This is a genomic window from Sphingobium sp. B2D3A (assembly GCF_025961795.1).
Classification (GTDB): Bacteria; Pseudomonadota; Alphaproteobacteria; order Sphingomonadales; family Sphingomonadaceae; genus Sphingobium.
In genome coordinates, this window is sequence record NZ_JAOQOI010000001.1 from 3,074,426 (window position 1) to 3,132,096 (window position 57,671).

Here is a 57,671-nt window from a genome sequence, read left to right on the forward strand (position 1 = left end):
CGATGGCCGCATGGAGCCGCGCTTCTTCGTCCTGCCCAAGTCCGAGATCGAAATCGTCGACGACTGGTTCACCATGGGCATGCGCGCGACGGGCAGCCGCTCGATCAAGATCGACAGCGCCTTCATCCCTGCCCATCGCAGTTGCAGCCTGGCCGACATGCTGGCCGGTTCCACCCCAGGTGCGCGGGTGCATGAGGGTGCGGTTTACCGCATGCCGTTCTCCAACATCGCGCCCTTCTCCATCGTCGGCGCGCCACTCGGCATGGCGCGGGGCATGGTGCAGCGCTTTGCGGCGGATATCGGCAAGCGCCTGGACGGTGCCGATCCGCTGGAAGTCGCCGAGCAATCCGCCACCTTTGCCCGCATCGCGGAGATTGGCGCCGAGGTCGACGCTGCCCTGGCGTTGATCCTCGAGGATGCCCGCATGGTCGATGAGGCCCGCGACCCCGCCGAGATCACGCCGCTTCTGGGCGCGCAAATCTCGCGCAACTGGGCGTGGGGCGTGCAGCGCGCACGCCATGCTGCGAACCGGATCTTCGAGGCATCGGGCGGCAGCGCCATCTATGATGGCAGCGCCATGCAGCGCTTGTTCCGCGACATGAACTCCGGCGCGCAGCACTTCGCCTTCACCTGGGATCGGGCGATGACCGGCTATGGCCGCGCCGCCGCCGGACTCAAGGCTGGGGCTTTCGCCATTCCCAAGGGGAAGTGAGTCACGAGGGGCTGACGGAAATCAGGGGAGGACGCGGCATGAGGAGCGTGATCGAAAAATACGGTGTCGTCTTCTGCCGCTATTATCTCGGCGGCTTCAACCTCGTTTCCGGCCTCAACTACTTCATCCTCTTCTGGCCCCAGCCCAAGATGGGCGCGGCGGCCGGCAATGCGTTCGTGCTCGCCGCCACCGATCTCAACCTGTTCACCTATGCCAAGATCATCGAGCTGACCGCCGGCGCCTGCCTGCTGCTCAACCGCTTCGTACCGCTTGCGCTGACGCTTCTGATGCCGGTGACGCTGATGATCTTCCTCACCAATGTCCCGTGGGTACCCCTGCCCCACATCCAGCTCTCGGTGACGCGCAATCTGGTCATGCACCTCATCTTGCTCGCGGCTTATGCCAACTACTTCCTGCCGCTGCTCAAGGCGAAGACCGCGCCGCAGCCGATCTGGAAGCGGCCCTCCCGGCTGATGCGGGCACTTTAAGCAGGGATCGACAGGCGAATTAAGCAGGGATCGACAGGCGAATGGCGAACTTCAGCTTCAAACTCGACGGCCAAGTCGACATGATGAGCCTCAATCCACTCGAAATGACAAATTTTGAGATGGTCGGCGCGCTCTTCGGCATTATGGGCATATTGATCACCCTGTACCTCAGCCGAAAGGCCGCCGCCCGGCAACGCCCCCATGAGTTCATTCCGCAAGAAACAGACGAAGACGCCAGCGGCTAGCCGGCCACTGCGCGAGCGGACAGACCGGGCTTGAAGCGGTTTCTGTCCCTGAAGAGTCGCGGCGCGATCCTCATTGCGTCGACCGCCATGTTCATGGTCCAGCTCGATGCGTCCGTGCTGGCAGTCGCGATCCCGGAGATTTCCACCGACTTTGGCCTGCCTGCCATCGAACTCAGCCTCGCCATCACCATCTACCTCACCATGCAGATTGCGCTGCTGCCGATCAGCGGATGGGCGGCCGAGCGCTTTGGCCCGAAGACCGTGTTCATGATCGCGACGGCGGGCTTTGCCTTCTTCTCCATCTGCTGTGCCGCCGCCCCCTCCTTCTGGCCGTTCATTGCCGCGCGCGCCCTGCAGGGGGCGACGGCCTCGCTGATGACCCCGGTGGCCCGGCTGCTGCTGTTACGGCAGACCAGCAAGGAGGAACTGGTCGATGCGATGGCGATCGTGGCGATGCCCATGCTCATCGCGCCGACGCTCGGTCCCTCGATTGGCGGATTCATCGTGCAATATGCGCGCTGGGAATTCATCTTCCTGCTGAACATCCCCGTCACCATTGCTCTGCTGCTCGCAGCATGGCGCACCATTCCGGCCAGCCCGCCCGATGCCTCTAGACGACTGGACATGGTCGGCGCCGCGCTGCTGGGCGGATCGCTCGTCTGCCTGCTCACCGGCTTCGACCGGCTGGCCAGCGGCGTCGGTCGCCCCTTGCCCTGGATGTTGCTCGCGGTCGGCACGGTCCTGTGCCTTGCCGGACTGAAGCATATTCGCACCCATCCGGACCCGGTGCTGAAGCTCGATGCCCTCAAGGATCCGAGCTTCCGGACGACGGTGATCGGCGCGGGCGCCATCGTCCGCATCCCGGCGCGCGCGATGCTCTTCGGCCTGCCGCTCATGTTCCAGATGGCCTATGGCTTCACGCCCATTCTGGCCGGCGTCATGCTCATGGCGCTCAATGGCGGCGATCTGCTTGCCAAGCTGTTCATTCGCCCCCTGTTCGACCGCTTCGGCTTCTCGGGACCGGTGATGCTTTCGAGCTTCGCAGGGCTGGCCGCGATCGCCGTGGTCGCCCTGGCCGATCAAGGCCCCTGGCTCGCTGCCCTGATCTTCGTGGCGCTGCTCGTCGCCGGACTGGCCCGCTCCGTGCTGTTTACCGGCATGACCTCGCTGACCTATGTCAGTCTGGACAAGGACACGATGACGCAGGGCAATGTGCTCGCCAGCATTTCCATGCAATTGTTCGCAGCGCTGGCGGTCTCGCTCACGGCGCTGCTGCTTGGCCTCCTGACGCAATTTACCGGCCATGCGGAGCCGGGGCTGATGGAGTATCGCGGCGCCATGCTGGCCGTCGCGCTGATCGGGTTCGTCGCGACCCTCCTCATGCGTCGGCGCATCCCGCGCCATTTGAGCCAGCTCGCCGTGCGGGATGAGGACTAAGCCGACGGCTAGAATCGCCTAACATTTTACGCTAACGATATCGGCCCACCCCCGGCGATGACAGCCTGTGAGGATATGCCGTGCTCCTGATCGATGCCCATTGCCACGTCTCGCCCCTGTGGTTCGAGCCGGTCGAAACCCTGCTCTTCCAGATGGACCGCCACAATGTCGCGCAGGCGGTGCTGACGCAGATCCTTGGGCAGTTTGACAATCGCTATCAGCGCGATTGCGTTGCGCGCTATCCGGATCGCTTCGTCAGCGTCGGCGCCATCGATCCCGCGGCGCCCGATGCGGTGCACCAACTTGGGATGCTGGCGGATGACGGTGCGGCCGGCCTACGCCTGCGGCCCGATGCCCGCAGCCCCGGTGACGACCCGCTCGCCATCTGGCGGGCTGCGGAGCGGCACGGCCTTGTCATCAGTTGCGGCGGGCCGAGCGCGCAGTTTGTATCGCCCGCGTTCGCCGATCTCATCGGCAGCGTCCCGAATTTGCCGATCATGCTGGAGCATCTGGCCGGCTGGGTCAGACCCGATTGCGACCGAAAGCCCGAAACCTGGACGGCACTGCTCGCGCTCGCGCGCTTCCCCAATATCACGGTCAAGATTCCCGCGCTGGGGCAGTTGATTGCCCGACCCGTCGGTCAGCCTCTGCCTGCATCCGGGCCTGTGCTCGACCCGGCGGGCGGCGCACCGCTGATCGAGCTGCTGGACGCCTTCGGGCCAGACCGGCTGATGTGGGGCAGCGACTTCCCCGTCGTCTCCTCGCGCGAGGGCTATGCCAATGCGCTCGGCTGGACGCGCGATGTGTTCGAGCAGCACCGCCCCGCCAGTGTCGCGGCAATCTTCGGTGGCAATGCCGGTAGAATATTCTTCCAGCGCAAGGCTTGAAGACTGGAATAGATTGTTATACAAAACGATATATTCTATTGCTGGAGCACATCCCATGGCAGAGGCTGCCAAATCCACGATCATCTGCATTTCCGCGAACGGAAAGACGAGCTCCGCCAGCCAAAGCGCCGCAAACCGGATGCTGATCGCCACCGCGGACGGCGTGGTGGATTTTCGCCGGGACAATCTTGATGCGCCTTGGACCCGGCAGCCCGATATGCTGCTCCCCGGCCATCATGTCAGCGCGCTCGTCTATGACGAGGTGACGGACATGCTGTTCGCCGGCCTGCATTATGAGGGCGGCCTGATGGTCAGTTCTGACCATGGCAAGAGCTGGGAAGCGCGCAATAACGGCCTGCAATCCGGCCATGTCTACAGCCTGCTCGTGCAGCATGATGGCGACCGGACGATCCTCAATGTCGGCACCGAGCCGGTGATGTTCTACCGCAGCTTCGATCTGGGGCAGAGCTGGACGGCTTATCCCGGCTGCACGCAGGTCGAGGGCACCGAGCACTGGTTTTTCCCTCGCTCCCAGCCCCATGTGAAGCATATCGCTGCGCATCCGTCCGAGCCGGAGACGATCTACATCTGCGTGGAGCAGGGCGACCTGCTGCGCACCGAAGATGGCGGGGAAAGCTGGACGTCGCTCAACTCCATGGAGCGCCCGGACGACAAGTTCCGCCGCGACCAGCACCGGGTGACCTTCTATCGCGACAACGCCGCCGAGATTTTCCTCACCACCGGCATCGGCCTGTATCATACGGCGGACCGTGGCGAGACCTGGGAGCGCCTGACCGACACCAGCCACCCCTGCGCCTATCCGGACCCGCTGTTCGTGCATCCCCGCAAGGAGCTGATGTTCATGGTCGGCGCCGGCATGAACCCCAATCCCAATTGGGGCGCGGAAGGCACGGCTTATCCCAAGTTCATGATCAGCACGGACCATGGCAAGACCTGGCGGACTAGCATGGTCGGCATGGCCGATCCGATCGCCGGCAATCTGGAAGTCGCGGCGATGCACGATTCTGCCGAGGGCGGCGTGGAGCTCTTCGCCGGCTCCGCCTGCGGGGAACTCTACGCAAGCCGGGACGAGGCGCAGAGCTGGCAGCGCATTGCCGACGGGCTTCCGGCGATGTCCAAGGGGCCGCACTTCCGCCACTTCCTGCCGCCGGATGAACGCGCGGCTTATGAAGAAAAGCTGCGCGCGCTCAACGCGTTCGCCTGAGCAAGAACGGTCGATCGTCAGCGGGCGACAGACCCGCTGGCGGCTTTCAAGGGGGGAATGGTCTTGGACAGGCTTCAATCGTCGGCTTCGCGCATTGAATGCGCTCGGATGTGGCGGCCTGATCAAGATGCGGCGGCGCGCAGCGCCGGTCCCTCGTCTCACTGACGGGTGCAATTTTCGCTCATGATCGACTGCCACGCCCATCTTGTCTCCGACGACAAGGTCACCTACCCGCCGGCACCGCCGGGCGGTCTGCTGCCCCCGATGGCGTTCGACAATCTCATGACGGCCGAGACGCTGCTGGAGGAGATGGACAAGTCCGGCGTCGAGCGGGCCGTGCTCGTGCAGCGCGGATCAATCTACGGGTTCGACAGTCGCTATGTTTGCGACAGCGCCGCGCGCTATCCGCAACGCTTCGCCGCCGTCTGCTCCATTGATGCCACGCAGGCGGATTGTGGGGAGGCCGTGCGATATTGGGTCGGCGAGCATGGCGCCGTCGGCATTCGGCTGATGGAACTCATCAAGGGCTCGGACATCGGTTGGCTCGACTCCCCGGTGGCACGCAATGCCTGGCAAGCCGCCGCCACGCTCGACGTGCCGGTCTGCGTCCATTTCTTCCCGTGGAACCGCGACATCGGGCTGGCGCATCTGGAGCGGATATTGCGCGAAGTGCCGGGCCTGACGGTGGTCATCGACCATCTCAGCTCCATTCAGAGCGATGCCGGCGGCCCGGACCATGGCATCGATGATCGGCTGCGGTCGATCGCGCAGTTCGGCAATGTCGTCGTCAAGTTCACGACCATTCCGCTGGGGCGGCTGGACAAGGCGGGGATCGACCCCTGCCCCGTCATCGAGCGCGTGTGCGATCTGTTCAGCGCGGAGCGGATGATCTGGGGATCGGACATCACCCAATCGCCCGGCAGCTATGATTATATGGCCGCACTTGGTCGCGCAGCGGTACGCAATCTCACAGCCGCGCAACAGGAGATGATCCTGGGCGGGACGGCGATGCGCGTTTACGGCAAGAGCTGGGGCCGGGCCTGAGCGCAACGGGCCTTCGCGACGAGAATTGGAGGGGAATGATGGAGTCCGTGTCTCGTGCTGCCGTGAAGGTCGATATCGAACGATCTGAAATCAGAGAATTTCCGTTCCCGCCCCTCGGCGACAATGATGGCCTGCTGAAAGTCGAGGCCTCGGGCGTCGGCGGCAGTGACCCCGAAATGTATCGGCGGGAAAACACGGCGCCCTGCATCATGGGCCATGAGAATGTCGGCACCGTCGCCCGCATCGGCGGCGCTGCGGCACAGCGCTGGGGCCTGCGCGCCGGCGACCGCATCGCCCTGCACGAGTATCTCCCCTGCTGGCATTGCCACTGGTGTCGCCAGGGCGATTTCCGCCTGTGCATGGAGGCCGACTTCTTCAACGTGAAGGATCGGTTCAACACCCTGCGCTACGGCACGTGCAATGCGGACATTCCGCCGCATCTGTGGGGTGGTTTCTCGGAATATATGTATCTTGCGCCCAATGCCGTCATCCACAAGATTCCGGCGGACATGGACGCCCGGCTGGCGACCCTCGCGGTGCCGCTCGGCAATGGCGTGCAATGGGCGGTGCTGGATGGCGGCGCGGGACTGGGCAAGACCGTGCTGGTCTTCGGCCCCGGCCAGCAGGGCCTGAGTTGCGCATTGGCCGCCAAGCAGGCGGGCGCGCTCACCGTCATCATCGCCGGCATGACGCGCGACCGCGCCCGGCTGGATCTCTCGCTCAGCCTCGGTGCCGATATCGCCGTGGACGTGCAGCAGGAGGATCTTGCCGCAGTGGTCATGCGGGCGACCGGCGGCATGGGCGTGGATGTGGTGGTGGATACCACTGGCGACCCCGATGGAAAGATTGCCGAGCAGGCGATAGCGTTGTCGGCCAAGGGCGCCTGGCTCAGCCTCAATGGCCTCAGCGCCTCGGTGCCGCTGGGCGAGATCAAGAAGCGCTATCTCACCGTGCGCGCACCACGGGGCCATAACTATCGCGCGGTGCAGATGGCGCTCGACATTCTTGCCAGCGGCAAGTGGCCGGCGGAAAAACTGTGCAGCCACGATTTTCCGCTGGAGCAGGTGCATGAGGCGATCCTCGCCACCGCCGGGCGCGGGATCGAGGGGGCCATTCACGTCACCGTCTCCCCGCGCAAGAGGTGATCGCAGCCCCCTCCCCGCCTCCCGCCCTGCCTATTGCCTCGCCCGCCAAAATCCTCTTCCATGGCGCACTGCCACCAGCCGCAAGGAGCACATATTTGGCCACGCAGATCGACATGGGGGACTCCCTGCCCAATGTGGTGGCGGATGAACTGCGGGCGCTGATCGTGCGGGGCACGTTGCTGCCGGGCGAACATCTCGGACAGACCCAGCTTGCCGACCGGTTCGGGCGCAGCAAGGTGCCCATTCGCGAGGCGCTCAAGCTGCTGGCGGCAGAAGGCTTCCTGCGCCACGACCATAACAGGGGCTATTTCGTGGCGCCGCTGGAGCTGGAGGAAGCCCGCCAGCTCTACAAGCTGCGCCGGTGGCTGGAAGCGGAACTGCTCGCCACGGCGGTCTGGCCGACCGACGCGCAAATCGCCGAATTCCGCCGCCAGTTCGATGCGCTGGATGCCATGGATCAGGTGAGCGATTTCACCAATTGGGCGCTGGCGCTGGAAAATCTGCGCCTCGCCCTGTTCGCTTTATCGCCCGAGCGCATCCTGCTGCGCGAAGCGACCCGGCTCTGGCGGCTGACCGACCGCTATCGCTCGCTCATGCCGCGTACGATGGGCGAGAGCCCCGAGCGCAAGCTGATCGACGCCTTGGCCGCGCGGGACCGCGACGCGCTGCTCGCCGATTATATGCAAGCCCGCGCCAAGATCGAAGGTGCGCTGGAGCAGGTCTTCCAGCACGGCCGCTAGGGCCAATCGACATTCAGCCCTGCACGCGTGTCTGAAGGCTGTGATATTTGAACTGCGCGCGGGCCTCATCGAGGCGCATGCCGGTGCGGCAGGCGGCGCGGATGCTCTCTTCGGCGGCGTGGATCTCCTCGGCGGCGGCGAGGACGGCGGCTTCATGCGCCTGCGGGATAACGATCACGCCATCCGGGTCGCCGCGCAAGATATCGCCGGGGGCGACGCGGGCGCCGCCGATATTGACCGGGCAGTTGGTGACCTCGACCTGCACCCGGTCCTTGCCGGTGCGCATCCAGTGGCCCTTGCTGAAGACGGGATAACCGAGCGCGCGGCAGAGTGAGACATCGCGGCTGATGCCGTCGATGACGGTGCCGGCAAGACCGCGGCGGTGGGCGATCTCGGTGAGGATATCGCCCCAGATGGTGGCATCCTCGCGCCCGCCATTGTCGATGACGACGACATGGCCGGGGGGGACATCATCGATATAATCGCCGACGGTGCCAGGCGGCGTCGAGGCGGGACCGCAGAGCATGGTGTAGGCGCGGCCGGCCATGCGGAAATCCGGGTCGCGCCCGGCGATCTGGTAGCATTGGCCGACAATGCCGAGCCGGTCGAGCGCGTCGCTGAGTGTTGCGGTGTCGAGCGCGGCGGCGCGGGTAACGTTGCTGTCGTCGGTCATTGGGGATCGCCCTTGAGCATATATTCGTAGTTTGCGCCGAGCACGGCGCTGGCACTTTCGCCGGTGGCGAGGCGGCGGGTCATCTCGCCCTCGCGGCGGACGATATCCTCGGCGGCATCGAGCACGCGGGCGATGTCGGCCGGCGCGATGAACACGGCCGCGCTGGAATCGCAGATGACATAGAAGCCCGGTTCGACGGTGAAGTCGCCGACTGTGACGGGAACGTCGGTGGCATCCTCGTAGACGCGATTGCGGGCCGTGCGGGCGGTGTAGCCGCGGCAGAAGACCGGAACGCCGATCTCGCGGGCTTCATCGACATCGCGAGCCAGACCCTCGCAGATCACCCCGGCCACGCCCTTGTGCTGGGCGCCGCGCGACAGGATGCCACCCCAGCAGCCGGCGTCGATGCCGGTGCGCTGCTCGACCACGATCACATCATCCGGGCCGCTGGCATCGATGGCGGCGGCACCCAGATGCACCGGCGGGCGATCGGCAGGCGCGTTGCCAGCCTTGAGCTTCACGGTGTGGACGCGCCCGGCGATGCGGCGGCCCGGCGAGGCGGAGCGCAGGCCGGTCACGCAGCCGGCCAGGCCCAGCTTGTCGAGCGTGTCAGACACCGCGCACGCATCCAGCTGGCGCAGCCGCGCGACATGGGGATCGCCCGCGCTCATGCTGGCCGCAGGTCCAGCTTGAAGAGGCGCGCGGCGTTGCCGAACATGATCTGGTCCTTCTCCGCCTGGCTCAGCCAGTCGAAGCCGGTGATGAACGGGGCAATGTCATCCAGCGTCTTGCCAGTCGCGGGGTCGACGGCAGAGCCGACGCCGGGGCATTCCGCGCCGAACAGGCAATTGTCGGCGCCGACGGTCTTGATCAACAGCCGCAGCGCTTCCTCGGAATAGAGCACGGTATCATAATAGATGTGCCGCATCTTATCGAGGAACTCCTCGCCCTTGCGCAGGCCGGACGCCCGGAAGCGACCGACATGATAGGGGATCGCGCCGCCGCCATGGCTGCAGACGATCTTGAGGCTAGGAAAGTCCTTGAACACATCGCTCTCGAGCAGGCCATAGACGGCCATCGTCTCTTCCAGCAGGAAGTTGAGCGTATAGGGCGCGCGGCGGCTGCGCGATCCGGCGGAGTGGATGTGCGCCGGCACGTCCAGCTCGCACAGCTTCTCATACAGCGGATACCAATAACGGTCGCCCATCGCCGGCGGCTCGGTGCCGCTGTTCTCATAGGGATCGGGGTTGAGCAGGCAGCCCTTGAAGCCCAGCGTTTTCACACAGCGCTCAAGCTCGGGCAGAACGTTCTCGATCGGCTCGCCAGCCACTTGCGGCAGGCCGCAGATGGGCGCGAAGCGGTCCGGCAAAAGCTGGCACTGGCGGGCGATGATGTTGTTGGTGGCTTCGGTAAACCAGTGGACCAGAAAACCCGGCTTTTCCGAATGCATCATCTGGAACGGGCGCGGGCTGAGCAGCTGGTAGTTGGTGCCGACCCGGTCGAGCATGTCGAGATGGCCGCAGGGCGCCATCTCCTTCTTGTTGGTGTAGGCGAGAATTTCCTCATCCGTGAGGTCGGGGAACTTCTTGCCGTGTTCGCCGCGATGCGAGAGCAGCATCGACTTGTAAATCCACAGTTCCGCCGGCGCACTCACATGGCCATGACAATCGACAATCATCGCAAAATCCCCACCCGCAGCTGGTTATCAGATCATAGGTATACATTTTTGTATACCTATCCTGAATTTCCGGTCAAGCGGGTGGAGGGTGTTTGTCGGCCAAAAGCCTCGCGCGACCGGCCCGGGATTCCTAGCGCGTGAAAATGTCTACATTTTTGTGAGACACCACGCTAGGGATGCCCGGAACGACCATAATTTCAAGGCCGCTGGCTCTTCGGCCAACCAGGAATGCCCATGATGCAGGAAACAGTGAAATCCGAACGCGGAGTTCCCGCCAAGATCGCCAATGAGCTGCGGCTGCTCATCGCCCGCGGCACGCTGGCACCCGGGATGCGGCTGGGGCAGACCGAACTGGCCGAGCAATTCAATGCCAGCCGCGTGCCCGTGCGCGAGGCGCTCAAGCTGCTGAGCTCGGAAGGCATCATCGAGCACGACCCCAACCGGGGCTTCTTCGTCACCCGGCTTTCCCGCGATGAGGCCGAGCAACTGTTTGCCCTGCGCCATCTGGTCGAGGACGAATTGCTCAAATCCGTCGACTGGCCGGACGCCGAAGAGCTTGCCGAACTCGAACGTCGCGAACAGCGCCTCGAAGAGCTGCTCGACGAAGGCGACCGCACGAGTTGGTGGAACGAGCATCGTGAATTCCACACGATGATCTTCAACCTCTCGCCCAAGAAGACCATCGTGCGCGAGGCCATCCGCCTGTGGGCATTGACCGATCGCTACCGCGCCCTCCTGCCGCTGCCGCGCCGGAACAGCGAAGAGCGCAAGGTGGTGGACAAGCGCGAGCTGCTGAACGCCATCCGCCAACAGGACAGCAAGAAACTGCTCGCCGCCCGCCGCACCCGCCGCGAATCCTTTGAGCGAATGCTGCTGGAAACGCTGGAAGCACGCGGGCTCTAAAGCCAACCCACCTGCCACGCTCAGCTCTAGCGGGCGATCCTCACGCGTCGCGGGCGCAGCGAAACCCGATATGCGATGTGGAGGTATCCACCGTCTGCGGATAGCGCGCGGCGGGGCGATAGCGCTGGCAATAATTGGGCGCGCACAGATGCGATCCGCCCTTGAGCACGCGGCGGGGAAAGCCGCTATAGGGATCACGGCTGGCATCCTCGCTGGCGCCCCGCGGATTATGCGGCGCGCAACAGGGCTTGGTCGGCGCGTCGTGCCGATCGACATACCAGTCGCTCGTCCACTCCCACACATTGCCGATCATGTCCCAGAGGCCATAGCCATTGGCCGCATAGCTGCGCACCGGCGAGGTACGAAGATAGCCGTCCGAAAGATCATTTTGGTGCGGGAAATCGCCCTGCCAGGTGTTAGCCAGCATGGCCCCGCCGGGGTGCAGTTCTTCGCCCCAGGCGAAGGCCTTGCGATCCAGCCCGCCCCGCGCGGCGAATTCCCATTCCGCTTCCGTCGGCAGGCGCTTGCCTGCCCAGGCCGCATAGGCCTCCGCATCGGCACAGGCGATGTGGACGACGGGATGATCCGCTAGCCCGTCGATGGAACTCTGCGGCCCCCAGGGATGACGCCAGTCTGTCCCGAACGAGAATGTCCACCACCCCATTGGATCGTGCAGCGGCACGGGGGTCGGCGGCGGCGTGAACAGGGATGAGCCGGCCTTCAGCATCGCGGGATCGGCACCGGGATAGTCGGCAGCGTCGGGCACCGTTTCGGCCACCGTCACATGGCCCGTCGCTTCCACAAACCGCGCGAACTGCGCATTGGTGACCGGCGTTTCATCGATCCAGAAAGCATCGACAGAGGCCGGATGCGCGGGGCCCTCATCGGGATAATGGTCGTCCGACCCCATCCAGAACTGCCCGCCCGCCACACGGATCATGCCGTCCTTCATCTCTGGCGCACTCATCATGCCACCCTGCGCCTGATCGGTCATCGCGTCTGCTTGCGTCCTTCCTGAGTCTCAATCCGTCGGTCCTCGAGACTGCGGCGGACGAGATAAGCGTCAATGGCGTCGACCTGTGCCGGCGTGAGCTGGCCTGCGAAGCTGGGCATGCCCATCTCCGCCAGCGCGCCGCCCAGAACGACCTGCGAAAAACCCTTCGTGCCGAGCAATCCCGTCCGGCGCAAGTCCGGATAGGCACCGGCGCTCACCGCCCCGCTGCCATGACAGCGCAGGCAGAAGCGACCGAACAGTCCGTCGCCCTGTGCGATTTGCGCCGGCGTGCCCTTGTCCACCACATCGGGGAACGGCAGCGGCTCAGCCGGCGTGAAGGCAGGGAGCTTCGCCGCCCCATCCAGTTTGAACACCAGAAGCCTGTTAGGGCCGATGGTCTTGCCGGCCTTGAGCGCCATCACCCCGCCGGTGAGTGGCCAGCCGCCGCCCCAGCCGGCCATGACCGCGATATATTGCACCCCGTCCAGCCGATAGCTGATCGGCGGCGCGACGATGCCAGTCTGCGCATCGAACGACCAGAGCTGCTTGCCGCTCTCGTCATCATAGGCGACCAGCCGCCCCTGCGCATTACCGCCGAAGACGAGGCCGCCCGCCGTCGCCAGCACGCCGCCATTGAAGGGCGCCGCTTCCTCGCTTGTCCAACGCGGTTTGCGGGCGATCGGGTCCCAGGCGATCAGCCGCGCCTTCATGCTGTCATACAGCGCCTTGCGGTCCGCCGCGCTCATGGCACCGCCGCCGCTCATCGCAACGCCGGACGTATAGGCGCCGATCACCTGCGCCTCCTGAGGGTTGGGGCCGAACGGCATGCCCACATCCTGCGCCGGAATGTAGACCAGCCCCGTGCGCGGGCTGAAGGCCATGGGCGGCCAGTTATGCCCGCCGCCCGAGCTGGGGAACTGGAAATGCGGCTTGCCGGTGCGGTAATAGCGTGCTTCCGGAACAATGTCCGGACGGCCACTCTTGGGATCGATGCTCTTCGTCCAATTCTGCGGCACATAAGCGGTGGCATTCAGGAACTCGCCGGTCGCGCGGTCGAGGATATAGAAGAAGCCGTTTTTGGGCGCCTGCATCAGCACTTTGCGCAGCTTGCCATCGATCTCCATGTCCGCCAGCACGATATTCTGGGTTGCGGTATAATCCCAGGCATCGCCCGGAACCTGCTGGAAATGCCAGACATATTCTCCGGTCGAGGCGCGCAGCGCGACGATGGAAGACAAGAACAGATTATCCCCCTTCCCGTCCGAGCGCATCTGATGATTCCACGGCGAGCCATTGCCCGTGCCGATGTAGATGAGGTCCAGCGCGGGATCATATTCGATCGCATCCCACACCGTGCCGCCACCGCCATAGCGCCACCATTGCCCTGCCCAGCTTCCCTGCGCCTTGGCCAGCACCGCGTCGGACGCGGCGTTGTCCTTCGTACCGGGTTTGCCGGGGACGGTGTAGAAGCGCCAGGCCAGCTTGCCGGTCGCGGCATCATAGGCACTCACATAGCCGCGCACGCCAAACTCGGCGCCGCCATTGCCGATGACGACATTGCCCTTGATGAAGCGCGGCGCCCCGGTGATCGTGTAATTCACGGCGAAGGGGCCGGACTGGTCGATCGTCTGCGTTTCCCAGACCGGCTTGCCGCTTTTGGCATCCAGGGCGATCAGGCGCCCGTCAAGCGCGCCGACATAAACCCGGCCCTGCGCCACCGCGACACCGCGCGAGACCGGCCCGCAGCAGGAGCGCGCAGATGCCGCGCGGACTTGTGGATCGTAGGTCCACAAGCCCTTGCCGGTGCGCGCATCGATGGCGGAGACGACATCATAGGCGCTGACCACATAAAGCACGCCATCGACCATGATCGGGGTCGCTTCCTGCCCGCGATCCGTCTCCAGATCGAACGACCAGGCAAGGCCCAGCCGCGATACGCTCTCGCGATCGATCTGATCCAGTTCGGCAAAGCGCTGCGCCGTCTCGGTGCGGCCATGCAGCGGCCACTCGCCATCGCCGCCGGCCTGACCATCGTCTGCGGCATCACGGCAGGCCGAAGGGAGGAAAAGCAGCAGCGCGGCCAGCGCCATCATGCGCCTGAACATCAAACCCACGATTAAAATTCCCTCTCCCTCGGCCCACTGCCACCCGTCGCCCGCTATGCGGTTCGTTCCGCGTCCGCCAGCGCCCGGCCGAGCACGGGATGCGCGAAGTGCATCGCCAGTTCCTGCCGATAAGGCCATGTCTGCCGCTGATTGTCGACCAGTTCATCCGGGCCGAGCGGGTCGTCCGGAAAGGTCTTCGTCAGCGGCTGGAGATGCGCGATGGTCTTGTACCAGCCCGCATCATAATCCGCCTGCCATTGCACGACATAATCGAGCCGCTTGATCTTCCAGACGCCGTCCTCGCGCACATAATCATTCTCGTACATGCCGGCTTCGTAGAACTGGTCGGGCAGGCCTTCCGGGCGATAGTCGCGGCTCTCATGATTGCCGCCGAGCAGCAGCGCGCGAAACCGGCCCTTGGCGGTGCGGCGATCCGGCGCGACGGTGATGATGTCCTGCATCTGGAAATGATCGAGCAGGAAGCCATAGACTGGGCCGGGGCGCCCTTGCGTGAAGAACTGGCGAAACCAGTCGCCATAGAGCCGCCGCGCACCCACCTTGCCGCGATAGATGCCGGAGAGAAAGATGATCTCGGCATCGTCGGAGAACAGCTCGGCCAGTTCGTCCGAACGGTTATAATCGGTATAATAGCCATAGGCATTATGAAGCCGGCGGATTGCATTGAGATCCTCCAGCATCCCGATCCGCTCGGTCAGGGCCTTTACATCGCTGCGCAGCGCTTCGATCTCGCTCATAATCCTGCTCCTGATTGCTCTTTTGCTCTGTGCGGGCCGCCAGGGTGGATGCCGGGTTGCCTCATCCGCCAAGGCATCGGTTGCTCCCGATTGCAAAGCAACGGCCCGGTCCGCTATCAGTTATAAGGGAGGGGCTATCGCTTATGGCATTCACGATCCGGCAGTTGGAGATTTTCGTCGAAGCGGCGAAGGACGAGAATTTCCGTATCACGGCGGATCGCCTCGGGATCAGCCAGCCCTCGATCAGCAATCATATCAAGGCGCTGGAGCAGAAAGCCGGCGCTCGCCTGTTCGATCGTCAGCGCGGATCGACAGCGCGCCTCTCCGCTCTGGGCCGCGATTTGCTGGATCAGGCGCGGTTGCTGCTGCGTGAGGCGAACAAGGTTCAGTTGGGCGCCACGGCCGGCAGTGCGCAGAGCTATGTGCTGCGGGTCGCCGCCGGCCCTTATCTTATCGATCAATGGATCAGGCCGTGCCTGCCGGATTATTACGCGCGCGGCCAGGTGCCGAATGTCGAGCTGATCCTCTCCGCGCCGGGCGAAGAAATGCTCTCCATGCTCCGCAGCGGCAAGGTGGACGTCGCCTTCTTCACCGGCCGGCCACCGGTCGCCCCGGATCTTACCATCGAGACACTCCGGCGCGTGACCAGCAGCCTCTTCGGTACGTCCGCGCTGGTCGAGGCGGTGGGGAGCGATCCTGCCAGGATCAGCGCCGCCCCGATGATCATGATGCCGGACAACACACCGCATAACGACTGGCTGATCAACGCGCTGGCCGATGCGTGCATCTACCCTTCCAATGTCGTCGCGCGACCGCAATTCACCGATGTCGCGATGGGGCTGGCGCTCAATGGGACGGGCCTTGCCATGCTGTTCGATGAGGAAGCCGCACCTGCCACCACGCGCGGACAACTCCATCGCGTCCCGGTCGATTTCGAGCCGGGCTATCGCCTGATGCTCTCGCGCAAGGGGTTCGACGATGCCCGCGGGCGTCTGGCCATCGATCATCTCCGGCGCACGCTGCAGGCCGGACGCGCCGCCAACTGAGGGTACCGGCAGACGCCTGTCCTCTTCACTCCGGCGCATCTCAATGGCGCGGCACGGAACGCTCCGCGCTCTTGCTCATTGTGCTAGCGATCAAGGAGACCGCACATGATGAAAACTTTGCTCGCCGGCGCGGCGATTGGTTATTTCGGCAAGAAGCTCTATGATGAAGGCAAGCTCGATCCCTATATCGCGCGCGCCAAAAGCACGCTCGCCGAGCTTTCCCCAGAACAGGCGGACACGCGCGCCCCGCGCGGCGTGGGTCAGGACGAACAGCCCAATATGGCATTCTGAACGGGGTCGCGGGCGCGAGCTGGCTACCACCTTCGAATGAGAGGCACGAAAAAAGGGGCGCGGTCATTCCGCGCCCCTTTCGTTTTCAGCTTAGACGCGTCTGAGATCAGAAGCTGTAGCTAAAGCCGATCTTGACGCCGTGGTCCTTCCACTGGTCGCCGATGTTGCCCACGTAGGTGGCCCCGATGGAGCCGCCGGGCATGATGTTGGCCTGAACGCCGCCCTCGAGACGCAGGGTGTCGCGTGTCGTGGGTAGGCCCGCGACCGAGAAGGCCTCGCCGGTCGAGAGGATGTTGCGGCTGGTCGCATCGACATCGCCGAAGCTGCGCAGCCAGGCCGCCGAGACGCGCGGGCTGAGCACCGTGGTGGCGCTGACCGGCACTGCCCCGCCCAGACGCAGGCCCAGGGTGGTGTAGGTCACATCGCGGGTGCTGTCCGTGACGCCCAGCGCGGTCAGGGCGCTGCCCGTCTCGGTGAAGGCATCGCTCTTGAGATGGACATGGGTCACGCCCGCAAAGGGCTCGGCGGTCACCGCGCCCAGCGGGAGAGCATAGCTCACCTCACCGAACGCCGAGGCGCTCCTGGCATCATAATCGCCCGCCAGCGCATCGTTGACGCCCAGGAACGCCACCTTGCGCGTCCCGTTCACGTCGAGCCAGCTATAGGAAGCGCCGATCCGGGCGCGCAGCGCGCCCCAGCCCCCGCCGGCATAGACCAGCGCGCTGTTGCCGTTGACGGTCGCCTCGCTGCTGCGCCCATCGACACGCACCTTGTTCTGCTCATGCGCGAAGGCCACGCCCAGACGCCAGCCACCAAGGCCCGTATCAACACCGGTGATGAAGCCGAAGGTGCTCTGCGTCGCCTTGATCGCATTGCCATTGCTCTTGAGCGTGCTCCACGCACCGATGCCCTGGCCCCAGACCGCCGTGCTGCCATCACGCAGCGTGCGGGCCGACGAGCCGGCACCGGCCAGCGTGCGGCTGACCACATCGGCCTGCTCCATGCGGCCGATCACCATGTCGCCAAGCCGGCGGGTGCCGTCCACCATCAGCGTGCCCGTGGTCGCCCACAGCTCGCCCGAGAGCGCATCGAACGCCCGGACGGCGCCGGCTTCTTCGAGCTGCCCCGCCACCGCACGGGACAGGCTGGCATTGTCGTCACTCGCATCCAGCGCGAGGGCCACGGCCAACTGGTTGGGCGTCACCGCCACGCTCTCGAAGCTGCGATTGTTGCGCGTCAGCACGAGCCTGACATTATTGGCGTCATAGCTCAGCTCCGGCGTCAGGAACGGCAGGTCGACATCGGTGGCCGCAAACTGCCCGGTCACCCCGCCCGCGGCCGTGATGATCGTGTACTCATTGCTGAAGCGATAATTGCCTGCAGCCGCCAGCACTGAGACCGTGCCGCCCTGAATGGTCGCCGTACCGCCGACGATCAGCTTGTCGCTCTCGCCCTCGGCATTGACCTCCACCTCATAGGTCGAGCCCGCCTGGAACACGACATTGCCCGCTGCGGTGAGCGTGCCGATCGAGTTGCCCGGCAGCAGCGTGCCGCCATTGCCGACCACGATATTGTTCACCTGCCCGCGACCGCCCAGGGCCGCATCGCTGCCGACCGTGATCGTGCCGCCCATCGAGCCGTTCACCCGCGTCACGATGCCCTCGAGGTTGAGCGCACCGGTGAACGAGCCAAAGCTCTCGCCGGTCAGGTTGATGCTGACGGGCGCGCTGGACGGACCGTTCAGCGCAATCGTTCCGCTGCCGCTGAAGCTGCCGCCGAACAGCGTGTTGCTGCTCTGGTTGACGGTCAGCGTGCTCGTGCCCAGGCTCACCGTCCCGCCAGCGCCGCTCAGGCCCGCAACGGTCTGGTCGGTGCCACTCAGGTCAAACTCGCCATCATCCACGACCAGATCGGTCGCGCTGTCGAGCTGCGCCAACAGCCGCACCCGGCCCGCCTGCACCACCGTCGACCCGGTATAACCATAGTCGCCCGAGAGCAGCAGCGTGCCCTCGCCCTGCTTGATCAGGCCACCATTGCCGGACAGCGCGCCGGTATAGTCATAGTCGCCAATCTGGTTGAAGATCAGCGTGCCATTGTTGGTGGCATCGGCCAGCAGATCGCCATTCTTCAAGCCATTGCCCACCTGCAGCGTACCTGCGGTGTCGATCAGCAAAGTGCCGCCCAGCTTGCCCGTCAGCAGCACCGTGCCGCCATCGATGGTCGCATCGCCCGCAAAACCGCTGCTGTCACCCGAGAAGGTGATCGTGCCCGTGCCCGTTTTCAGCACTGTGCCCGTGCCGCTCAGCCTGCCCTTGTAGCTGGTGGTCGCGGGGTTGGCGAACACCAGCTCGCCCTGTTCGGCGACATTGACATTGTTGCTGATCGTCCCAACAAACAGGGCCGTACCCTGCTGCACGTCAAGCTGGACGCCGCTCATCGAGCCGCCGAAGGTCACTCTATTATCGCCGGTCTTGATCACCGTGCCTTGGCCGGAAATCTGGCCGCGATAGCTCACATCGTCCGCACGATCGAACAGCAGCGTGCCGTAATTGGTGACATTGGCAGTGATCGAGCCGGTCGTGCCGCCGTTGCCGAGGTTGACCGTGGCGCCGTTGCTGATCCCCAGACCGCCTTCGAAATCGCTGGCGTTGGTCAGGGTGAGCGTGCCGGCAGACACGTTCAAACCGCCCGTTCCGGTGATCCGTCCGGAAAAGACCTGCGAGGCATTGGCCAGCATCAACCCCGCATCACCGACGATCACCGTTCCGCTGCCGCCAAGATCCTTGATCTGTGCGCTGGCTGCACTGGTCAGGTCGAAGGTACCATTGACCGTTACGGAACTCGATTGGTTCACCCGGCCCTGATTGGAGAGGGCCAGTGTGGCATCGGCATCAATCGTCGTGGCGCCCGTGAAGGTATTCATCCCGCTCAGGGTGATCACCCCGCCCGCCACGGTCAGATCGCCCGTGCCGGAAATGACCCGGTTGTGATGAAGCGCATCGGAGCGATCGAACACCAGCAGACCGTTGTTCACAAGGTCGCCGTCGAAGGAGCCACTGGTGCCGCCATTGCCGATCTGCAGCGTGCCGTCCTGCCCTATGATCGTGCTTGCGGCACTCGTCGTGTTGGCCAGCACCAGCAGGCCGCTGTCCACATTTAACGAGCCAGAATAATTGCTGCTGTCACCAGACAGGATCGTCGTACCGGCAAGCACATCGACCACGCCGCTGCCCGACAGGCCTGCAGCCAGCACATAATCCGTGCCGGTGTGGTTCAGAACCAGCTTGCCCGCCCCGGCACCGAACTGAATGCCGTTGACGGCATCGATCACGCCGGCCGCCTGGGCCGCATTGCCTGCCGCCGCGCCAATGTTCAGCGTGCCCGTCGAACCGGCCTCATAAGCCAGCGTGATGCCGCGATTGCCGTCAGACTTGAGGGTCGCGCCATCGGCGACGGTGACGACGCCGCTGCTCCCGGCATATGTGCCGACCATGACGTAAGACGTGCCTCGCGCGAGCGTGCCTTCACCGCTGATGTTCAAAGTGCCCTGGCTGCCATCCACGAAGCCGACAATCAGCTTATCGCCGCCCAGCAGCGCCTCGGCCGTCACGGTGGCCGTGCCTGATCCATAGCTGCCGATAGTCATGTTCCGGTCGGTCGTTACGCTGGACCCGCTGCCTGAGACTGTCATCTGACCGTTGCCGTTGGCGCTTGCGCCAAGTCTCACATCCGCATCGCTGCCGGAGGCGGCAATCGTCGCGCCATCTGTCACGGTGAGGATGCCTTCGCCGCTGGTGCCGATCCCCAAGCCGCTTGCACCGATTTCCCAGCGCGTTCCCACGCCGCTGAGGGTGCCGGTGCCGAGCGATCCGGCATTCACGCCGAAACTCCCGCTGGTGGATTGCATCGTCGCGCCGCTGGACAGGATGAGCGTGCCCTGGCCGCTCCCGCCAAACTGCAGGGAGCCGCTCTGCAGATGGCTATTTTCACCCGAAACGGTGATGGAGCCCACACTGCCCTCGACCGCACCGACGGACGTGGAGGTGTTAACCACGACGGTACCGCCATTCTCGATCGCCACGCTGCCGTCGCCATAATAGCCGACCGTCAGGAATTCGGTCGTGACCGTGGATCCCGTTCCCGTGACGAGCAGCGAACCGCTCTCATCTTCCATGCCCGGCATTGCCGAATTGGTGCTGTTGCTGACGATGATGTTGGGGGCGTTGAAGGTGCCGCCATTCACCACGGTCAGCGACGCCCCGTCGAGCCCGCCCAGGAAGACGATGTTCCCGCTCGTCGTACTGCCATCGATGACCGTCTCGCCGCCGGTGAGCATCATGTTGCCAGCAAAAGCGCTATTGTCGCCCGTGAGGGTCAACGCTCCGCTGCCGGTCTTGATCACAGAGCCCAAGCCTGAAATCGCACTGGAGAGCGTGTAATTCTCAGACTGGGCGAATTCGAGTTTCGTGGCACTGGTCGCAACGACGATACCACCGTTCAGCGTGGCGCCGCTGGCGAGTGTCAGCCTGTTGGTACCGCCCGTGAAATTCAGGGCCGCGGCCCGCTCGCCATTGCCACCAAGGCCGCCGGATACGGAACCGCCAGTCCCGATGGAAAGAGCAAGGTTCTCGCCTTGAATGCCTGCGCCGCCCGCACCGTTGGTGAACATCCCGGCCCCGCCGGCGCCGCCTGTCACCGCTGTGTCGATCGTGAGGGTGGTGAGGCCGCTCATGTTCTCGATCAGGATGCCAAAGCCCCCGGCCCCGCCGAAGTTGCCGCCTTGGGCATCACCGCCCATGATGCTACCGCCGGAGATCGAAACAGTGCTGCTGCCGGTGCCGCCGGTGAGCACAAGGGCAGACCCGCCATTGCCGCCAAAGGACTGGCCTTCGCGGCTCCCGCCGCCCGCGCCGCCGGTCAGTATGCTGTCCGTAATGCTGATGGCCGTATTGCCGGCCGGCTGGTCGATGACCAGACCGCTGCCACCATTGCCGCCGACGCCAGCCCAGCCATAGGCGCCGCCCGCGCCGCCGGTGGCACTGACGGTGATTGCGTCGTAGGAGTCGTTAAGACCGGTGACGACCGCGCCGAAGCCGCCGCCGCCACCGCCGCCGCCATATCCGGCAATTCCAGCAAGGCCACCATTACCGCCATTGCCGCCGGTGAGCGTTCCCGATGTCGGCAAATCTGTGATGAGTCCGACAAAGCCATGCGCGCCGCCGCCACCGCCGCCGCCTGAACTGTTGGCCCCGCCATCGGAGCCATCCGATCCCGCCTCACCGGGCGCAGCCCCTCCCGTCCCGGCGAAGCCGGGGTTGGGACCAGCACCGGCACCGCCATTGCCCCCTGTGATGCCACTGCCGCCGCCAGCGCCGCCGGAGAGATAGCTGGGATCTGTGCCAACGCCATCCGTCCCGTCACCGCCCGTGAAGGTGGTGCTGGCGCTCCCGCCAACGCTCGTGAAGCTGTTATCGCCCCCCGCACCACCGGTGCCATCCGCGGCGTAGGCGGGCATAGCTCCCACCGCGGCAAGGAACGTCGCGGCCACCGAACAGCGCAAAACAGATTTGAAGGACATAAGACGAATGTCAGCAAGCGGCTGAGCTTCAACGCGGTCAAACTTGTTATAAAAACCCTGCATTCTCAATATCCTTACGGCCATTTATTGGCCTCTGTTCGTGTCGTTTGAGGGGGGCTGCCTCGGTCATCGCGAGACTACTGTGTGGAATTCGGTCAAGAGAGGCGCAGCCGCAGCCGCGCCTCCCGGAGCATCCGCCTGAGATCAGAAACTGTAGCTAAAGCCGATCTTGACGCCGTGGTCCTTCCACTGGTCGCCGATGTTGCCCACGTAGGTGGCCCCGATGGAGCCGCCGGGCATGATGTTGGCCTGAACGCCGCCCTCGAGACGCAGGGTGTCGCGTGTCGTGGGTAGGCCCGCGACCGAGAAGGCCTCGCCGGTCGAGAGGATGTTGCGGCTGGTCGCATCGACATCGCCGAAGCTGCGCAGCCAGGCCGCCGAGACGCGCGGGCTGAGCACCGTGGTGGCGCTGACCGGCACTGCCCCGCCCAGACGCAGGCCCAGGGTGGTGTAGGTCACATCGCGGGTGCTGTCCGTGACGCCCAGCGCGGTCAGGGCGCTGCCCGTCTCGGTGAAGGCATCGCTCTTGAGATGGACATGGGTCACGCCCGCAAAGGGCTCGGCGGTCACCGCGCCCAGCGGGAGAGCATAGCTCACCTCACCGAACGCCGAGGCGCTCCTGGCATCATAATCGCCCGCCAGCGCATCGTTGACGCCCAGGAACGCCACCTTGCGCGTCCCGTTCACGTCGAGCCAGCTATAGGAAGCGCCGATCCGGGCGCGCAGCGCGCCCCAGCCCCCGCCGGCATAGACCAGCGCGCTGTTGCCGTTGACGGTCGCCTCGCTGCTGCGCCCATCGACACGCACCTTGTTCTGCTCATGCGCGAAGGCCACGCCCAGACGCCAGCCACCAAGGCCCGTATCAACACCGGTGATGAAGCCGAAGGTGCTCTGCGTCGCCTTGATCGCATTGCCATTGCTCTTGAGCGTGCTCCACGCACCGATGCCCTGGCCCCAGACCGCCGTGCTGCCATCACGCAGCGTGCGGGCCGACGAGCCGGCACCGGCCAGCGTGCGGCTGACCACATCGGCCTGCTCCATGCGGCCGATCACCATGTCGCCAAGCCGGCGGGTGCCGTCCACCATCAGCGTGCCCGTGGTCGCCCACAGCTCGCCCGAGAGCGCATCGAACGCCCGGACGGCGCCGGCTTCTTCGAGCTGCCCCGCCACCGCACGGGACAGGCTGGCATTGTCGTCACTCGCATCCAGCGCGAGGGCCACGGCCAACTGGTTGGGCGTCACCGCCACGCTCTCGAAGCTGCGATTGTTGCGCGTCAGCACGAGCCTGACATTATTGGCGTCATAGCTCAGCTCCGGCGTCAGGAACGGCAGGTCGACATCGGTGGCCGCAAACTGCCCGGTCACCCCGCCCGCGGCCGTGATGATCGTGTACTCATTGCTGAAGCGATAATTGCCTGCAGCCGCCAGCACTGAGACCGTGCCGCCCTGAATGGTCGCCGTACCGCCGACGATCAGCTTGTCGCTCTCGCCCTCGGCATTGACCTCCACCTCATAGGTCGAGCCCGCCTGGAACACGACATTGCCCGCTGCGGTGAGCGTGCCGATCGAGTTGCCCGGCAGCAGCGTGCCGCCATTGCCGACCACGATATTGTTCACCTGCCCGCGACCGCCCAGGGCCGCATCGCTGCCGACCGTGATCGTGCCGCCCATCGAGCCGTTCACCCGCGTCACGATGCCCTCGAGGTTGAGCGCACCGGTGAACGAGCCAAAGCTCTCGCCGGTCAGGTTGATGCTGACGGGCGCGCTGGACGGACCGTTCAGCGCAATCGTTCCGCTGCCGCTGAAGCTGCCGCCGAACAGCGTGTTGCTGCTCTGGTTGACGGTCAGCGTGCTCGTGCCCAGGCTCACCGTCCCGCCAGCGCCGCTCAGGCCCGCAACGGTCTGGTCGGTGCCACTCAGGTCAAACTCGCCATCATCCACGACCAGATCGGTCGCGCTGTCGAGCTGCGCCAACAGCCGCACCCGGCCCGCCTGCACCACCGTCGACCCGGTATAACCATAGTCGCCCGAGAGCAGCAGCGTGCCCTCGCCCTGCTTGATCAGGCCACCATTGCCGGACAGCGCGCCCGTGTAATCATAGTCTGCAACCTGATTAAAGATCAGCGTGCCGTCGTTGGTCGTGCTGGCGGTCAGCTCGCCATTGCGGACGCCATCGCCAACCTGCAACGTGCCATTGGCGTTGACGGTCACGGCACCATTGAGCTTGCCCGTGAGCAGCAGCGTCCCGGCATCAACCTTCGTCTGGCCAGCGAACGTGCTGCTATCGCCGGCCAGTACCAACCGGCCCGACCCGGCGTTCACGATCGTGCCGTGCCCGGTGATGCTGCCGCCATAGCTGGACACATCGCTGCGGTTGAACACCAGCGTGCCGTTGGTGTGGACGTCGCCAGCCAGCGTGCCGGCCGTTCCGCCGTTACCGATCTGCAGGGTGCCATCAGCCGCGATCGCGGTCGAGCTGGCATTCATCACGTTGGCCAGCACCAGCTTGCCGCTATTCACGTTCAACGCGCCGGTATAGGCGCTGCCATCGCCGGTTAGCACCGTCGTGCCCGCAAGAACATCGACCACGCCATTCCCCGACAGGCCGGCGGCAAGTGCATAATCGGTCCCGCTGTGGTTCAGGACCAGCTTGCCGGCCCCGGCACCGAACTGAATGCCATTGACGGCATCGATCATACCGGCCGCCTGGGCCGCACTGCCTGCCGCCGCGCCGATGTTCAGCGTGCCGGTGGAGCCGGCGCGATTGCCGATCTTGATCACTTGGGCGCTGAGTTCTGCGCCATCGGCTAGCGTCAGGACACCGGCCCCCTCGGCACCGATATAGAGGCCTTCCTCCGTCCGGATCGCCGAAGATGCGCCGGTCACCGTCACGCTGCCGCTCGAGGCGACATCATTGCCGATGTAGACGCGCACCGCCTCCACCTTGCCGCCGTCCGAGACCTCCAGCGTGCCGCTGCCAAACAGGCCGACATTGATGTAACCCGCCCAGTTCGTCAGGCCATCATTATAGGCGCTCCAAGTCGAGCCAGCGCCGGTCACGATCATGCTCGCCTGCGATCCCGTGAGATTGCCGAGCGTGCCCTGCACCGCGCGCAATGTGCCGCCATTGGAGATCGAGATCGTCGACTGCGCGCCCGCCTCGTTGCCGGCAATGAACAGCCCGCTCATGTCCCAGACCGAGTTGGCACCGCTGATGTTCGCCGCGCCTGTAGAGCCGCTGACGGTGCCCACATAGCCATCCGTGCTGGTGACCCGACCGCCCTGCGCGATGTTGAGCGTTCCTTCGCCGACGTTGCCGACGTAGAGAATGCCGTCATTGGTCCACGTGCTGCCCGCGCCGCTCACGATGGCCGTGCCCTGACCGGTCGACTCCCAGCCAATGATCGCACCTTGCGAACTCGCCGAGGCGCCATTGCTGACCATGAGCGTGCCCTCGCCAGAGATGCCGATACCAATGCGACCGCTGCCGATCTCAAGCGTGGAGCCTGCTCCATCGACGCTGACGCTGCCGACAGCGGACTGAGCCCCACCGATTCGCAGGGATTCGCCGGTGACGCGGCCGCCCGCCTCGATGGTCAGCGTACCGCTGCTGCCCTCCTGGCTCGCCACATCGATCAGGGCGGCTGCCGACAGCAGGGCGCCGTTGGAAACCGTGGCGGTGCCCGTGCCGCTGTAGCCGACCCGCATGTTGCCGGCGTAGCCGTTACGGGCGAGAACACTGTAGGTCGTGCCTTCGCCGGTCAGCGTCAGCGTTCCGCTCGAGCCGGTGTCGACGCCAAGCGCGCTGGTGTAGGACGTGACTTCTGCGCCGCCGGACACCGTCACATTGCCCTGGCCAACGGTGTCGTTGCCGGTGCCGCCGATGTACAGGCTGAGGCCGTTGCGCCACACCGTGTCGGCACCGTCGACGATCATCGTCGCCGTGCCGGAGCCGTTTCCGCCGATATAGCTGCCGTCAGCCTCCAGCAAACCACCGTCGGTCACCGAGATGCTGCCCTCATCCGCACTGAACCAGCCATCGGCCGAAACCCAGTCGGCCGGCAGTTCGGAATGCAGCGTACCGACACGGAGCGCCGAACCCTGACCACTGATGCTGACCGAGCCGCCCGCGCCCATATAAATGCTGCCATTCACAGTTTCGACCGAGCCGCCATTTGTGATGGTCAGCGACCCGGAGGAATTGGGATTGCGGCTGATCTCGATGAGGCTTGAGTTGATCCAGCTCGCGCCGCCATCAACGGTAACGCTCCCCGCGGTGCCATTCATGCCAATGGCCGCAGAGACAGAGTTGAGCTGCCCCACCGCCTTGATATTGAGCGAAGCCAGCTCCGCGCCGCCCACGGTCACCGTGCTGGCGCTGAAGCCGCCCGTGAGGTCAAAGGCGCCGCCGGTGACATCCAGCGCACCGTTGAAGAGAGCGCCATTGCCGGTGAAAGCGAGCGCACCTTCGCCCGCCTTGACGAACCTGCCCTGGCCGACCAACGTGCCGGCGAAGACGGTGTCGCTGCTCTGGTCGAGCACGAGCACGCCGCCATCGGTGGAGACAAGGCCAGCTTCTCCGACAGTGAGCGAGCCCAGGGTCGCCTGATAGGTGGAGCCCCCCACGCCCAGCACGCCCCCTTCAACGACATAGGCCTGACCCACACCGAATGCGTCGCTGCTGGCAGCGTTCAGCGTCCCTTCGCGGACCGTCCAGCCGGTCGTCCCTGTCCCCGTGAGCGTCCAGGTGCCGGTCCCTACCTTCACGAACTCATCGAAATCATAATATTGCGTGCCGACCAATCCGGCGTCGAATGACGCATTGATGGCGCCGCCCAGCGCCAGGGTATTGGTGCCGCTCGCGATATCCGCATCCGCGACGAGGCCGATGATGTTGAAGCCGGCATGCAACTCCAGCGTCACGTCGCCGGCGCCCATCAGAATGGCGTGGCCGAAGGAAGGCGAGGCCTCGATGGTACCGGCGTTGATGATCGTGGTCGCCGCGCTGTTGGTGACGATACCGGTTTCACCCAGGATCGACCCGGAATTGGTGATCTGGACCATGCCGCTAAGTGTGTCTGCATCGACAGCCGCGATCCCGCTCAGCGATTGCAGCGTGCCGGTGTTGCTGATGACCACATCGCCAAGCGGCGTGCGCGCCTGAACTGCGCTTCCGGTTCTGCCGGTGACAATGCCGCTGTTGGTGATGGTGATTTTACCAGAGCCGGGCGCATCCTCGTCGAAGCCGGCGACGGCGAGAATGCCGGTGGTGCCCTCCGCAATGCCTGCGTTGGTGATGGTGATATTGCCGATCTGCGAGGCGCCCTGAATCGCCGGGCCGTTGGCCGAGATAGCCTCACCCTGCTCCTGATTGTCGATCACCACTTCGCCGTTCGGCGTCCAGCCGACCAGCGCCTGATTGTTGACCGAAGACACGTAGGCGTTGTTCGTGATTTTCGCCAAACCGTTGTAATTGACGACGCGGATACCCGCCGCCTGAGCCTCCACCTGGCCAGTGTTCGTCACGGTCACCTCGACCGGCTCGGCATCGTTGAAACCGCCGTCGGCGTAGATTCCCCGCTGGGTGAAGTCTGCGGCCCCGTTGGTTTGCTGGACCGTGATGGCCCCGCTATTGGTGATGTTCACCGATCCTGCGTTGGTGGTGGCAGAGATGCCATTGGTTTCCACGCCTGAGACCGTCAGCGCGGCGCCATTCTCGATCACGATGTCGCCCGCGATCTGGTTGCGAACCCAGATGCCACCGTTGCCACCCACGCTGTCAACCGTGACGTCCGGGCCCAAGGTGACCGAAATGTCGTTCCGACCCTGGATATTGGAACTGACGTTTACGCCGCCATTATCAGTGGTGCTGATCGTGGAATTGGTGATGAGCAGCGTCGACGTAATGTCGCCAGAGACTGTATTGTCCCACGTATAATAGCTGACGCCATCGCCCGTGATGCTCCACTCGTCCTGTGCGCCGTTCACAATGAGGCTGGTATCGCCTCCTTCAATACGAGCCTTAACCGACGAGGGTTCGCAGAAAAACAGGGTCACATTACCCTCAGTCTGGCAAATGCCAGGCTCGGCGTGGGCGGCAGATGCGCCTGCCAACATCCCCGCAATGCCGACGCTGCTGAACAGACCGGCCTTGAGAGCCTGCCGAACGGCGCCGCGCGTTTTGATTGCCTTGCCCTGCATTACGAAATCCCCTCGTGTGGGCCCACCGCCCAGATGATGTGAAGGGCAAACCGCCATGCAGGTGCGGTTCAACGGGATTTGAGACAGGATCGAAGCGCGACGACAGGGAGCGCAGCCTGAGGTTCAAACGAACCCCATGACCTTCTCACAGCAGGTTACACACGATATCCGAAAATGCTCTGTTTCATCCCCCGGTAGCCCCGCTACCCCATTGGGGCCGGAGGCTTTGCGTCCCGCCGTTACCGACAGTTTGCCCTTGTCGAAGGCGACGAACACCCTTGGGAAAGCCCGTGAGGCGGAGCCGTCATCTTCAGGAGGAATATTAACGTTAGCTGAGCGGCAGCGCAACAAAAAAGCCCGCCCTCGTCGAGATGACGCGCATGCAGATCGAAGCCATACAGCTGATTTGTCGTGTGAAAATCGGCACTCCCGGTCTGGAGCGAGGTCATAACCGACCCTGTCAAGCCGATAATCATGGTTAACGAACGCGCAAGCAAGACGTCGATTGCACTGCAATCCGCTCCTCTAAAATATGGTTGGGGACCACCGCCCGCGACGTGATCGTTACAGCCGTCGCTGGCCGGGCAACCATGCCGAAAGGCGCCGCACTGCCTCTTGCACTTCGGCTTCCGTGATCGCAAAGCTCAGCCGGATGAACCGATGGCCATTGACCGGATCATGGTCGACCCCCGGTCCCGTGGCGAGGCCTGTCTCAACGAGCAGCTTCTTGCAGAACGCCGGGCTATCATCCGTAAAGTCGCTGACATCCGCATAGATGTAGAAGGCACCATCCGGCGGCGCGATGCGTCGCAGGCCAAGGGCTGGCAAGGCTTCCATGAGAATGTCCCGATTGCGGGCATAAGTAGCGCGATGCGCTTCCAGTTCCGACGTGCAGTCCAGCGCCGCCAAAGCGGCATGCTGGCTGATCGACGGCGCGGTCAGGAACAAGCTGCCCATATAGGCGCGGGCACGCTCGACCATGGCGCGCGGCACATAGAGCCAGCCGAGCCGCCAGCCGGGCATGCAGTAATATTTCGAGAAGCTGCTGACGATCATCGCGTCGGCTGCGAATTCCCCCATCGAGCGGCAAGGCGCGCCGTAGCTCAGGCCGTGGTAGATTTCGTCCGAAATGACCGCGATGCCGCGCTCCCCGCAGAGCCGCGCAATCGCCTCCAGTTCGGCAGGCGCGATGATCGTTCCGGTGGGGTTGGCCGGGCTGGCGACGATCACACCCTGCGGTGCCGGATCCAGCGCCGCGAGCGCGCGCGCCGTCAGCTGAAAGCGCGCCTGCTCGCCGCATTCGATCTCGACCGGCGTCATGGTGAGCGCGCGCACCGTGTTGCGATAGGCGACATAGCCCGGCCGGGCCATGGCGATCCGATCACCCGCCTTAAACCGGGTGCTCAGCGCAAGGACCAATGCCGGCGAGGCGCCGCAGGTGAGCAGGAACTGATCCGGCTCCGCCGCTATGCCGTACCGCTCCCGATAGAGTTGGACGAGACGCGCCTGCAGCGCATGACTCTCCCAATAACCCATCGGATCGATGCCAAGCGCGTCGCGCGCAGCATCCAACGCGGCCTGCGGTGCCCCCGTGGAGGGCTGGCCAAACTCCATATGGAGAACCGATCGCCCCTCCCCGCCCAGGCGATAGGCCAACTTGCTCAATTCTATGGCCTGAAACGGCTCGACTTCCATCAGATCACCCATCGCTCGGTACAGCGCCGATAGTCGGCTCCGGCACAGATGCCAACGTTGGGGACTGCGGAAGCGGCCGAGTTTGAGAACCCGGAGAACGACCCCGGACACATTGATTTACGAGGAGAAAAGTTGAGTAGCTAGTATTGCGTGAAAATTTAAAACTCAGCTTCCTAACATATCCAAGAAAAGCTTTTTGATCTTCATCAGATTTAATATTTTTACCTTTTCCGTACCATCAGAAGCAGGGCACTCTGTGCCTTCAAAGACGAGAATCAAAAATTTCATGTTTTTGAAAATTAAAATCTGTTTAATACTCTATTTATGATTACTTACAATTGAATATTCATTGTCGTCTTTTGTCCTTTCAAATGTATTTCGGGGCAACTGACCGATGTAGATTGCGCGAAGCTAAAAGGCGACAGCGCCCTGTCGGCGCTCTTTGGCCGCCGCGGCGGGAGTCTTGACCGGCACAGCCTCCCACCGGGCGAGCCTATTACGCTCGCCACAAGGGTATGCTGCTCCTGGGCGAGATCGTCGAACTTGGCCTCGACGAGCGGGGCGATGGAAGGTGACGTGATCTTCAACGTTTCGAACGTTTGACCCAGAATTTTGACTTCTCGATACAACCGATCGCGTAGCGGACCACTCGTATTCGTTCACCCCTCGGCACGCATTTGATCAATTCTCATCGCCCTACCGGGTCATCCCAGAAAAAGCTGGAAAAGAAAACCAAGCGTTATGCATAAGGTCAATATAGTCCATGAACAACCGCACCGTTGCCCTCGTCAGGCCACGCCATAAATCTCGATGAAAATATCGGGAGACGATGCATGGAGATCAATCCGCTTCATCCGCTGTTTGTAGCGGAACTCATCGGCGCTGACCTTTCCAGCGAGCCGGATCAGGCGCTGGTCGACCTCGTGGAAGAGGCGATGGCGCAATATGCGGTGCTCGTCATCCGCGCGCAATCGCACATCGATGACGCGGATCACATTCGCTTCAGCCGGGCGTTCGGCCCGCTGGAACTCCCCCATGGCACGCGCTCTGATGGCGCCGCTCCCCGCAAGCGGATCAGCCCGCTGCTCTACGATGCCTCCAATCTTCGGCTGGACGGAGAGATCATGGCGCCGGACGACAAGGCGGTCGCCAACAACAAGGGCAATGAGCTGTTCCACATAGACAGTTCCTTCCACGCCATGCCAACCAAATGGTCACTCCTGCTCGGCCACAGCGTCACCAGTGAGGGCGGTGAGACGGAGCTGGTCGACACCCGGGCCGTGTACGACGCGCTGCCCGAGGATCTGCGGAACCGGATCGACGGGCGCGTTGCCGAGCATAACGTCTGGATCTCGCGCCAGCGCATCGGCTTTGAGGGCACGATGGCGCTCAAGGAGATGTATCCGGCGGTCACCCACGACATTGTCGGCCTGTCCGCGTCCGGCCGAAAGTGCCTCGTGATCGGCTCCCACGCGGACCATATCATCGGCATGGACGAGGCAGAGGGTCGCGCCCTGCTGGACGCCCTCGTCGCCTTCGCATCCCAGCCGCAATTTATCTATAGCCACCGGTGGCAGCAGGGAGACCTGCTCATCTGGGATAATCGCTGCACCCTGCATCGCGCCCGCCCGTTCGATTACTTCGGCGTGAAGCGCGATCTGCGTCGCTCGACCATTTGTGAATATGGCAACGAAATGTCAGCCATCGAGGCGCGGCGGGCCTGATCGGCCGCTGCGTACAGAGGTCGATATGCACAAGCTGAATAACGGTTATCGCCGCGCCCTCATGGCCGCTGTTCATGAGCGATGATATCCGCCCATCGTTGGATCGACACGCCGCCGGCTCGTCAGCCGCGGCCCACGCGCCAGCCAAGCTACCGCCCAAAGAGCGGCGCTTAGAGTAGCTGCGATTTCAAGGGAGAGTGATATGGGGCTCAAGACGATTTTTGGTGGTTCTGCATCGGCAGCCGTGCTGGCAAGCCTGTGCGTCGCGGCGCCTGCCGTCGCGCAGGATGCGGCCGAGACGGCCAGAACCGACGGTGACATCGTGGTGACGGCGCGCTTCCGCGAGGAACGCCTGCAGACCGTGCCGATCGCCATCACCGCCGTCACCGGCGACGAACTAGTGGCGCGCGATGCGCGGGACGTGACCGCATTGTCCAACACCACGCCGAACATCTATCTGCGGGAAGGCAGCGCTGCCTTTGGCAAGTCGCTCCAGTCGACCATCCGTGGCATCGGCGAGTCCGACTATCAGTTCACCATCGAGCCTGCGATCGGCGTCTATGTTGACGACGTGTATCACGGCACGGTGTTCGGCGGCGTGCTTGGCCTGCTCGATCTGGAACGCGCGGAAGTTCTGCGCGGTCCGCAGGGCACGCTGTTCGGCAAGAACTCGCTCGGCGGCGCGCTTCGGCTCGTTTCCAAGCAGGCGACCGGCAGCAACACCGGCTATGTCGAGGCGACCGCAGGCAGCTACGACCGCATGGACGTGCGCGGCGCCTTCGATGCATCGCTCATCAAGGATCGCGTCTTCCTGCGCGTTTCGGGCGCCTCGCTGAGCCGCGAGGGCTATATGTCCGTGCTGGACTTCGCCTGCGCCAACCCCGGCAGCACCGGCGCGGGCACGGCGCCGCTGTCCTACCTGCTACGCCAGAGAACGACGGAATCCGGATGCGAGGTCGGCAAGCTCGGCAACATCAACACCAAGGCGGCGCGGGCCTCTCTGCGCGCGCTGGTGAGCGATGATCTCGAAGTGACCGTGACGGGCGATTATTCCCGCGATCATACGGCGCAGAGCGCTTACAAGCTGCTCACCATCAGCCCGACGCTGACGTCATACAATGCCACCATCGGCGTGCCGCTCTACGGCATTCCTTATGACAGCCGCTTCATCACCAACTCGCCCTACACCACTTATGCCGCCTATCAGCCAGGCCGCAACGGTCTGGCCCTGCCCAATGAGAGCAATCTCGATCAGTGGGGCATCACCGGGAAGATCGACTGGAAGCTGGGCGAGAATATCAGCCTCACCTCGATCACGGCGTGGCGGAAATATGACGGCTTCTTCGGGCGCGATGGCGATGGCTCGCCGATGGACCTGGGCGGCAGCGCGGAGACTCTGGGCCACCACCAGTTCAGCCAGGAAGTCCGCCTGTCCGGCCTGATGATGGATGACCGGCTGGATTGGACGCTGGGCGGCTATTATTACACCGCCACCGGCAATTATGACAGCTGGGTCTACTTCGCCACGCTCAACCTGACCCAGTTCACCAAGGACATCTCGAAGAGCAAGAACTACTCGGCCTTCGCGCATGTCGCCTTTGCGCTCACCGATCAGCTCAAGCTGAACGGTGGCCTACGCTACAGCAACGAGAAGAAGGACTATGTGTTCGACCGTCTCTATTACGAGACCGGCACGCGGCCCTTCGCTTACACCACGGCCGATGTCGCCTATGATCGTGTCGACTATCGCGTCGGTCTGGACTTCAAGGCCAGCGAAGACGTGTTCCTTTACGGCGCGGTTTCCAGCGGCTTCCGCTCGGGCGGCTTCAACCCTCGTCCGCTCAGCGCGGCGCAGGTTACTGCGGTGTTGCCGGAAACGGTGACGTCCTACGAACTGGGCGCGAAGCTCAATCTGTTCGATCGCTTGCTGCAGGCCAATTTCGCGGTCTTCCAGACGGACTTCACCAATCGTCAGGTCACCGCCATCGTGCCGGATCTCAACGGCGTTCCCAACTCGCTCCGCACCAATGCCGGCACCGCTCGCATTCGCGGCGTGGAAGCCGAGGTGACGGTGCGTCCCACGCAGGGCATGACCCTTAACGGAATGTTGGGATACAATGACTTCGAGTATACCGATCTGGGCGCGGCGGCGGCTGTTCCCAACGGCCCTTGCGCGACCTGCGAACCGGTCGGCGCCCCGGCGTTCAACTATGCCGTCGCGGCGCAGTATGACATCGACCTGGGTTCCGCCGGCGATGTGAGCCTGCGCGCCGACTGGAACTGGCGCAGCCGCATTTGGTACGATCTGCGCAACACGCTCAGCCAGTCCCAGCCGGGCTATGGCCTGCTTGGGGCGCGAGTAAGCTGGCAGCCGGATGCGAGCGGGCTGACGCTCTCGGCGTCGGTCAGCAACCTGACCGATACCTTCTATTATACCGGCATTGGCCCGACCTCGACGGCCGGCATCCAGGCCACCCCGTCCAGACCGCGCGAGTGGGCCGTCACCGCCCGCTACGAGTTCTGAGCAGACAATGAAAGTTCAGGTCCGGGGCCGTCACAGGCCCCGGATTTTGCCTGACCGGCACAACAGCATGGCGACGCATCGCGAAACACGGGTCGCCCGGCATCGATGAGGACCGCTATGGACAATCTCGTTTCCACTCAATGGCTCGCCGAGCAGCTTGGCGCTCCCGATCTCTGCATCGTCGATGCGACGCGGCACCATTTCGAGCCGGAGCGGCAGTCCGCCGCCGAATATGAAGCCGGGCATATCCCCGGCGCGGTGTTTCTCGATCTGCTCCATCTGGTCGATGCCGCCTCCCCCGTCGATAATACGATGCCGCAGGCGGAGCAGTTTTCGGCCCGGATGCGCGAGCTGGGCATTTCTGCTGACCAGCGCATCGTCATCTATGATGACAGCGTGGTGAAGACGGCAGCGCGGGCCTGGTTCATGTTCCGTATGTACGGCCTGCCGAACGTGGCCATGCTCGATGGCGGTCTGGCGAAATGGAAGGCCGAGGGGCGGCCACTCGCGAGCGGAATCGAGACGCGGACGCCAAGCACCTTCACGGCATCGTTGGATGCGGCGCGCTTGCGCGACAAAGCCGACGTTCTGCGCAACATCGAGGACAAGACCGCTCAGCATATCGACGGGCGCGGCGCGGCCCACTTCAGCGGCGCGGATGAGGACCCCAATCCCGCCGTTGCATCCGGCCATGTCCCCGGCTCGATCAACGTGCCCTTCTGGGATCTGTTCGAGGCGGACGGGACATTCAAGAACGATGAAGCGCTCAAGGGCGTGTTCGTCGACGCGGGCGCCGACCTTTCAAAGCCGATTATCACCAGTTGCGGCGGCGGTGTCGTCGCCTGCGCGCTTGCCCTCGCGCTGGAGCGGATCGGCAAGGAGGATGTCGCGCTTTATGACGGAAGCTGGACGGAATGGGGTGCCGACCCGTCCCTGCCCAAGGCCAAAGGCCCCGCTAAACCTGCTTCCGCCTGAGCGGACGGCAGCAGACTTCTTTTCGAACAAACCCCACCACGCCCCTCGGCCGGCGAAAGAGAGTGCCATGACCCAGACCAACCCCATCCGCATCTACGACCTCAATCTCGTCACCGGCGCGACGATCAGCCCCTTCTGCTGGCAGGCCAAATATGCCGTGGCCCATAAGGGGCTGGAGGCCGAGATGAGCGAGGGGGGCTTTACCTCGCTCTCGCGCCGCACTGGTGGCCGCACCGATTTCCATCCCGGCATCAGCGATGGCGACACATGGGTGTTCGAGAGCCTGCGCAGCGGCGATTTCGTCGTCGCGGATTATCTCGACCGCACCTACCCCGACCGCCCGATGCTGTTCCGCAATGCGGACCATCATGATTATGTGAAGTTCCTCGATACCTGGCTGTGGGCCACGGCGATCAAGCCCTGGTTCCAATGCTACATCCTCGATTATCACGATCTTTCCCTGCCGGAAGATCGCCCCTATGTGCGCGAAAGCCGCGAGCGGGATTTCCTCGGCGGGCGCACGCTCGAGGAAGCGCAGGCCGGACGGGAAGAGCGCCTGCCGCTGGTCGTGCCGCAGTTGGAACCGCTGCGCGAAGTGCTCCGCGAGCGCCCCTGGCTCGGCGGTAAGGCGCCCGACTTTGCCGATTATTCCGCGCTCTCCATCTTCCTGTGGGCTGCCTCGGTCGCGAAGACGCCGCCCCTCCCCGAAGATGACTTCCTGCGCGACTGGTATGAGCGCGGCTGCGATCTGTTCGGCGGCATCGGTCGCCATCCCGGCCTGAATTCGATCTTCGGCCTGAAGATGCCGGCCGCCTGAACAAATCCGGACCGTGTACGGCCGGTTCGCCGGCTGTCCGCGCCCATTCGAGATCAAACCGATGACGATAGGCCAGACGCGCGGCGGTCCCCGGATCGCCGCCTTTTTCCATGAGCCGAGCTTTACCGTCAGCTATGTCGTGCATGATCCGCTCTCCCAGCAGGCGGCGATCATCGACAGCGTGCTGGATTTCGATCCGGCATCGGGGCGCACGGCGTTCACGTCCGCCGATGCCATCGCCGCGCATGTGGCAGAAGCCGGACTGATTGTGGCCTGGCATCTGGAAACGCACGTCCATGCCGATCATCTCTCCGCTGCGCCCTATCTGCAAGCGCGACTGGGCGGCCAGTTGGCGGTCAGCCGCGCGATCATCACCGTGCAGGCGCTGTTCGGGCGGCTGTTCAATGCCGGTAGCGATTTCGTACGGGATGGATCGCAGTTCGACCGGCTGCTGGACGATGGTGACAGCCTGCCCCTAGGGAATCTCGACTGCGAGGTTCTCCATGTGCCCGGGCACACCCCAGCTGACCTCGCCTTTCTCATCGGCGACGCCGCCTTTGTCGGCGACACGCTGTTCATGCCGGATTACGGCACGGCACGCGCGGACTTCCCCGGTGGGGATGCGCGCACCCTGTTCCGCTCGATCCGCCGCCTCCTCGCCCTGCCCGCCGAGACGCGGCTGTTCCTCTGCCATGATTATAAAGCACCCGGCCGGGACAGCTTTTGCTGGGAAACGACCGTGGCCGCCCAGCGCGCGGCGAATGTCCATGTGCGGGACGGCATCGATGAGGACAGTTTCGTCGCGATGCGCGAGGCGCGCGACAGGTCGCTTGCCATGCCTCAGCTCCTGATGCCCTCCATTCAAGTGAACATGCAGGGCGGCCGCCTGCCCGAGCCCGAAGGCAATGGCGTGCGCTACCTCAAGATTCCCATCGACGCCTTTTGAGGACGTTGTTCAGGCAGGTCATTTCTTCGCCGGCAGCTTGAACACGAAGATCGAGTTGCCCGCGCCGGAGGGCAGCGGTGTCTCCGGGAACGCCGCCGCGATGGAGCTTGCCGAAACACTATAGCCGGTGGGGACGACGAGATATTGCTCGCCGTCCAGCTCATAGGTCATCGGCGAGCCGCCGACCGGCGCATTGAGCCGCTGCTGCCAGAGGACCACGCCGGTCTTCTGGTCCCAGGCCTTGACGAAGCGGCCCGCATCGCCGCCGATCACCAGCCCGCCCCCGGTCGCCAGCAGCGAGGATGTCGGGACGGTGCGCTGCCGCGCCTTCCAGCCTTCAACCCTCGGCTTGCGCGCGCCAACACTGATCGCCTCGACCAGCCCCGCATCCGTCACGCCTTCAGGCAAGGTACGCGGCCCAAACTTCATGGACGCGATGATGTTGCCGGCGGTGAACTGGGTCTGCGTGGCCGAGATGGTGTTGCACGCCTCCGTCAGCGGCACATAGAATTGCCCGGTGAGCGGACTGTAGGCACCGGCCTGCCACAATTTGCCGCCGGAAATGGAGGTGCAGATATTCACTTCCTCGCCCAGCGCCTTGATGATCATCGCCTCATTGGGATGAACCGTCCCGTCCGGATCGATGCGCGAGACGGAATTCTGGAACACCGTGTCCTTCGACCAGAGATATTTCCCCGTGTCGCGATCCAGCGCGAAGAAGATGCCGTTCTTGCCCGCCACGGAGATCATCAGGCGGCGCATCTTGCCGCCCTCCGGCACATCGACCAGCACGCGCTCGAAGGGGCTGTCCAGATCCCAGTTGTCGCGGGGGAGATGCTGGTAATACCATTTGATCTTGCCGGTATCGGCATCGATTGCCAGCGTCGAATTGGTGTAGAGGACGTTGCCCTTGCCGGTGCCGCGGATCAGCTCCGAATAAGGGCCGGGGCCGCCGGTGCCCCAGAAGGTGGTGTTCGTCCGGGGATCGTAAGAACCAGTTGCCCAGGGCGTGCCGCCCCAGCGATTGGCCGGCGGCACCTCCCCCCAGCTCCGGCCCTGCGCCGGATTGGCGGGATCGTCGATAGTGTTGACGCGCCACAACTCCTTGAGCGTCTTGAAGTCGTGCGCCATGATGTAGCAGCCGCCGGCCGAACCGGCGGTCGAGCAGCCCGAAATTGCCGAGATGATCTTGCCGTTCACGACGAGCGGACCGACCGTGTAGCTATAGCCCTTGCGGTAATCGAGAGCTTGCACCTCGCGACGGAGCTCGCCCGTCCGCGCGTCCAATATGATGATGCGCGCATCGACCGTGGTGAGCACCACGCTATCCTCATAGAGCGCGATGGAGTTCTTCTGGCGGCGGCTTTGATAGGCCTGATAGCTCCAGTCGGCGGGAATCTTGGCGAGGGCCGGGCGATATTCCCAGATCAGGTCGCCGGTCCGGGCATCCAGCGCCTGGACGATATTGTTGTTGGTCTGCAGGAAGAGGATGCCATCGTGCATCAGCGGCGCCGTTTCCTGCACGCCCACATCAGCCATCGGCCACGCCCAGACGAGCTGCAACTGGCCGACCGTCTCGCGGTCGATCTGCGCGAGCGGACTATATCCCTGATTGTCGATCGTGCGACGCCAGGAGAGCCACTCGGCTGCGGGCGGATCGCGCAGCATCTGGTCAGTGACCGGCTCGTAGCGCTCCCTCACGCCTTGCGCGTGGGACGGCACTGAAAGGCCTGCCAAGGCAAAAGCGGCACAGGTCATTGCAGCAAGGGAAGGCTTGCTCATTATAAACTCCATATCTGAGCAACCGGGTGCGGCAGGATCACTTCACGCTCGGCAGTGTCTTGCCCCAGGTGTAGGCTTGCGGCACGGCCTCAAGCGCCTCGTGCGGCGCGCTGGATGCAGAGGGCGCCGCGCTGCCATGCGCGCCGGCAATGGCTGCAAGGGACATGCCCTTCATCGCTTGCGGATCCCCGACCAGCGGCGCTGTGCCGGCGCGGGCCCCGTTCGCCTTGAGGATATAGGCGACGATGTTCAGATAATCCTGCTCGGCAAGTCGCCCGGGCGCCTGCGGCGGCATTGCTGTGCTGATGTAGGTATATAGCCCTGCCACCGTGTCGAAATTCTGCATCACATCCGTGCCGACAAGGCCGGGCGCATTGGGACCGCGCAGTTCCGCGCCGTGGCACATCGCGCACTGGCTGTTATAGGCCTTCTCGCCCGCGCTCGCCTGCTCGGCCGTGAACACGGTCACGGCCGGTTCGCTGGCAGCAATCGTGGAGGCTGAGAGAACCACAGCCGCGAGGGACACAGCCCATATCCGGACGAGATCTGTTCGGCTCATGGTTCTGCCCTCACGCACCGGCCCATGTCCGCGCTTCGGCTGTGTCACTGGAGAGATGGCGCCCGGCCCGCAGCATGATCGGGCCTGCAATCACCCCCACAAACGCCGTGATCGCCATGGAATAGCGGATCGCCTCATCCTGCCAGATCGTCGCCAGCTGGTCGTTGAGGATGCCGACGCCCAGCGGGCCGATGATTTGGCCGAGAATGGCGATGGAGAGGACGTAGAGCGCCATGCCGAAGGAGCGGATCGGCACCGGCATCACCTGAATCAGCAACAGGGACAGCAATGGCACCATCATGCTCGCGGCGACGCTGTCGATGGCCGCCCCGATCGCCACGAAAAGGATATTCGTCGAAAAGAGAAAGACATATTGCGAAAGGCCCACGGCGGTGAAGCACAGGGCCGGGAGCCAAATCCGCCAGCGCTCGTCATAGCGCAGCAGGCGTGCGAGCAGGATGCCGCCACCGATCGCCCCGACAAGGCCGGAAATACCCCGAATGGGGCCGAGCAGGCTGGCGCTCTCCGCCACGCTCATGCCGTGCACGCGCAGCATGAAGGTCGTGCTCCAAACGATGTGCGCATAGAAGGAGATCGTCACCAAGGCGGCGCCGAGCGTCGCGAACACATAAGTGCGGCGCTTGAGCAGGAAGGCCAGCGAACTCTTGAATGTCGGCTTGGCGGCCTCGCCATCCGGCGCCTTGTCATCAAAGCGGCCACGCTGCGGCTCGCGCACCGTCAGCATCATCAGCAGACCCAGCCCTAGACCCACGCAACCGGCCACCCAATAGACGACGCGCCATCCATAAAGATGCCCCATCCACCCCGCGATGGGCGTGAACACCAGCCCGGATATGGCGGTGCCGGATGCCATAATGGAGAAGGCCAGCGGCCGATGCTTCTTGTCGAAAATGTCCGAGAGCAGCGAGGTGGAGGGCGGCGTGCCCGCAGCCTCGCCGGCGCCCATCAAAAAGCGCGCCGCCGCCATCTGCCACACATTGGTGACGAAGCCCGTCGCCAGCGTCATCACGCTCCAGAAGGAGAAGCCGATGCCGATGATCATCTTGCGGTTCCATCGGTCCGCCAGTCGCGCAATGGGAATGCCCATCACCGCATAGATCAGCACGAAGGCAACGCCGGTGATCAGACCCAGCTCTGTGTCGGTCAGCTTGAGGTCCGCCTGAATGAGCGGGAAGAGCAGCGAGATCAGCAGCCGGTCGAAATAGTTGAAGGCATAAGCCAGGGTGAGCAAGGCGAGCATATAGATCGACCGGGGGGTCCACCCGCCGTCGCGCGATACTGAGGCGTCAAGAGCGGCCGGTGCGGCGGCTGAAGAAGGGATCGATGACATAGAACGGCCTTCAAACTCGATATGAAACGGGGGCGATGCGATGCGCAGATACGCCGCTAAATCCAACTCCGCTCATACGGTCGTCATCCTCTCAGGTCGGGCTGCAGCCCCTCATTGTCCATCATGCACGGCGAAGGCAATTGGGTGGGATGTGCGATTGCCCGGATGATATTTTCCCGATGGCTAACATGGCGCCGCGGCGCCCACCATGGCGCCTGATCCATATTGGTCATCGACCTGCTGCATAGCATCGGGCCTTCGATGAGCAGTCAAATCAGCTAAACAAGAGCGCCCCTCTGCGCGGCCGAGCCTGTCGCATCGTGGGCGCTGGCCTTTGCCGGCAAAGAGGATAACGCTGAAGCCTCGCGCAAGCGACTGCGACGGAATAAGGAGCGGATATGGAATATGGCAAGCTTCGCAATTTCGATCTGAACCTGCTGGTCGTGCTGGGTGCTGTACTGGAGCATCAGAGTGTCAGCGCCGCCGCCGACGAGCTGTCCATGTCGCAAAGCTCGGCCAGTCACGCGCTCACCCGGTTGCGCCGCCTGCTAGGGGATGAGCTGTTCGTCAAGACGCGCAACCGCATGATGCCAACCCCAAAAGCACTGGAACTGGCGGGGCCGATCAACGACATTCTTCAATCGGCAGGGAATATCCTGCTCTCGACTGCATCCTTCCAGCCGGAACTGGCCGAGCGGACCCTGCATCTTGCGCTCGGCGATGTCGGCGAGATCATGCTGATGCCGACCCTGCTCGAGTTCGTCCGCAACACGGCGCCGAGCTGCAAGATTCAGACCGTCATGAGCCTTGCCCATGAAGCCGAGCAGGAACTGCTGGACGGCAAGCTCGATCTTTATGTGGGCTTCATCGCCTCGCCCTCGCTCGATCTGATGTGCCAGAAGCTCTACGACGACGACATGGTCGTCATCTGCGCGACCGACTATCCCTATGACGGCGTGATGACGATGGCGGACTACGCCGCTGCCGATCATGTCATCCACCAGATTCGGTCCGCCGCCAAGACACGGGTTGATCATATGCTCGACAGTCGGGGCCTGCGCCGCAACTCCCGGATCATCACGCCCAATGCGAGCGCGACGCCCTTCATCGTCTCGAATGACAAGACGCTGATCGCGCTTTACCCGCGATCGCTCGCCACCTTCATGAAGAAGATCCACGATATCAAGATATTGGAGCTGGATTTTGACACCGGCACCATCGAGGTGCTGCAATATTGGCACCGCCGCTATAACAATGATCCGCTCGTCTCATGGCTGCGCAAGTCGATGTTCGGCATGTTCAACGACGCGACGAAGAACCGGGGCGGGTGAGGCTGAAGACCCATCCCGGCGGCCGCAATCACAGCGCCTTCATCGCCTTGCTCATCCGGTCCATTGCCTCTTGCATGATGGGTAGGGGCGTGGCGAAAATGAAGCGGGCGAACCCTGCGAAGTCCTTGCCACACGTCACGCCCTCGGTGAGATAGACGCCGGCCTTCTCCTTGAAGAAGGCACCCGGATTGTCGGCGACAGCGGACCCGCGAAAGTCCAGCCAGCCGACATAGGTGCCCTCTGGTATATGGTAGCGCACGCCGGGCAGCAGATCGTGGACGAGGTCCGCCATAGCCCTGCGGTTCCGGTCAAGATAGGCCACCACGTCTTCCAGCCAGGGAAAGCCCTCGCGGTAGGCCTCCGCATTGGCCACGACGCCGAGATTGGCGGTGCCATGGGCCGCGAAAAAGCCGATCTTGTTCCAGATCGCCCGATCCGCATCGTTACTCGTGATCACCTGCGCGCATTTCAGCCCCGGCAAGTTCCACGCCTTTGATGCGGAGAGTGCGGTAATGGTGTGGCCCGCCGCAACCTCGTTGACCGAGGCATAAGGCAGGTGCCGGTTGCCGGCATAGGTCAGCGGTGCCCAGATCTCATCGGAGAACACCCGGCCACCATTGCGCTCGACCAGTTCCGCAACGGCTTCCAGTTCCGCACGACTGAACACGCGGCCCACGGGATTATAGGGGTTGCACAGGATCAGCAGGTCGCCGCCCTGATCGAACGCCTCCTGGATGCCGGCCATATCGAGCGCATAATGTCCATCCTCACACAGCATCGGCACTTCGATGACCTCGCGTCCCATCATCGGCGGGATGGAGAGGAAGGGCATGTAGGAGGGGGTCGGCACGATGATTTTCGATCCGGCCCGCGAATGATGCTCGATCGCCAGTTCCAGCGCCTTGATGACATCCGGCACCACGCGCACATCGCCGGGCTCGACCGTCCAGCCATGCCGCGCCTGAAGCATCTGCGCCGTTGCTGCCCGCAACTCGGCGGTGAACCGGGTCGGCAAATATCCGAACGCCCCCTGATCGACGATCTCATGCAGCGCCTTGGTAATCACGGGCGCGATGCCGAAATCCATCTCCGCAACAAAGGCGCCGATCAGATCGTCCTGAACCGCCCATTTCGTCGCACCGGTGCGGCGCAGATCGTCAATGGTGATGCGGTCGGTCTTTTCGATGAAAGTCACAGTACATCCTCAGCCACCGTCCCGACGCGGCGGATGACGATGCTTCGTTCAGCGTCCATCCCGCGCGCAGACGCGCATGAACCGGGCAAAAATCACGCCGGCCCATTGCCTTTATAATCCATGCCAAATTGAGATGCTGCCTCGGCCAACACCAATGATGAATTCTGATATTGGTTATGCGCCCGGTTCATGGCCGTTTTCTTGACGGTCCCACGGCAGGGCCATAGATTCCCGTCGAATAAGATTTCGATCAAACCATTCAATATCAACGTAATTTCTAGTTCAGGCCATTGTTTCCGGGCGCACGGCAGGTTTCGCCCAGCCGCGCCTCCGCGCCAGGCTTAGCGCCTGATGGCCGTCCCCATCAGCGGGCCCCCATCGCACAATAAAGACCTTAGGAGATATCGAGATGATGCAGGACAAGAAGCGCGCGCCGGCCCGGGCACCTGGCCTGGTTCAAGGCGGGGCCGTGAATGTTCCTTTCCTGCAGACCGATCGCGATGCGCCAGTCGCCAGCCTGTTTGGGCCGCTCCCCGGCCAGGCGCGGCTCGTGGGGAACGAAAATCCGTTCGGCCCCGCCCCCAGCGCGCTCAAGGCACTCGCTGAAACGGCCGGGTCCGGCTGCTATTATGCCGACCGGGGCGTCTTCCATCTCACCTCGATGATCGCCGAGCGCCATGGCGTGACGCCCGCGCAGGTCGTGCTCGGCGCCGGATCGACCGAAATCCTGTGCGCAACCGCACTGGCCTGGGGGCAGAAGGGATCGATCATCTGCCCCAGCCTGTTCTGGGACGCGCCAATCCTCTTCGCGGAACGCAAGGGCGTCGCGTGCATCTATGTCCCGCTGGCCGCGGACATGAACTTCGATCTCGATGGCATGGCGGGCCACCTCAGCGAAGACGTAGCGCTCGTCCACCTCGTCAACCCGAACAACCCGACCGGCATGGCGCTGGACAACGCCGCCTTGCGCGCCTTCGCGCGCACCGTCTCTCAAAATGGCACCACCTTGCTGGTGGACGAAGCCTATAACGAACTCTCGGATCAGCCGGAGGAAAGCTCGCTGGTCGATCTGGTCCGCGCTGGTGAAGATGTGATCGTCACCCGGACCTTCTCGAAAATCTATGGCATGGCTGGGCTGCGCGTCGGCTATGCGCTGACCAGCGAAGAGAATGCCGCGCGCATCCGCAGCTACATGACGAGTTTTGGCGGCAACGTCGCAGGCATCTCTGCCGCGATCGCCTGCTATAATGACGAGGCTTTTCTCGCCGCATCCCTGGCCTCGATCCGCGAGGGGCGCGAAATGATCCTGGATGCCGTCGCCCGCGCCGGTCTGACCGCCCTGCCCAGCCAGACCAATTTCGTCTTCGTCAAAGTCCCGGATGCCGACGCCCTCGACCGCGCCATGCGCGAGCGCAACATCGTCATTCGGGGCGCGTTCGGTGAGTGGACGCAGTACTCCCGCGTCTCCGTCGGTCATCTTCACGACGTTGCACGCTATGCCGAAGCGCTGCCGCAAATTATAGAGTTAATGGTTTAACTGTCACATCCGCCACGTGACCGAGATTTCTTGAAAGCAATTAATTATTATATATATAAATCAGATTTTTTCTTTCTTTAGTGCATGACATGCCTGTAAGTATTACGCGAATTTTCTGTCTCTCAACACGAAACCTTACCATAATAATGCCCCATACTTAAAGATTACCTCCGAGATCAGGAGCCAAAAAAAATTGGCAAATTTCAGCCCAATCAGAATAAACCGGACTTTTAGAAAGCACTTTATTAAAGAGAACCGACTTCATTAAAGCGCAACTACTCTGCTCCACGTCCAAAACAGTCCCGCCCGCAACGTCGAACCTACTCCACCGTCACGCTCTTCGCCAAATTCCGGGGCTGGTCCACATCCGTGCCCTTGAGCACCGCGACGTGGTAGGCGAGCAGTTGCACGGGCACGGCATAGACCATCGGCGCGATGAGGGGGTGGACCTTGGGGAGCGCGAGTGTGGCAAGGCAGCCTTCACCGGCGGCGGCGATGCCCTCCTCGTCCGAGATCAGGACGACCTTGCCGCCGCGGGCCTGCACTTCCTGCATGTTGGAGACGGTCTTCTCGAACAGCGGGCCTGAGGGCGCGATGACGATGACGGGCACCGCCTCGTCGATCAGCGCGATGGGGCCGTGCTTCATTTCACCCGCCGCATAGCCTTCGGCATGGATGTAGCTGATTTCCTTAAGCTTTAGTGCACCTTCGAGGGCCAGCGGATAATCGGTGCCGCGCCCCAGATAGAGCACGTCCCGCGCGGGTGCGATGTGCGGGGCGAGGGCCTGGATCGCCTCGTCCTGCATCAGCGCCTGATTGATCGCGGCAGGGGCCTCGGCCAGATGGCCGACGATCCGCTGCTCTTCCGCGCGCGTCAGCCGCCCCTTGGCGCGGGCGAGATTGGCCGCGAGCGCGGCGAGCACGGCAAGCTGGCAGGTGAAGGCCTTGGTCGAGGCGACGCCGATCTCCGGCCCGGCATGGGTCGGCAACAGCAAATCCGCCTCGCGCGCCATCGAGCTGGTCGGCACGTTGACGACGACGGCGATCTTCTGCCCTTCGGCCTTGGCATGGCGCAGCGCCGCGAGCGTATCGGCCGTCTCGCCCGACTGGGAGATGAACAGCGCAAGGCCCCCCGCCTCCATCACCGGCTCGCGGTAACGAAACTCCGATGCGAAATCGAGATCGACCGGCACGCGCGCGAACTGCTCGAACCAGTATTTGGCGACCATTCCCGCATAGAAACTGGTGCCGCACGCAACAATCGTGACACGGCCGATCGCTGACAGGTCGAAGTCCGGAATCGGCAGCGAGAGCGTGTCGTCGATCCGCCGGAGATAGCTGCGCAGCGTCTGCGCCACCACCACGGGCTGCTCGTAAATCTCCTTGAGCATGAAGTGGCGATGATTGCCCTTATCGATCATCGCGCCGGACACGCCGGAGATGGTGACCGCGCGCTCGACGGGATTGTTGGCCCGGTCGAACACCTGCGCGCCCTCGCGCGTCACCACCACCCAGTCGCCCTCGTCCAGATAGGCGATGCGCTGGGTGAGCGGGGCCAGCGCCAGCGCGTCCGATCCGAGATAGGTCTCGCCATCGCCATGGCCGACCACCAGCGGCGAGCCAAGGCGGGCACCGATCAACAGATCGGGATGGCGACGGAACAGGATGGCGAGCGCAAAGGCACCGTGCAGACGGGGCAGCACCTGCTTCACGGCGTCCTGGGGCGAAGCGCCCTGCTCGACCAGCTCGCTCACCAGATGCGCGACCACCTCGGTGTCGGTCTCGCTGGCGAACACCCGCCCGCGGCCGATCAGCTCATCGCGCAGCGCCTTGAAATTCTCGATGATGCCATTGTGAACCACCGCGACCTCGTCCGTCGCATGGGGGTGCGCGTTGCTCGTGGTCGGCGCGCCATGGGTGGCCCAGCGGGTATGGGCAATGCCGGTCGCGCCCGCCAGCGGCTCGGCGGCCAGCACACGGGCAAGATTGACGAGCTTGCCCTCGGCCCGCCGCCGCTCGATCCGGCCATCCACGATTGTAGCGACGCCGGCGGAATCATAGCCGCGATATTCGAGCCGCCGCAGCCCGTCGAGCAGGCGCTCTGCGACATCCTGCGTGCCGACGATGCCGATGATTCCGCACATGGGGTGAGCCTTCCTTGAATTCAGATCGTGTAGGGGATGCGGATGCCCGGCATATTGGCCGGGAAATCCCTGCTGTTGCGCGTCACCAATATGCGCCCGCTCAACTGGGCCGACGCCAGAATGATGGCATCAGGCAATTTCAGCGAGCGGCGCTGCTGCCGAAGCGATGCGGCCCGCCGCCCTACTTCCTCGCTCACTTCCGCGATCGCGAAAAGGTCCAGAAAGCGCTCGGTCTCGGCATGGAGCCCGTCCGGGGCGCCGGCCATGATCTCGATCCAGCTGATCCGGCTGATCCAGGGCCGACGGGCGCGCTGCAGCTCCGCCCAGGCCTGCGGGCGTTCATGAAGCGCATCGATGAGAATATTGGTGTCGAAGTAGAATTCGCTCACGGTTGAGGTGCGCCCTTGGCGCTCTCCCAGTCCCGATCCCACTCGCCACGGGCGTGACGTTCATAGGCCAGCCCATCCACTGACGAGCCATGCTGCGCCCAGAGGCCGAAAAAACGCTCCACTCCCTGCATGGACTGGGCGGCACGATAGCTGCTGACGGCCTCGCGGAGGATGGCCGCGCGGGATGTCCCCTGCTGCGCGGCCTGCTCCTCAAGCCACTTCACATCGTCGTCGGAAAGGTCAGCCAAGAAGCGCATGATATATTGATATCATATCGTGATATCATGTCAACGGCGCGCCCGGCCACGCAAGAAAAGAGGGCGAACCACATAGCTGGCCGCCCTCTTTCCTATCCCAACTGCCCAAATGCACCCGGAGGCGCATTCCCCACGGACAGGTTCGGCTCGCACCGATAAGGATCGATGATCAGCGCTGCACTCCCCACAACCGGGCAAAGCCGATTGCGTCCCACGAAGGATCGCTGCTCATCTGCTGAGTTCGACACTCTCAAAAATGCTGTCAGGGCGATTGGACATTTTCGACAATCGCGCAGAAATTTTCCTCGGTTCGTCGATAAAATGCCACCGGATGGCAGGGACCTCAGCTGTCTTTCTTGTGCGCCGCACTTTTCTTTTTGCGCATCGCGTCATGAAAGCGATCGGCCCAGCCCGGCTTCACGAACTGTTCCGCGCGGACCAAGCGTAGCTCTCCGTCCCCGACATCGCGCGAGACGGCGCTGCCTGCCGCGACGATGGCATCCCGGCCGATCCGCACCGGCGCGATCAGCGCGCTGTTGGAGCCGATGAAGGCGCGGTCGCCGATCACCGTTTCATGCTTGAAATAGCCGTCGTAATTGCAGGTGATCGTGCCGGCACCGATGTTCACAGCCTCGCCCACCTGCGCGTCGCCGACATAGGAGAGATGGTTCACCTTGCTCCCCGCGCCCAGCACGGCCTTCTTGATCTCGACGAAATTGCCGACCTTGGTCTTTTCGCCCAGCCGCGCGCCGGGCCGCAGCCGCGCGAATGGCCCGACCGAGGCATCGCGCCCGACATGCGCGCCCTCAAGATGACTGAAGGCATGGATCGTCGCGCCCTCCTCCACCACCACGCCGGGGGCGAAGATCACATTCGGCTCGACGGTCACGTCGCGGCCAAGAACGGTGTCGTAGGCGAAAAACACGGTCTCCGGCGCAACCAGCGTCACACCGTCGCGCATCGCTTCCGCGCGCCGTGTCTGCTGCCAGTTCGCCTCGACCGCCGCCAGTTCTGCCCGGCTGTTCACCCCGGCAACCTCGTCCGCGCTCGTTTCGATGACCGCGCTCGCCCGCCCGCCGACGGCAGCGAGCATCACGATATCCGGCAGATAATATTCACCCGCTGCATTATCATTGCTGACCCGGTCGAGCAGCGCGAACAGATCCTCGGTGCGCACGGCCATCAGGCCGGAATTGCACAGATCCTCGGCGCGCTCGGCCTCGGTCGCGTCCTTATATTCGACCATTTTGCCAATGCGTCCATCGGCAGTGGCGATGATGCGGCCATAAGCGGCGGGGTCGCGCGGGCGGAAGCCGAGCACCACGCAGGCCGGCGCATCCTCCTCATGCAGGCGCGCGATCATCGCGCGCATGGTCTCGGCGCGCACCAAGGGCACATCGCCATAGAGAATGAGCACATCGCCCACAAAGCCCTGCAACGCCGCCGCGCTCTGCGCCACGGCATGGCCCGTACCGAGCTGTTCGGCCTGCACCGCAATGTCGATCCCGCGACCGGCCACGGCAGCCTCCACCTGCTCGCGCCCGGCGCCGACCACGACGATCTGCCGTGCCGGATCGAGCGCGCCGGCGCTTGCCAGCAGATGCAGCAGCATCGGGCGGCCAGCGAGCGGATGCAGCACCTTGTGCCTGGCCGACTTCATGCGCGTCCCCTGGCCGGCAGCAAGAATGACAACGGCAAGCGGGCGGTTGATCGGATCGGGCACGGGCACTCTCTTGTTGGCGAGATCGAGGGGCGATCAGGACAGGGCAGGCAAGCCTTGCCATGTTTGACTTGATCGCGCCACTGCCCAGAAGGCATGGGGCAGCGATGACCACCTTTGCTTTCGACCTTGTCGGCTTCGATCTTGACGGCACGCTGCTCGATACCGGCGCGGACCTGACCGCCGCCGTCAATCATGCGCTCGCTACGCGCGGTTACGGCCCCTTTCCGGTCGAGACCATCCGCCCGTTCATCGGCAAGGGCGCGCGGCGCATGCTGGCGCGGGCACTGCAGGAATCGGGCGAGCAGGACGAGGCGCTGGTCGATGCGCTGCTGCCGATCCTGCTGGACTATTATGCCGCCAACATCGCGGTACATACCGAGCCCTATCCGGGCCTGATCGATGCCATGGATGCGCTTTCCGCGCGCGGGGTGCGACTGGCCGTCTGCACCAACAAGCGCGAGGCGCTGGCGCGCAGCCTGCTCGATCAGCTCGGCCTTACGCCCCGTTTCGCGGCTATCGTCGGCGGCGACACGCTCGGCCCCAACCGGATGAAGCCGCTGCCCGACCTGCTGCTCGACATGGTGGAGAAGGCCGGCGGCGGGCGCACCATCTTCCTGGGCGATACCGACAATGACACGCTGGCGGCCCGTGCTGCTGCCATTCCCTCGATTGCGGTCAGCTTCGGCTTCGTGCCCTGCACGGCGGAAGAGATTGGCGCGGATGCCGGCATCGACCATTATGACGAGTTGGTGCCGCTGCTGGAGCGCTGGACGGTCTAAGCCCCTCCTCGCTTTCCGAGCGCCGCGATCTTTGGAATCGCGCTGGCAGTGCGAATCATCTACGGGGTGGCCATGGCCCGCGTCGATCGCTCGATCTGGATTTTGCTGCTGACGGGCGCGCTCGCGACCGTCAGCGTCTACGCCCTGACCGGCAGCGCGGAAGCCACGTTGACCTCGGCGGTGGCCTGCCTGTTCGGCGTCGCACTGCTCTTCGATGCGCTGGAGCGCCGCGCAACGCCGTCCCTGATCTCGGCACCTGCGCCTGACGCAAATGGCGCGAGCCTCAGCCAGATCGACACGCTGCTCCACGCCTTGCCGCATCCGAGCCTGATCGTGGAGCGCGGGCGGATCGAGCGCTGCAATGACGCAGCGCTGGCGCTGCTCGGCCGCCACATCATCGGGCAGGACGTGCGGCTGGCGCTGCGCCACCCGGCCGCGATCGATCTGCTCACCGGCCCCAATCAGGCGCAGGCCCCCGCCCGCGTTGACATCATCGGCCTGGGTGCCGCCGGTCAAAGCTGGGCGCTCGACATTCAGCCGATCGCCAACGGCCGCCTGCTCGCCTTGCTGTTCGACCAGAGTGACAAGCAGGCCGCCGAACGGATGCGCGTGGATTTCGTCGCCAATGCCAGCCATGAGCTGCGCACACCGCTGGCCGGCATCCTCGGCTTCATCGAAACCCTGCGCGACCCGGTCGCGGGTGCCGATGCGGCCACCCGCGAGCGCTTCCTCACCATCATGGATGGCGAGGCGCGGCGGATGCAGCGGCTGGTGGACGATCTCATGTCCCTCTCTCGCATCGAGGCGGACAAATATCGCTCGCCCGACCAGCCGGTGGCCTTCGCCCCACTGGTGGAGGAAGTGGTGCAGGTCTTCCGCCAGGGGCAGAACAAGCGCGGGCAGGATATCGTGACGCAGGTCGACCCGGACTTGCCCCCGGTGCGCGGCGACCGTGCGCAGTTGAGCCAGCTGCTTCACAACCTCATCAGCAATGCGCTCAAATATGGCGCGGCCGGCACGGCGGTGACGGTTCGGGCCGAGCCGCATGAGCGCAACATGGTGCTCCTGGCGGTGAGCGATCAGGGCGAGGGCATACCGCCCGAACACCTCCCCCGCCTCACCGAGCGCTTCTACCGAATCGACTCAAGCCGCAGCCGCGCGATGGGCGGAACGGGCCTTGGCCTCGCCATCGTGAAGCACATCGTGCAGCGCCATGGCGGAATTCTTCAGTTCGACAGCAAGGTCGGGGTCGGCACCACCGTGCGGGTGGAACTGCCGGTCTTCCGCGCTCTTGCGGGCGAGGACGCCGCTGCCGGCACCGCGCGAGCCGCACCTGCCGGAGTGACCGAGTCACAAAAGTGAAACAGAAACGTCACACAGGCGCGAGGAACCCGGTTCTAAGGCGACGCCGGGCAACACAAGCGCCTCCCGGAGACCAGTCCATGCGTCATGCATTTTTCGCCGCGTCCCTGCTCATGCTCGCGGCCTGCCAGAACCAGCCCGGTGGCGGCGCGCGCGATCAGATCCGCGCGGTCGGCTCGTCCACAGTCTATCCGTTCGCGCAGGAGGCGGTGCGCCTCTTCCAGAATGACAATCCCGGCATGAAGGCGCCGATCATCGAATCCACCGGCACCGGTGCCGGCATCAGCCTGTTCTGCAAGGGCGTCGGCGCCCAGAACCCGGATATTGCCAACGCTTCCCGCCGGATGAAGAAATCCGAGTTCGAGGCGTGCAAGGCAAACGGCGTCAACGAGATCATCGAAATCCAGATCGGCCTGGATGGCCTGGCGCTGGCGGAGTCTGTGAAAGGCCCCAAGATCGCGCTGACCACCAAGCAGGTCTATGAAGCGCTGGCCGCCAATCCCTATGGCAAGGGCCCGAACAAGGCCAAGACCTGGCAGGATATCGACCCCTCGCTGCCTGCCATTGCCATCTCCGTCTTCGGCCCGCCCTCGACCTCCGGCACGCGCGATTCGCTGGCCGAGCTGATCCTGACCCCGGGCTGCGACACCGACCCGGCCATGAAGGAACTCAAAGCCAAGGATGAAGACAAGCACAAGCAGCTCTGCACGCAGATCCGCGAAGACGGCGCCTATGTTGATGCTGGCGAGAATGACAATCTGATCGTGCAGAAGCTCAATGCCAATCCCGATGCGGTCGGCATCTTCGGCTTCTCCTTCCTGGAGGCCAATCGCGACACGGTGCGTGACATCGCCATCAACGGTCAGGAAGCCACTTACGAAACCGTTGCCGGGGGCTCCTATCCCGGTGCCCGTCCGCTCTATATCTATGTGAAGAAGGCCCATCTCGCAGCCATTCCGGGCCTCAAGGCCTATATGGAAGCCTTTGCCAAGAACTGGGCACCCGATGGCGCGCTGGCCCGCCGTGGCATGGTCGCCGCGCCCGAGGATGTGCGCACGGCCAATGCCGAGCGCATCGCAAACCTCACCGTGCTGAACGGCGACGAACTGCACTGATCGGACAATCCAACCGGTGACGGCGCGCTGCCGCCACCGGTTCCTGCCAAGTTGAATGGCCAAGGGGGTATGAGCGAATGACCGGCGTAATGATCGTCCTGATCATAGGCGCGCTTGGGGTGATCGGCTGGATCATCGCCCGGGCACGCGCCACCCGGCTGCAGGCGGAAGTCGGTCGTCTCGCGACCAACAGCCGCCCCACCCAGCATGGCTGGTATGTCGCGCTATGGACCATGCTGCCGGCCTTCGCCTTCCTCGCGGTCTGGGCGAATGTAATGCCGGCGCTGATCGCGGACTCGGTGCTGGCCACGCCCGCAGCGCAGACCCTGCCCACCGATGATTTTTCGCGCAACGCGATCCTTGCCGAAGCACAATCCATTGCCAGCGGGTCGCAGGCCGCAGCCTTCAATCCCCAGGCCACGGATCTGGTCGAGCCTTACCGCATCGCGACGATGCGCTATTCGACAATGGGCGCGATCCTCGCCGCAATCCTGGCCTTTGCCTGTGGCGCCTATGCCCTCTCGCGCGTCCGCCCCGCCTTCACCGCCCGCCACCGCGTCGAGAAGGTGGTGATGTGGTCGCTGCTCGGCGCCTCGTTGATCGCCATCGTCACCACCGCCGGCATCGTCGCCTCGCTGGTCTTTGAATCGATGCGCTTCTTCTCGATGGTCAACCCGCTCAACTTCCTGTTCGGCCTCAACTGGAGCCCGCAATCGGCCGCGATGGGCTATGGCAATGAGGACGCCTTCGGCGCGGTGCCGCTGTTTTGGGGCACGATCTTCATCGGCGCCATCATCGCCATGATCGTCGCCATTCCGCTCGGGCTGATGAGCGCCATCTACCTCACCCAATATGCCCGCCCGACGACCCGCAAGTGGATGAAGCCCATCCTTGAGGTGCTCGCTGGCGTTCCGACGGTGGTCTATGGCTATTTTGCCGCGCTGACTGTGGCGCCGGCACTGCGCAGCCTCGCGGTTTGGCTCGGCATTTCCAACGCCTCCTCCGAGAGCGCGCTCGCCGCCGGCCTCGTGATGGGCATCATGATCATTCCCTTCGTCTCCTCCATGGCGGACGACAGCATCGCCGCCGTGCCGCAATCGATGCGCGACGGCAGCCTCGCCATGGGCGCAACGACCAGCGAGACGATCCGCAAGGTGCTGATCCCCGCCGCGCTGCCCGGCGTCGTTGGCGGCGTGCTGCTCGCCGTGAGCCGCGCCATCGGCGAGACGATGATCGTGGTGATGGCCGCTGGCCTTGCCGCCAACCTCACCCTCAATCCTTTCTCTAGCGTGACGACCGTGACAACGCAGATGGTCCAGTTGCTGACCGGCGATCAGGAATTTGACAGTGCCAAGACGCTCGCCGCCTTCGCGCTCGGGCTGGTGCTTTTCGTGGTCACATTGCTGCTCAACATCGTCGCCCTGCGGGTCGTGAAGAAATATCGGGAGGCTTACGAATGAGCGGCGAGACTGTTCTCGACCGGGCTGCGGCCAGCGACCGCGCCGAACGGGCGCCGACCGACTGGCGCGGCGACGCGATGAAGCGCCGCATTGCGCGCCGCTACGCCGCTGAGCGCCGGTTCCGCCTGTGGGGCATGGCCGCCGTGCTGGTTTCGGCAGGCTTCCTCGCCTTCCTGCTCATCTCGATGATGGGCAATGGCCTGCGCGGCTTTACGCAGACGGAAGTCGCCGTGCCCATCGATTTCCCGCGCTCACCCGCGCTGATCGATCCGGCGGTGCTCGCGACCAATCCCGAGCAGGCGCTGGCCAATGCCAATCTGCCGGCGGTGCTGGAGCAGGCCACCAAGGACGCCTTCGGCCTCCCCGAGACCCAGATCCTTTCGCCCAACGCCGTGCTCACCCTGCGCAAGGCGATCATCAGCGATCCAACCATTCTCCAGCGCAAGGCCACGGTGAACCTCCCCGCCTCGACCGGCCTGGACGTGGCAATGAAGAGCGACGGCACCCCCGCCGACGAAGCGCTGGTTGCCAAGCTCGGCGATGCCGGCGCGCTCTCGACCGCCTTCAACATCGGCTTCCTCACCGGCAGCGATGGCACGGACCCGACCATGGTCGGCATCTGGGGCGCACTCAAGGGCTCGCTGATCACGATGGTGATCACGCTCGCGCTGAGCTTCCCCATCGGCGTGTTCGCCGCGCTCTATCTGGAGGAATATGCGCCGCGCAATCGCTGGACCGACCTCATCGAGGTGTCGATCAACAATCTCGCGGCGGTGCCCTCGATCATCTTCGGCCTGCTCGGCCTCGCCATCTTCCTCAACGTCATGCACCTGCCCCGCTCTGCGCCTCTCGTCGGCGGCATGACGCTGGCGCTGATGACCATGCCGGTCATCGTCATCGCCGGGCGCAATGCCATCAAGGCCGTGCCACCCTCCATCCGCGATGCGGCGCTCGGCATCGGCGCATCGCCAGTGCAGGTGGTCTTCCACCATGTGCTGCCGCTCGCCCTGCCCGGCATTCTCACCGGCACCATCATCGGCATGGCCCGTGCCTTGGGCGAGACCGCGCCGCTGCTGATGATCGGCATGCGTGCCTTCGTCTCGCAGCCGCCGGGCGGCTTCACCGATCCCGCCACCGTGCTGCCGGTCCAGATCTTCCTGTGGTCGGACGAAGTGGGCCGTGGCTTTATTGAAAAGACCTCCGCCGCGATCATCGTGCTGCTGGCGTTCCTGCTCACGATGAACAGCATCGCGATCTTCCTGCGCAACAAATTCGAGAAGAAATGGTAATGGCCGATATTCAGACCAGCGCACCCAAGATGTCCGCTCGCGGCGTCAAGGTCTTCTATGGTGACAAGCAGGCGATCGACAATGTCTCGATCGATGTGGACCTGGATCATGTGACTGCCTTCATCGGCCCCTCGGGCTGCGGCAAATCCACCTTCCTGCGCACGCTCAACCGCATGAACGACACGGTGGCGAGCGCACGGGTAGAAGGCGAGATCACACTCGACGGCGAGGATATCTACGCCTCTGGCATGGACGTCGTGCAGCTGCGCGCGCGGGTGGGCATGGTGTTCCAGAAACCCAATCCCTTCCCCAAGTCGATCTATGAGAACATCGCCTATGGACCGCGCATCCACGGCCTGGCCGCCAGCAAGAGCGACCTCGATCAGGTCGTGGAGAAGTCGCTGCGCCGCGCCGGCCTGTGGGAGGAAGTGAAGGACCGCCTCAACGAGAGCGGCACCGCGCTCTCGGGCGGCCAGCAGCAGCGCCTGTGCATTGCGCGCGCGATTGCCGTGGACCCGGAAGTGATCCTGATGGACGAGCCCTGCTCGGCGCTCGACCCGATCGCCACCGCCAAGATCGAAGAGCTGATCCTGGAGCTGCGGGGCAACTATGCCATCGTGATCGTGACCCACAATATGCAGCAGGCGGCGCGCGTCTCGCAGCGGACGGCCTTCTTCCACTTGGGCAAGCTTGTGGAACAGGGGCCGACGACCGAGATCTTCACCAACCCGCGAGAAGAGCGCACCAAGGATTACATCACCGGACGCTACGGCTGACATCGGCCGATTGGATGGACAGGAACGAGCTATGACGGAACACACGCTCAAGGCCTTCGACGACGACATCAACGCTCTGCGGGCGCTGATCGCCGAGATGGGCGGCCTTACCGAGGATGCCATCGACAATGCCATCAAGGCGCTGACGACGCGCGATGTGGCACTCGCCAAGAGCGTTGTCGCCGGCGATGCGCGGATCGACGAGCTGGACGCGCATATCGAGCGGCTGGTGGTGCAGACCATCGCCCTGCGCGCCCCGATGGCGGACGACCTGCGCGAGATTATCGCGGTGCTCAAGATCGCCGGCATCGTCGAGCGCATGGCGGATTATGCCAAGAACATCGCCAAGCGCGTGGAGACGGTGACGGCCTCCAGCCGCATGGAGCCGCTCTCGCTGCTCCCCTCCATGGCGCAGATCGCCCGCGAGATGGTCAAGTCCGCGCTCGATGCCTTTGCCGCGCGCGACGCGCAGCAGGCGCTGGCCGTGATTGAGCGGGACCGGGCGGTGGACGATTTCTACAATTCCATCTTCCGCACCATGGTGACGTTCATGATGGAGAACCAGAAGATGATCTCCGAGAGCGCGCATGTGCTCTTCATCGCCAAGAATCTGGAGCGCATCGGCGACCACGCCACCAACATCGCCGAGATGGTCCATTACGTCGCGACCGGCGCCAAGCCGCCGGAGCGGGAGAAGGGAACGTCAGTCGATCTGCTGGCGGAGGACTGAGTGGTGGTCCGCGCAAAGATGTTGCTCGTCGAGGACGATGCGGCGCTGGCGGAATTGCTCATCTGGCACTTCCAGCGCGAAGACTTTGACGTCACGCAGACGCCCGACGGCGAGGAAGCGCTTATTCTGGCGCAGGAGAGCACGCCGGATATCGTGCTGCTCGACTGGATGGTGGAGAATCTCTCCGGCATCGAGGTCTGCCGGCGACTGCGGCGAATGCCAGAGACGGCTAACGTGCCGATCATCATGCTCACCGCGCGCGGGGAGGAGGAAGACCGCGTGCGGGGCCTCGAAACCGGCGCTGACGATTATGTCACCAAGCCGTTCAGCCCGCGCGAGTTGATCGCCCGCGTCAACGCCGTGCTGCGCCGCGTCCGCCCTGCCCTCGCCGGCGAGGTCCTGACCTTTGCCGATCTGGAAATGGATACGGTGGCCCACAAGGTGCGGCGCGCCGGGCAACTCGTCGCGCTCGGACCGACCGAATTCCGCCTGCTGCGCCATCTGCTCGAACATCCCGGCTGGGTGTTCTCCCGCGAGCGCCTGCTCGACAGCGTTTGGGGGCAGGACAGCGAGATCGAACTGCGCACCGTCGATGTGCATATTCGCCGGCTGCGCAAGGCCGTGAATGCCGGCGGCCTGCCGGACATCATCCGCACCGTCCGCTCGGCCGGCTATTCGCTGGATGCCGACGCCGCCTGACCGCGCGCTTTCAGCAACGCGCGTCGCGCCGCGCGTCAGAACTCGTACTGCGCGCGCAGACCGAACACGTCGCTGCCGTAATCGTCCCGTGTGCCGGCAACGACTGGTGTGTCGCGCACCTCGACGCGCAGATAATTGGCCAGGAACTTCACCCGCTCGATCGGCACCCAGATGAGCGACACGCCATAGGTCTGCTCGCGGCCGCCATTGATCAGGCCATCGTCGAGATCCAGCCAGTCATAGCGCAGGTTGAGCTGCCAGGCGCCCGAGCCGCCCTTGTCCAGCCCGCGCGTGGGCTTGATCGA

General features: G+C 64.1%; 45 protein-coding genes and 1 riboswitch (2 of these 46 running past the window's edge). Of the genes, 27 read left to right on the top strand and 18 right to left on the bottom strand.

The window, feature by feature from the left end:
- The 9 genes from M2337_RS14290 to M2337_RS14330 form a co-directional block, all read left to right on the top strand.
- Positions 1–712, top strand: the 3' portion of a protein-coding gene (locus tag M2337_RS14290; RefSeq protein ID WP_264570789.1) for an acyl-CoA dehydrogenase family protein. It extends 524 nt beyond the left edge of the window; the window shows 712 of its 1,236 coding nt (coding positions 525–1,236); its start codon lies off the left edge, out of view; it ends in the stop codon at positions 710–712.
- Between the two features lie 38 nt (positions 713–750).
- On the top strand, positions 751–1,200 hold the full coding sequence (locus tag M2337_RS14295) for a hypothetical protein (RefSeq protein ID WP_264570790.1): 450 nt from the start codon (positions 751–753) through the stop codon (positions 1,198–1,200).
- Between the two features lie 41 nt (positions 1,201–1,241).
- Positions 1,242–1,445 (top strand): hypothetical protein, encoded by a 204-nt coding sequence (locus M2337_RS14300; protein ID WP_264570791.1) that lies wholly within the window; start codon positions 1,242–1,244, stop codon positions 1,443–1,445.
- A 30-nt stretch (positions 1,446–1,475) separates the two neighbouring features.
- Positions 1,476–2,882, top strand: a complete 1,407-nt coding sequence (locus M2337_RS14305) for an MFS transporter (protein ID WP_264570792.1) — start codon at positions 1,476–1,478, stop codon at positions 2,880–2,882.
- 80 nt (positions 2,883–2,962) lie between these two features.
- Positions 2,963–3,769, top strand: a complete 807-nt coding sequence (locus M2337_RS14310; RefSeq protein ID WP_264570793.1) for an amidohydrolase family protein — start codon at positions 2,963–2,965, stop codon at positions 3,767–3,769.
- 55 nt (positions 3,770–3,824) lie between these two features.
- A complete protein-coding gene (locus M2337_RS14315; RefSeq protein WP_264570794.1) occupies positions 3,825–4,994 on the top strand; it encodes a WD40/YVTN/BNR-like repeat-containing protein in 1,170 nt (389 codons plus the stop codon).
- 183 nt (positions 4,995–5,177) lie between these two features.
- Positions 5,178–6,038, top strand: coding sequence for an amidohydrolase family protein (locus M2337_RS14320; protein ID WP_264570795.1), 861 nt, complete (start codon positions 5,178–5,180; stop codon positions 6,036–6,038).
- Between the two features lie 38 nt (positions 6,039–6,076).
- The gene (locus M2337_RS14325) at positions 6,077–7,183 is read left to right on the top strand and encodes a zinc-dependent alcohol dehydrogenase (RefSeq protein WP_264570796.1); all 1,107 of its coding nucleotides are present in this window, start codon (positions 6,077–6,079) and stop codon (positions 7,181–7,183) included.
- 95 nt (positions 7,184–7,278) lie between these two features.
- Positions 7,279–7,923, top strand: coding sequence for a GntR family transcriptional regulator (locus tag M2337_RS14330; protein WP_220128545.1), 645 nt, complete (start codon positions 7,279–7,281; stop codon positions 7,921–7,923).
- A 13-nt stretch (positions 7,924–7,936) separates the two neighbouring features.
- Here the strand turns inward: M2337_RS14330 and M2337_RS14335 are convergent, their stop codons facing one another.
- The 3 genes from M2337_RS14335 to M2337_RS14345 are packed head-to-tail and all read right to left on the bottom strand — an operon-like array spanning position 7,937 to position 10,274.
- Complete coding sequence (locus M2337_RS14335; protein ID WP_264570797.1) at positions 7,937–8,596, bottom strand: RraA family protein; 660 nt, start codon at positions 8,594–8,596, stop codon at positions 7,937–7,939.
- Complete coding sequence (locus M2337_RS14340; RefSeq protein WP_264570798.1) at positions 8,593–9,267, bottom strand: RraA family protein; 675 nt, start codon at positions 9,265–9,267, stop codon at positions 8,593–8,595. Before M2337_RS14340 ends, M2337_RS14335 begins: the two co-directional genes overlap by 4 nt.
- Complete coding sequence (locus M2337_RS14345) at positions 9,264–10,274, bottom strand: amidohydrolase family protein (protein ID WP_264570799.1); 1,011 nt, start codon at positions 10,272–10,274, stop codon at positions 9,264–9,266. The genes M2337_RS14340 and M2337_RS14345 overlap by 4 nt, the downstream gene beginning before the upstream one ends.
- 234 nt (positions 10,275–10,508) lie before the next feature.
- On the opposite strand from M2337_RS14345, the gene M2337_RS14350 reads away from it, so the two are divergent.
- A complete protein-coding gene (locus M2337_RS14350) occupies positions 10,509–11,177 on the top strand; it encodes a GntR family transcriptional regulator (protein WP_181560131.1) in 669 nt (222 codons plus the stop codon).
- 40 nt (positions 11,178–11,217) lie between these two features.
- On the opposite strand, the gene M2337_RS14355 is transcribed toward M2337_RS14350, so the two are convergent.
- The 3 genes from M2337_RS14355 to M2337_RS14365 are packed head-to-tail and all read right to left on the bottom strand — an operon-like array spanning position 11,218 to position 15,031.
- Positions 11,218–12,117 carry a formylglycine-generating enzyme family protein gene (locus M2337_RS14355; protein ID WP_264572275.1) on the bottom strand — a complete coding sequence of 300 codons (900 nt, stop codon included), beginning with the start codon at positions 12,115–12,117 and terminating at the stop codon, positions 11,218–11,220.
- Between the two features lie 50 nt (positions 12,118–12,167).
- Positions 12,168–14,276 (bottom strand): PQQ-dependent dehydrogenase, methanol/ethanol family, encoded by a 2,109-nt coding sequence (locus M2337_RS14360; RefSeq protein ID WP_264572276.1) that lies wholly within the window; start codon positions 14,274–14,276, stop codon positions 12,168–12,170.
- 53 nt (positions 14,277–14,329) lie between these two features.
- Positions 14,330–15,031: a nuclear transport factor 2 family protein gene (locus M2337_RS14365; RefSeq protein WP_264570800.1), complete on the bottom strand. Its 702-nt coding sequence runs from the start codon at positions 15,029–15,031 to the stop codon at positions 14,330–14,332.
- Between the two features lie 143 nt (positions 15,032–15,174).
- On the opposite strand from M2337_RS14365, the gene M2337_RS14370 reads away from it, so the two are divergent.
- Entirely contained in the window at positions 15,175–16,077 is a 903-nt protein-coding gene (locus tag M2337_RS14370) for a LysR family transcriptional regulator (protein WP_264570801.1), read from the top strand.
- Positions 16,078–16,182: 105 nt separating this feature from the next.
- On the top strand, positions 16,183–16,368 hold the full coding sequence (locus M2337_RS14375) for a hypothetical protein (RefSeq protein WP_181560134.1): 186 nt from the start codon (positions 16,183–16,185) through the stop codon (positions 16,366–16,368).
- A gap of 106 nt (positions 16,369–16,474) precedes the next feature.
- On the opposite strand, the gene M2337_RS14380 is transcribed toward M2337_RS14375, so the two are convergent.
- The 3 genes from M2337_RS14380 to M2337_RS14390 form a co-directional block, all read right to left on the bottom strand.
- A complete protein-coding gene (locus tag M2337_RS14380) occupies positions 16,475–21,883 on the bottom strand; it encodes an autotransporter domain-containing protein (protein ID WP_264570802.1) in 5,409 nt (1,802 codons plus the stop codon).
- A 267-nt stretch (positions 21,884–22,150) separates the two neighbouring features.
- Positions 22,151–28,207, bottom strand: coding sequence for an autotransporter domain-containing protein (locus M2337_RS14385; RefSeq protein WP_264570803.1), 6,057 nt, complete (start codon positions 28,205–28,207; stop codon positions 22,151–22,153).
- 190 nt (positions 28,208–28,397) lie between these two features.
- Positions 28,398–28,472, bottom strand: a riboswitch (cyclic di-GMP riboswitch).
- 299 nt (positions 28,473–28,771) lie between these two features.
- Positions 28,772–29,914: a pyridoxal phosphate-dependent aminotransferase gene (locus tag M2337_RS14390; protein WP_264570804.1), complete on the bottom strand. Its 1,143-nt coding sequence runs from the start codon at positions 29,912–29,914 to the stop codon at positions 28,772–28,774.
- 821 nt (positions 29,915–30,735) lie between these two features.
- Between M2337_RS14390 and M2337_RS14395 the strand changes: the two genes are divergently transcribed.
- The 5 genes from M2337_RS14395 to M2337_RS14415 all read left to right on the top strand — a co-directional run bounded on the left by M2337_RS14395 (position 30,736) and on the right by M2337_RS14415 (position 36,888).
- Positions 30,736–31,626, top strand: a complete 891-nt coding sequence (locus M2337_RS14395) for a TauD/TfdA dioxygenase family protein (protein WP_264570805.1) — start codon at positions 30,736–30,738, stop codon at positions 31,624–31,626.
- 202 nt (positions 31,627–31,828) lie between these two features.
- Positions 31,829–34,150, top strand: coding sequence for a TonB-dependent receptor (locus tag M2337_RS14400; RefSeq protein WP_264570806.1), 2,322 nt, complete (start codon positions 31,829–31,831; stop codon positions 34,148–34,150).
- A 117-nt stretch (positions 34,151–34,267) separates the two neighbouring features.
- Positions 34,268–35,125, top strand: a complete 858-nt coding sequence (sseA, locus tag M2337_RS14405) for a 3-mercaptopyruvate sulfurtransferase (protein WP_264570807.1) — start codon at positions 34,268–34,270, stop codon at positions 35,123–35,125.
- A gap of 67 nt (positions 35,126–35,192) precedes the next feature.
- A complete protein-coding gene (locus tag M2337_RS14410) occupies positions 35,193–35,942 on the top strand; it encodes a glutathione S-transferase family protein (protein ID WP_264570808.1) in 750 nt (249 codons plus the stop codon).
- A 61-nt stretch (positions 35,943–36,003) separates the two neighbouring features.
- Entirely contained in the window at positions 36,004–36,888 is an 885-nt protein-coding gene (locus M2337_RS14415; protein WP_264570809.1) for an MBL fold metallo-hydrolase, read from the top strand.
- An 18-nt stretch (positions 36,889–36,906) separates the two neighbouring features.
- Here the strand turns inward: M2337_RS14415 and M2337_RS14420 are convergent, their stop codons facing one another.
- Genes M2337_RS14420 through M2337_RS14430 form a run of 3 tightly spaced genes read right to left on the bottom strand, consistent with a single transcriptional unit; the run spans position 36,907 to position 40,580 of the window.
- On the bottom strand, positions 36,907–38,670 hold the full coding sequence (locus tag M2337_RS14420) for a pyrroloquinoline quinone-dependent dehydrogenase (protein ID WP_264570810.1): 1,764 nt from the start codon (positions 38,668–38,670) through the stop codon (positions 36,907–36,909).
- Positions 38,671–38,707: 37 nt separating this feature from the next.
- A complete protein-coding gene (locus M2337_RS14425; protein WP_264570811.1) occupies positions 38,708–39,229 on the bottom strand; it encodes a c-type cytochrome in 522 nt (173 codons plus the stop codon).
- Positions 39,230–39,239: 10 nt separating this feature from the next.
- Positions 39,240–40,580 carry a spinster family MFS transporter gene (locus tag M2337_RS14430; RefSeq protein ID WP_264570812.1) on the bottom strand — a complete coding sequence of 447 codons (1,341 nt, stop codon included), beginning with the start codon at positions 40,578–40,580 and terminating at the stop codon, positions 39,240–39,242.
- A 398-nt stretch (positions 40,581–40,978) separates the two neighbouring features.
- Between M2337_RS14430 and M2337_RS14435 the strand changes: the two genes are divergently transcribed.
- The gene (locus tag M2337_RS14435) at positions 40,979–41,911 is read left to right on the top strand and encodes a LysR family transcriptional regulator (RefSeq protein ID WP_264570813.1); all 933 of its coding nucleotides are present in this window, start codon (positions 40,979–40,981) and stop codon (positions 41,909–41,911) included.
- Positions 41,912–41,939: 28 nt separating this feature from the next.
- Here M2337_RS14435 and M2337_RS14440 read toward each other — a convergent pair whose 3' ends face one another.
- The gene (locus M2337_RS14440; RefSeq protein ID WP_264570814.1) at positions 41,940–43,106 is read right to left on the bottom strand and encodes a MalY/PatB family protein; all 1,167 of its coding nucleotides are present in this window, start codon (positions 43,104–43,106) and stop codon (positions 41,940–41,942) included.
- 469 nt (positions 43,107–43,575) lie between these two features.
- Here M2337_RS14440 and M2337_RS14445 point away from each other — a divergent pair, with 469 nt between their 5' ends.
- Positions 43,576–44,643, top strand: coding sequence for a pyridoxal phosphate-dependent aminotransferase (locus M2337_RS14445; RefSeq protein WP_264570815.1), 1,068 nt, complete (start codon positions 43,576–43,578; stop codon positions 44,641–44,643).
- Positions 44,644–44,963: 320 nt separating this feature from the next.
- Here M2337_RS14445 and glmS read toward each other — a convergent pair whose 3' ends face one another.
- The 4 genes from glmS to glmU form a co-directional block, all read right to left on the bottom strand.
- Positions 44,964–46,787, bottom strand: a complete 1,824-nt coding sequence (gene glmS, locus M2337_RS14450; protein WP_264570816.1) for a glutamine--fructose-6-phosphate transaminase (isomerizing) — start codon at positions 46,785–46,787, stop codon at positions 44,964–44,966.
- A 20-nt stretch (positions 46,788–46,807) separates the two neighbouring features.
- Positions 46,808–47,176, bottom strand: coding sequence for a type II toxin-antitoxin system VapC family toxin (locus M2337_RS14455; RefSeq protein WP_264570817.1), 369 nt, complete (start codon positions 47,174–47,176; stop codon positions 46,808–46,810).
- On the bottom strand, positions 47,173–47,433 hold the full coding sequence (locus M2337_RS14460; protein WP_264570818.1) for a ribbon-helix-helix protein, CopG family: 261 nt from the start codon (positions 47,431–47,433) through the stop codon (positions 47,173–47,175). Before M2337_RS14460 ends, M2337_RS14455 begins: the two co-directional genes overlap by 4 nt.
- A 343-nt stretch (positions 47,434–47,776) precedes the next feature.
- Positions 47,777–49,093 (bottom strand): bifunctional UDP-N-acetylglucosamine diphosphorylase/glucosamine-1-phosphate N-acetyltransferase GlmU, encoded by a 1,317-nt coding sequence (gene glmU, locus M2337_RS14465; protein ID WP_264572277.1) that lies wholly within the window; start codon positions 49,091–49,093, stop codon positions 47,777–47,779.
- A 167-nt stretch (positions 49,094–49,260) separates the two neighbouring features.
- Here glmU and M2337_RS14470 point away from each other — a divergent pair, with 167 nt between their 5' ends.
- The 8 genes from M2337_RS14470 (at position 49,261) to phoB (ending at position 57,366) form a co-directional block, all read left to right on the top strand.
- The gene (locus tag M2337_RS14470; protein WP_264570819.1) at positions 49,261–49,935 is read left to right on the top strand and encodes an HAD-IA family hydrolase; all 675 of its coding nucleotides are present in this window, start codon (positions 49,261–49,263) and stop codon (positions 49,933–49,935) included.
- Positions 49,936–50,007: 72 nt separating this feature from the next.
- Complete coding sequence (locus M2337_RS14475) at positions 50,008–51,297, top strand: sensor histidine kinase (RefSeq protein ID WP_264570820.1); 1,290 nt, start codon at positions 50,008–50,010, stop codon at positions 51,295–51,297.
- Between the two features lie 80 nt (positions 51,298–51,377).
- Positions 51,378–52,412, top strand: a complete 1,035-nt coding sequence (locus M2337_RS14480; protein ID WP_264570821.1) for a substrate-binding domain-containing protein — start codon at positions 51,378–51,380, stop codon at positions 52,410–52,412.
- A 77-nt stretch (positions 52,413–52,489) separates the two neighbouring features.
- Positions 52,490–53,872: a phosphate ABC transporter permease subunit PstC gene (pstC, locus tag M2337_RS14485; RefSeq protein ID WP_264570822.1), complete on the top strand. Its 1,383-nt coding sequence runs from the start codon at positions 52,490–52,492 to the stop codon at positions 53,870–53,872.
- A complete protein-coding gene (pstA, locus tag M2337_RS14490) occupies positions 53,869–55,161 on the top strand; it encodes a phosphate ABC transporter permease PstA (RefSeq protein ID WP_264570823.1) in 1,293 nt (430 codons plus the stop codon). The genes pstC and pstA overlap by 4 nt, the downstream gene beginning before the upstream one ends.
- Positions 55,155–55,937, top strand: coding sequence for a phosphate ABC transporter ATP-binding protein PstB (pstB, locus tag M2337_RS14495; RefSeq protein WP_264570824.1), 783 nt, complete (start codon positions 55,155–55,157; stop codon positions 55,935–55,937). Before pstA ends, pstB begins: the two co-directional genes overlap by 7 nt.
- Before the next feature lie 31 nt (positions 55,938–55,968).
- Positions 55,969–56,667 carry a phosphate signaling complex protein PhoU gene (gene phoU, locus M2337_RS14500; RefSeq protein WP_181560146.1) on the top strand — a complete coding sequence of 233 codons (699 nt, stop codon included), beginning with the start codon at positions 55,969–55,971 and terminating at the stop codon, positions 56,665–56,667.
- 3 nt (positions 56,668–56,670) lie between these two features.
- Complete coding sequence (gene phoB, locus M2337_RS14505) at positions 56,671–57,366, top strand: phosphate regulon transcriptional regulator PhoB (protein ID WP_181560147.1); 696 nt, start codon at positions 56,671–56,673, stop codon at positions 57,364–57,366.
- 35 nt (positions 57,367–57,401) lie between these two features.
- On the opposite strand, the gene M2337_RS14510 is transcribed toward phoB, so the two are convergent.
- Positions 57,402–57,671, bottom strand: the end of a protein-coding gene (locus M2337_RS14510; protein ID WP_264570825.1) for an OprO/OprP family phosphate-selective porin. Its footprint extends 1,140 nt past the window's final position; only the last 270 of its 1,410 coding nucleotides appear in the window; its start codon lies beyond the right edge, outside the window; the stop codon is at positions 57,402–57,404.

Coding starts and splice junctions, on each gene's coding strand:
- M2337_RS14295 (WP_264570790.1), top strand. CDS start 751: ATGAGGAGCGTGATCGAAAAATACGGTGTCGTCTTCTGCCGCTATTAT.
- M2337_RS14300 (WP_264570791.1), top strand. CDS start 1,242: ATGGCGAACTTCAGCTTCAAACTCGACGGCCAAGTCGACATGATGAGC.
- M2337_RS14315 (WP_264570794.1), top strand. CDS start 3,825: ATGGCAGAGGCTGCCAAATCCACGATCATCTGCATTTCCGCGAACGGA.
- M2337_RS14320 (WP_264570795.1), top strand. CDS start 5,178: ATGATCGACTGCCACGCCCATCTTGTCTCCGACGACAAGGTCACCTAC.
- M2337_RS14325 (WP_264570796.1), top strand. CDS start 6,077: ATGGAGTCCGTGTCTCGTGCTGCCGTGAAGGTCGATATCGAACGATCT.
- M2337_RS14335 (WP_264570797.1), bottom strand. CDS start 8,596: ATGACCGACGACAGCAACGTTACCCGCGCCGCCGCGCTCGACACCGCA.
- M2337_RS14340 (WP_264570798.1), bottom strand. CDS start 9,267: ATGAGCGCGGGCGATCCCCATGTCGCGCGGCTGCGCCAGCTGGATGCG.
- M2337_RS14345 (WP_264570799.1), bottom strand. CDS start 10,274: ATGATTGTCGATTGTCATGGCCATGTGAGTGCGCCGGCGGAACTGTGG.
- M2337_RS14350 (WP_181560131.1), top strand. CDS start 10,509: ATGATGCAGGAAACAGTGAAATCCGAACGCGGAGTTCCCGCCAAGATC.
- M2337_RS14355 (WP_264572275.1), bottom strand. CDS start 12,117: ATGATCCGTGTGGCGGGCGGGCAGTTCTGGATGGGGTCGGACGACCAT.
- M2337_RS14360 (WP_264572276.1), bottom strand. CDS start 14,276: ATGTTCAGGCGCATGATGGCGCTGGCCGCGCTGCTGCTTTTCCTCCCT.
- M2337_RS14365 (WP_264570800.1), bottom strand. CDS start 15,031: ATGAGCGAGATCGAAGCGCTGCGCAGCGATGTAAAGGCCCTGACCGAG.
- M2337_RS14370 (WP_264570801.1), top strand. CDS start 15,175: ATGGCATTCACGATCCGGCAGTTGGAGATTTTCGTCGAAGCGGCGAAG.
- M2337_RS14375 (WP_181560134.1), top strand. CDS start 16,183: ATGATGAAAACTTTGCTCGCCGGCGCGGCGATTGGTTATTTCGGCAAG.
- M2337_RS14380 (WP_264570802.1), bottom strand. CDS start 21,883: ATGCCCGCCTACGCCGCGGATGGCACCGGTGGTGCGGGGGGCGATAAC.
- M2337_RS14385 (WP_264570803.1), bottom strand. CDS start 28,207: ATGCAGGGCAAGGCAATCAAAACGCGCGGCGCCGTTCGGCAGGCTCTC.
- M2337_RS14390 (WP_264570804.1), bottom strand. CDS start 29,914: ATGGGTGATCTGATGGAAGTCGAGCCGTTTCAGGCCATAGAATTGAGC.
- M2337_RS14395 (WP_264570805.1), top strand. CDS start 30,736: ATGGAGATCAATCCGCTTCATCCGCTGTTTGTAGCGGAACTCATCGGC.
- M2337_RS14400 (WP_264570806.1), top strand. CDS start 31,829: ATGGGGCTCAAGACGATTTTTGGTGGTTCTGCATCGGCAGCCGTGCTG.
- sseA (WP_264570807.1), top strand. CDS start 34,268: ATGGACAATCTCGTTTCCACTCAATGGCTCGCCGAGCAGCTTGGCGCT.
- M2337_RS14410 (WP_264570808.1), top strand. CDS start 35,193: ATGACCCAGACCAACCCCATCCGCATCTACGACCTCAATCTCGTCACC.
- M2337_RS14415 (WP_264570809.1), top strand. CDS start 36,004: ATGACGATAGGCCAGACGCGCGGCGGTCCCCGGATCGCCGCCTTTTTC.
- M2337_RS14420 (WP_264570810.1), bottom strand. CDS start 38,670: ATGAGCAAGCCTTCCCTTGCTGCAATGACCTGTGCCGCTTTTGCCTTG.
- M2337_RS14425 (WP_264570811.1), bottom strand. CDS start 39,229: ATGAGCCGAACAGATCTCGTCCGGATATGGGCTGTGTCCCTCGCGGCT.
- M2337_RS14430 (WP_264570812.1), bottom strand. CDS start 40,580: ATGTCATCGATCCCTTCTTCAGCCGCCGCACCGGCCGCTCTTGACGCC.
- M2337_RS14435 (WP_264570813.1), top strand. CDS start 40,979: ATGGAATATGGCAAGCTTCGCAATTTCGATCTGAACCTGCTGGTCGTG.
- glmS (WP_264570816.1), bottom strand. CDS start 46,787: ATGTGCGGAATCATCGGCATCGTCGGCACGCAGGATGTCGCAGAGCGC.
- M2337_RS14460 (WP_264570818.1), bottom strand. CDS start 47,433: ATGCGCTTCTTGGCTGACCTTTCCGACGACGATGTGAAGTGGCTTGAG.
- glmU (WP_264572277.1), bottom strand. CDS start 49,093: ATGAAGTCGGCCAGGCACAAGGTGCTGCATCCGCTCGCTGGCCGCCCG.
- M2337_RS14470 (WP_264570819.1), top strand. CDS start 49,261: ATGACCACCTTTGCTTTCGACCTTGTCGGCTTCGATCTTGACGGCACG.
- M2337_RS14475 (WP_264570820.1), top strand. CDS start 50,008: ATGGCCCGCGTCGATCGCTCGATCTGGATTTTGCTGCTGACGGGCGCG.
- M2337_RS14480 (WP_264570821.1), top strand. CDS start 51,378: ATGCGTCATGCATTTTTCGCCGCGTCCCTGCTCATGCTCGCGGCCTGC.
- pstC (WP_264570822.1), top strand. CDS start 52,490: ATGACCGGCGTAATGATCGTCCTGATCATAGGCGCGCTTGGGGTGATC.
- pstA (WP_264570823.1), top strand. CDS start 53,869: ATGAGCGGCGAGACTGTTCTCGACCGGGCTGCGGCCAGCGACCGCGCC.
- pstB (WP_264570824.1), top strand. CDS start 55,155: ATGGTAATGGCCGATATTCAGACCAGCGCACCCAAGATGTCCGCTCGC.
- phoU (WP_181560146.1), top strand. CDS start 55,969: ATGACGGAACACACGCTCAAGGCCTTCGACGACGACATCAACGCTCTG.